Annotated in this window: 34 protein-coding genes, 1 tRNA gene and 1 other RNA gene; 27 read left to right on the forward strand and 9 right to left on the reverse strand. The window is 68.0% G+C overall.

From position 1 onward, the window contains the following. Positions 1-152 precede the first annotated feature (152 nt). Positions 153-1,181: an alcohol dehydrogenase AdhP gene (gene adhP / locus AC6LKG_RS20310; protein WP_498167422.1), complete on the reverse strand. Its 1,029-nt coding sequence runs from the start codon at positions 1,179-1,181 to the stop codon at positions 153-155. Between the two features lie 211 nt (positions 1,182-1,392). Between adhP and AC6LKG_RS20315 the strand changes: the two genes are divergently transcribed. Further along, on the forward strand, positions 1,393-1,782 hold the full coding sequence (locus tag AC6LKG_RS20315) for a ribbon-helix-helix domain-containing protein (RefSeq protein ID WP_498167425.1): 390 nt from the start codon (positions 1,393-1,395) through the stop codon (positions 1,780-1,782). A 27-nt stretch (positions 1,783-1,809) separates the two neighbouring features. Here AC6LKG_RS20315 and pbpG read toward each other — a convergent pair whose 3' ends face one another. After that, positions 1,810-3,078: a D-alanyl-D-alanine endopeptidase gene (gene pbpG / locus AC6LKG_RS20320; RefSeq protein ID WP_498167428.1), complete on the reverse strand. Its 1,269-nt coding sequence runs from the start codon at positions 3,076-3,078 to the stop codon at positions 1,810-1,812. Between the two features lie 312 nt (positions 3,079-3,390). Continuing rightward, positions 3,391-3,465 (reverse strand) — tRNA-Arg (locus tag AC6LKG_RS20325). Between the two features lie 337 nt (positions 3,466-3,802). On the opposite strand from AC6LKG_RS20325, the gene AC6LKG_RS20330 reads away from it, so the two are divergent. The 9 genes from AC6LKG_RS20330 to AC6LKG_RS20370 all read left to right on the forward strand — a co-directional run bounded on the left by AC6LKG_RS20330 (position 3,803) and on the right by AC6LKG_RS20370 (position 11,663). After that, positions 3,803-4,567, forward strand: coding sequence for an enoyl-CoA hydratase/isomerase family protein (locus AC6LKG_RS20330; protein WP_498167430.1), 765 nt, complete (start codon positions 3,803-3,805; stop codon positions 4,565-4,567). Then, complete coding sequence (locus tag AC6LKG_RS20335) at positions 4,564-6,186, forward strand: AMP-binding protein (protein ID WP_498167433.1); 1,623 nt, start codon at positions 4,564-4,566, stop codon at positions 6,184-6,186. The genes AC6LKG_RS20330 and AC6LKG_RS20335 overlap by 4 nt, the downstream gene beginning before the upstream one ends. Continuing rightward, positions 6,183-7,133 carry a hydroxymethylglutaryl-CoA lyase gene (locus AC6LKG_RS20340; RefSeq protein WP_498167436.1) on the forward strand — a complete coding sequence of 317 codons (951 nt, stop codon included), beginning with the start codon at positions 6,183-6,185 and terminating at the stop codon, positions 7,131-7,133. The genes AC6LKG_RS20335 and AC6LKG_RS20340 overlap by 4 nt, the downstream gene beginning before the upstream one ends. Before the next feature lie 88 nt (positions 7,134-7,221). Then, complete coding sequence (locus AC6LKG_RS20345; protein ID WP_498167439.1) at positions 7,222-7,755, forward strand: MarR family winged helix-turn-helix transcriptional regulator; 534 nt, start codon at positions 7,222-7,224, stop codon at positions 7,753-7,755. 90 nt (positions 7,756-7,845) lie between these two features. Next, positions 7,846-8,580, forward strand: a complete 735-nt coding sequence (locus AC6LKG_RS20350; protein WP_498167442.1) for an enoyl-CoA hydratase/isomerase family protein — start codon at positions 7,846-7,848, stop codon at positions 8,578-8,580. Then, positions 8,577-9,773, forward strand: coding sequence for a CaiB/BaiF CoA transferase family protein (locus AC6LKG_RS20355; protein ID WP_498167444.1), 1,197 nt, complete (start codon positions 8,577-8,579; stop codon positions 9,771-9,773). Before AC6LKG_RS20350 ends, AC6LKG_RS20355 begins: the two co-directional genes overlap by 4 nt. A 71-nt stretch (positions 9,774-9,844) precedes the next feature. After that, positions 9,845-10,816: a Bug family tripartite tricarboxylate transporter substrate binding protein gene (locus AC6LKG_RS20360; protein ID WP_498167447.1), complete on the forward strand. Its 972-nt coding sequence runs from the start codon at positions 9,845-9,847 to the stop codon at positions 10,814-10,816. 152 nt (positions 10,817-10,968) lie between these two features. Continuing rightward, entirely contained in the window at positions 10,969-11,223 is a 255-nt protein-coding gene (locus AC6LKG_RS20365) for a type II toxin-antitoxin system Phd/YefM family antitoxin (RefSeq protein ID WP_498167450.1), read from the forward strand. Beyond that, entirely contained in the window at positions 11,220-11,663 is a 444-nt protein-coding gene (locus AC6LKG_RS20370; protein WP_498167452.1) for a type II toxin-antitoxin system VapC family toxin, read from the forward strand. The genes AC6LKG_RS20365 and AC6LKG_RS20370 overlap by 4 nt, the downstream gene beginning before the upstream one ends. On the opposite strand, the gene AC6LKG_RS20375 is transcribed toward AC6LKG_RS20370, so the two are convergent. After that, positions 11,635-12,588: an NAD(P)H-dependent flavin oxidoreductase gene (locus AC6LKG_RS20375; RefSeq protein ID WP_498167455.1), complete on the reverse strand. Its 954-nt coding sequence runs from the start codon at positions 12,586-12,588 to the stop codon at positions 11,635-11,637. The genes AC6LKG_RS20370 and AC6LKG_RS20375 overlap by 29 nt on opposite strands. A gap of 220 nt (positions 12,589-12,808) precedes the next feature. Here AC6LKG_RS20375 and AC6LKG_RS20380 point away from each other — a divergent pair, with 220 nt between their 5' ends. The 12 genes from AC6LKG_RS20380 to AC6LKG_RS20435 all read left to right on the forward strand — a co-directional run bounded on the left by AC6LKG_RS20380 (position 12,809) and on the right by AC6LKG_RS20435 (position 28,413). After that, the gene (locus tag AC6LKG_RS20380; RefSeq protein ID WP_498167457.1) at positions 12,809-14,008 is read left to right on the forward strand and encodes an MFS transporter; all 1,200 of its coding nucleotides are present in this window, start codon (positions 12,809-12,811) and stop codon (positions 14,006-14,008) included. Between the two features lie 16 nt (positions 14,009-14,024). Next, positions 14,025-14,186 (forward strand): hypothetical protein, encoded by a 162-nt coding sequence (locus tag AC6LKG_RS20385; RefSeq protein ID WP_498167459.1) that lies wholly within the window; start codon positions 14,025-14,027, stop codon positions 14,184-14,186. Positions 14,187-14,284: 98 nt separating this feature from the next. Further along, a complete protein-coding gene (locus AC6LKG_RS20390) occupies positions 14,285-16,948 on the forward strand; it encodes a PD-(D/E)XK nuclease family protein (RefSeq protein ID WP_498167461.1) in 2,664 nt (887 codons plus the stop codon). A 3-nt stretch (positions 16,949-16,951) separates the two neighbouring features. Beyond that, on the forward strand, positions 16,952-20,404 hold the full coding sequence (locus AC6LKG_RS20395) for a UvrD-helicase domain-containing protein (protein ID WP_498167464.1): 3,453 nt from the start codon (positions 16,952-16,954) through the stop codon (positions 20,402-20,404). 424 nt (positions 20,405-20,828) lie between these two features. Continuing rightward, an RNA gene (gene ffs, locus AC6LKG_RS20400) (signal recognition particle sRNA small type) lies at positions 20,829-20,926 on the forward strand. Positions 20,927-21,046: 120 nt separating this feature from the next. After that, the gene (dnaX, locus tag AC6LKG_RS20405; protein ID WP_498167466.1) at positions 21,047-23,305 is read left to right on the forward strand and encodes a DNA polymerase III subunit gamma/tau; all 2,259 of its coding nucleotides are present in this window, start codon (positions 21,047-21,049) and stop codon (positions 23,303-23,305) included. 45 nt (positions 23,306-23,350) lie between these two features. Beyond that, on the forward strand, positions 23,351-23,677 hold the full coding sequence (locus tag AC6LKG_RS20410; protein WP_006385500.1) for a YbaB/EbfC family nucleoid-associated protein: 327 nt from the start codon (positions 23,351-23,353) through the stop codon (positions 23,675-23,677). Between the two features lie 67 nt (positions 23,678-23,744). After that, the gene (recR, locus tag AC6LKG_RS20415; protein WP_006385499.1) at positions 23,745-24,353 is read left to right on the forward strand and encodes a recombination mediator RecR; all 609 of its coding nucleotides are present in this window, start codon (positions 23,745-23,747) and stop codon (positions 24,351-24,353) included. Positions 24,354-24,450: 97 nt separating this feature from the next. Continuing rightward, positions 24,451-25,740, forward strand: coding sequence for a CaiB/BaiF CoA transferase family protein (locus AC6LKG_RS20420; RefSeq protein ID WP_498167469.1), 1,290 nt, complete (start codon positions 24,451-24,453; stop codon positions 25,738-25,740). After that, the gene (locus tag AC6LKG_RS20425) at positions 25,721-26,761 is read left to right on the forward strand and encodes an ABC transporter substrate-binding protein (RefSeq protein ID WP_498167472.1); all 1,041 of its coding nucleotides are present in this window, start codon (positions 25,721-25,723) and stop codon (positions 26,759-26,761) included. Before AC6LKG_RS20420 ends, AC6LKG_RS20425 begins: the two co-directional genes overlap by 20 nt. Then, on the forward strand, positions 26,754-27,566 hold the full coding sequence (locus AC6LKG_RS20430; RefSeq protein WP_498167475.1) for an ABC transporter ATP-binding protein: 813 nt from the start codon (positions 26,754-26,756) through the stop codon (positions 27,564-27,566). The genes AC6LKG_RS20425 and AC6LKG_RS20430 overlap by 8 nt, the downstream gene beginning before the upstream one ends. A 52-nt stretch (positions 27,567-27,618) precedes the next feature. After that, on the forward strand, positions 27,619-28,413 hold the full coding sequence (locus AC6LKG_RS20435) for an ABC transporter permease (RefSeq protein ID WP_498167476.1): 795 nt from the start codon (positions 27,619-27,621) through the stop codon (positions 28,411-28,413). Between the two features lie 15 nt (positions 28,414-28,428). Here the strand turns inward: AC6LKG_RS20435 and AC6LKG_RS20440 are convergent, their stop codons facing one another. From AC6LKG_RS20440 to AC6LKG_RS20455, 4 genes are read right to left on the reverse strand one after another with little or no spacing between them, the layout of a single operon-like run. Then, on the reverse strand, positions 28,429-28,998 hold the full coding sequence (locus AC6LKG_RS20440; RefSeq protein WP_498167477.1) for a biliverdin-producing heme oxygenase: 570 nt from the start codon (positions 28,996-28,998) through the stop codon (positions 28,429-28,431). Then, on the reverse strand, positions 28,995-29,648 hold the full coding sequence (locus AC6LKG_RS20445; RefSeq protein WP_498167478.1) for a hypothetical protein: 654 nt from the start codon (positions 29,646-29,648) through the stop codon (positions 28,995-28,997). Before AC6LKG_RS20445 ends, AC6LKG_RS20440 begins: the two co-directional genes overlap by 4 nt. A gap of 8 nt (positions 29,649-29,656) precedes the next feature. Further along, positions 29,657-30,022, reverse strand: a complete 366-nt coding sequence (locus AC6LKG_RS20450; RefSeq protein WP_498167481.1) for a response regulator — start codon at positions 30,020-30,022, stop codon at positions 29,657-29,659. 15 nt (positions 30,023-30,037) lie between these two features. Then, the gene (locus AC6LKG_RS20455; protein ID WP_498167483.1) at positions 30,038-32,230 is read right to left on the reverse strand and encodes an ATP-binding protein; all 2,193 of its coding nucleotides are present in this window, start codon (positions 32,228-32,230) and stop codon (positions 30,038-30,040) included. A gap of 133 nt (positions 32,231-32,363) precedes the next feature. Between AC6LKG_RS20455 and AC6LKG_RS20460 the strand changes: the two genes are divergently transcribed. Continuing rightward, the gene (locus AC6LKG_RS20460; protein WP_498167486.1) at positions 32,364-32,891 is read left to right on the forward strand and encodes a carboxymuconolactone decarboxylase family protein; all 528 of its coding nucleotides are present in this window, start codon (positions 32,364-32,366) and stop codon (positions 32,889-32,891) included. Positions 32,892-32,924: 33 nt separating this feature from the next. Here the strand turns inward: AC6LKG_RS20460 and tal are convergent, their stop codons facing one another. Further along, complete coding sequence (gene tal / locus AC6LKG_RS20465) at positions 32,925-33,878, reverse strand: transaldolase (protein ID WP_498167488.1); 954 nt, start codon at positions 33,876-33,878, stop codon at positions 32,925-32,927. Positions 33,879-34,100: 222 nt separating this feature from the next. On the opposite strand from tal, the gene carA reads away from it, so the two are divergent. The 4 genes from carA to AC6LKG_RS20485 all read left to right on the forward strand — a co-directional run bounded on the left by carA (position 34,101) and on the right by AC6LKG_RS20485 (position 40,316). Then, the gene (gene carA / locus AC6LKG_RS20470) at positions 34,101-35,255 is read left to right on the forward strand and encodes a glutamine-hydrolyzing carbamoyl-phosphate synthase small subunit (protein ID WP_498167491.1); all 1,155 of its coding nucleotides are present in this window, start codon (positions 34,101-34,103) and stop codon (positions 35,253-35,255) included. A gap of 10 nt (positions 35,256-35,265) precedes the next feature. Further along, entirely contained in the window at positions 35,266-38,508 is a 3,243-nt protein-coding gene (carB, locus tag AC6LKG_RS20475) for a carbamoyl-phosphate synthase large subunit (RefSeq protein WP_498167494.1), read from the forward strand. 48 nt (positions 38,509-38,556) lie between these two features. Next, positions 38,557-39,453, forward strand: a complete 897-nt coding sequence (lpxO, locus tag AC6LKG_RS20480; RefSeq protein WP_498167496.1) for a lipid A hydroxylase LpxO — start codon at positions 38,557-38,559, stop codon at positions 39,451-39,453. Positions 39,454-39,542: 89 nt separating this feature from the next. Next, positions 39,543-40,316 carry an SDR family oxidoreductase gene (locus tag AC6LKG_RS20485; protein ID WP_498167499.1) on the forward strand — a complete coding sequence of 258 codons (774 nt, stop codon included), beginning with the start codon at positions 39,543-39,545 and terminating at the stop codon, positions 40,314-40,316. The last annotated feature ends 129 nt before the right edge of the window (positions 40,317-40,445 follow it).

Consider the following 40,445-nt stretch of genomic DNA (forward strand, 5'->3'; position numbering starts at 1 on the left):
CACAATACCGTAGCGGCCCAACGATTGAATCGACATATGGCTCCTTGAGGAATCACCGTAGTGTACCGGCGACGATGACAGCCACAGCCTCGGGGCGGGGTAAAAAATAGTGTCAGCCGTCGGCGCCTTCTGTCATTCATGGCGGCGCCGGGCTACGCCGCCATGTCCAGCACGATGCGGCCTTCGATTTGGCCGCGGCGCATGCGGTCGAACACACTGTTGATGTTCTCCAGTTTCTCGGTTGCCACGGTGGCGTGGACCTTGCCTTCCTCGGCGAATTGCAGCGATTCCTGCAGGTCCAGCCGCGAGCCGACGATCGAGCCGCGCACCGTCACGCCGTTGAGTACCATGTCGAAGATCGACAGCGGAAAGTCGCCCGGCGGCAGGCCGTTCAGCGCCACCGTGCCGCCACGGCGCACCATGCCCAGCGCCTGCTCGAACGCCTTGGGCGAAACGGCCGTGATCAACGCGCCATGGGCGCCGCCGATTTCCTGCTTCAGATAGGTCGCCGGATCGGTGGTCTTGGCGTTCACGACCACCTCCGCGCCCAGGCGCTTGGCGAATGCCAGCTTGTCGTCGTCGATGTCCACCGCCGCCACGTTCAGGCCCATGGCGCGCGCGTATTGCACCGCCATGTGCCCCAGGCCGCCGATGCCGGAAATCACCACCCAGTTGCCGGGCCGGGTGTCCGTCATTTTCAGCCCCTTGTAGACCGTGACTCCCGCGCACAGTACCGGCGCGATCTCGACGAAGCCGACGTTCTTTGGCAGCAGGCCCACGTAGTCCGCCGCCGCCAGCGCATATTCGGCAAAGCCGCCGTTGACGGAATAGCCAGCGTTTTGCTGCTGCTCGCAAAGCGTTTCCCAGCCCCCCAGGCAATGCTCGCAATGGCCGCAGGCGGAGTACAGCCAGGGGATGCCGACACGGTCGCCTTCTTTCACGTGCGTCACGCCTTCGCCCACCGCCACCACGTGGCCTACGCCCTCATGGCCCGGGATGAAAGGCGGGTTGGGCTTGACCGGCCAGTCGCCCTCGACCGCGTGCAGGTCGGTGTGGCAGACGCCGCAAGCCTCGATCTTCACCAGCAATTCGCCCGCGCGCGGGCGTGGTACCTCGACTTCTTCGATTTCCAGGGGCTTGCCGAACGCGCGAGCCACGGCAGCCTTCATCGTTTTATGCATCGTTACCTCCGAAGTCAGATCAGTCTTAGCATGCTCGGATGGAGACGCGTCCGAGGTCTTGATTTTTATCAACGGGCATCGGACGTGGGGGACGATGGATACGTGTGGTTGCAGATTCGGCCGCGGCGCCTGGGCCGGGGCCCGTCTTGCCGCGGCGCCGGCTATCGTCGTACAGTGGCCTGCGAACATCGTTTCCGCAACAGGAGCGCCCATGTGTGAAATCTTCATCCGCGCGAGCGAACAGTCCTACGCGTATGAGACCCGTTCCCTGCGCCTGCATGGCGCGGCCACCAGCCTGCGGCTGGAGCAATTGTTCTGGCGGGTGCTGGAAGAAATCGCGGCGCGCGATGGCATGCGGGTGACGCAACTGATCGAGCGCCTCTACGACGAACTGGTGGCGTATCGCGGCGAGGCCGCCAATTTCACCTCGTTCCTGCGAGTGTGCTGCCTGCGTTATCAACTGCTGCAGGCCGAGGGCCGCATTCCCGCGGATGCGACGGTGCCGATCCGTTCGCTCAATGCCAAGGCTGTGCTCGACGGGCTGCCGCCGTCCATGTACGACCCGCAGCCCCTGCGCCCCAAGCGGCCTGTGGCGGCATAGGCCCGCGCCACGACGGGCAGGCGTGGCTCAGCCGCCTGGCTGGGTCGAAGCCATGGCCACTTCGCTCTGCACGATGCGGCGGATGCGCACGGCATCGCCGATGCGCGACAACTTGCCCTGCGAATCCAGCAGCACGATGGCCAGGTCGCGGCCATTGATGCGCGCCAGCATCACCAGGCATTCTCCGGCTTCGTTGATGTAGCCGGTCTTGGACACCTTGATGTCCCAGTCGGGCTTGCGCACCAGCAGGTTGGTGTTGCGGAACGTCTGCGTGCGGTTGTTGATCTCGACGTCGTACTCGGTATCGGTGGAATAGCGGTGGATCAACGGGCGCTGCGCCGCGGCGCGCAGCAGTCGGGCCAGGTCGTGCGGCGACGAGACGTTGTTGCTGGACAGGCCGGTGGGCTCGATGAAATGCGTGCTGGTCATGCCCAGCGACTGCGCCTTGGCGTTCATGGCCGCCACGAAGGCGGGCAGGCCGCCCGGGTAATTGCGGCCCAGCGCGTTGGCGGCACGGTTCTCGGAAGACATCAGCGCCAGGTGCAGCATGTCGCCGCGCGACAGGCGGGTACCCACGCGCAGGCGCGAGGTGGTGTGCTTGAGGCCGTCGATGTCGTCATCGGTGATTTCGAGCATCTCGTCCATGGGCTGGTTGGCGTCCACCACGACCACGGCAGTCATCAGCTTGGAAATCGAGGCAATCGGGCGCACCACGTTTTCGTTCTTGGCGAAGATAACGGTGGACGTGGCCAGGTCCTGCACATAGGCCGTGCTGGAACGCAGCGCGGCGGCCTCGGCGCGCACCGACACCGCGGGCGGCGGCATGGCCGCCGCAGCTGCGGCGGCAGCCGTGCGCTGCGCGCGCGACGGCTTGTTCGGCTTGCCGTTCTTGCCGGCAGCGCCCTTCTTGGATGTTCCGTGTTGGGCGACGGCCTGCTTGCCACCCTTGGGCGGCGCCTTCTTGCCGGCAACTTGCTTGGGCGCGCCCTTGCCTGCGGCCTGTTTGCCTGTGGCGCCCTTGGGCGTGGCTTTTGCGGCGGCCGACTTCGGCGCGGCTTGCTTGCCGGCGGCGGCCTTGGGCGCGCCTTTGGCCGCGCTCTGTTTGGGGGCGCCGGCCTTCTTGGTGGGCGCGGGGGCTTTCTTGGCTTGTTGCGCCTTGCAGGCGGCCGACTTGGCGTTGGTCTTGCAAGGATCGGTGTTCTTCGCGGCGAGCGCGGCAGAGGGCAGGAGCGCGCACATCGCCAGCGCCGCCGGCGCTATCGCGTTCGCAATTGCACGTTTCCAGGTAAATGCCATGGTTTGAGCAGGCTTGTCAGTCTGTGAAGAATCGTTTCCCGGATCGGGCTTGTGGCGGTTCCGGAAAAGTCCAGATGAATTAGGGGCTTACGCGTCGAATTTAAACAGCAATTTCAAGTTGTGCGCAAGACGATTCACCCTCATCGGGAAAAAAAATATCGGGGTCGTATTGACGGATGACGTACTCGTCGCCGCACGCGTTCCGCGACGCTACTGGCGGGCGGCGTGTGAGCGTAGCCCGGAATAACCCTCAGTTGGCTGAATGCGTGGGAACGGCTTGCGATGGGCCTGCGTGATCGAGGCCGGGAGGGGTGGCCTCGCCGGGTGGAATCGAACCACCAATTGACCCTTAGGAGGGGCCGGTTATATCCATTTAACTACGGCGAGACGGTGGGGATGGCGTGGCTGCCTCTCCCGCGGTGATCCGGCCCCGTCGGCACCAGCCGGCCCGTGCAGCGGGCTAGTGCATTGATATTCCAGGGAAAGACCAAGGGGCGCAAGTGTATCACCATTGCGTGGCGATCATACCCGACCAGGCGCAGTCTATCAGGCGACCGGAAGCCTCGCTGGCGGGCGCGGCGTCGTGGCGCTCGGGACGGGCGCCGCATTTGCCGAAAAGTAGTGGATTAAATCAACTATATGCCCTATATTGCCCGCATGGCCGGACGGCGCCGCGCTCAGCGTGGTCCCTTCGGCCCCCTACCCAGAACATCCAGGAGCAGGCATGACCCCGACTTTCCACACGATCCTGCTGGACCTGCAGGACCGTGTCGCCACGGTGACGCTGAATCGTCCCGACAGCCGCAATGCACTCAATTCCCTGATGTGCGCCGAGTTGGTGCAGGTCATGCAGCAACTGGCGGACAACCCCGATGCGCATGTCGTGCGGATCGCCGCGGCGGGGTCGGCGTTCTGTGCCGGCGCCGACCTGAAAGAGCGCAAGACCATGTCGAACGCCGAAATGACGGCGCGCCGCGTGCAGGGTTTCGCCGCCTATGCCGCCATCGAACGCATGCCGCAGCCGGTGATCGCGGTGGTGCAGGGCGCCGCGTTCGGTTCCGGTTGCGAGATCGCCGCGGCCTGCGACTTCGTGCTGGCCTCGTCCGAGGCCACGTTCTGCTATCCGGAGGTGGGTTGGGGCACTGTAGGCGCCACCCAGCGCCTGCCGCGCATCGCCGGCGCCCGCAAGGCCAAGGAACTGCTGTTTACCGGCCGCCGCTTCGACGCTGCCGAGGCGCGCGAGATCGGCCTGGTCAACCAGGTCTATGCGCCCGAGGCGCTTGCCGCCGAGGCGGCGCAGATGGCCGCGGCCATTGCGCGCGCCGCGCCCCTGACCGTCAGACTGACCAAGCGCAGTATCGACCAGGGATTGGCGACGACGCGCGAAGGCGCGATGGCGATCGAGTTGCTGGCCATCGAGGAAAACCTGCGCGGCACGGACTGGAAGCAGGCTATCGCCGGATTCGGCGCGACGGGAGACCAGGCATGATCGAAGCGACCACCCTGTCGCGGGCGCTGGCGCGTCAGGTGGCCGAGCGCGGCGCCGCGCAAGCCTTCGTCGCGCCGGGCGAACGCCATACCTGGGCGGCGCTGCACGAGGCTGCGCGCCGTATCGCCCGGGGGCTGCATGCGGCGGGCGTGCGCCGTGGCGACCACGTCGGCGTGTTGCTGGGCAACGGCGGCACCTGGGTACAGGTGTTCTACGCCTGTGCCATGCTCGGCGTCGTGACGGTGCCGGTCAACACCCGCTTCAAGACCGATGAGCTGGCGTTCTGCCTCAAGCAGGCGGACGTCCAGCTGCTGCTGACCGCCGACACGTTCCTGGGCATCGACTTCCTCGATCTGCTGGCGCAGGTCGAGCCGGCGCTGGACACAGCGCTGCCCGGACAGGCCCTGCCGTTGCTGCGGCGCGTGGTGGTGCTGGGCGAGCGTTGCCCCAAGGGGGCGCAGTCGTGGCATGACTTCCTCTGCGCGGGCGCCGCGGCCGGCGATGCCGAGCTCGATGACGCCATGCGCGCCGTGGCGCCCGACGACGTCCTGCTGATCCAGTACACCTCGGGCACCACCTCGTTTCCCAAGGGCGTGATGCTGACGCACGCCAACATGCTGACCAATGCCTGGGCCGCGGCGCAGCGCATCGGCGTGCGGCCGGACGACCGCTATTTCAGTATCCGTCCGTACTTCCATGTGGCCGGCACGACCTTGTCGATCCTGGTGAGCCTGATGACCGGTTGCTGCCTGCTGACGCTGCCGAAGTTCGACGTGGCCGAAGCGTTGCGCATGCTCGACGAAGAACGCTGCACGCTGACTTCCGGCAACGACACCATCTTCCTCATGTTGATGGGCCATCCCGATTTCGATCGGGCGCGCATTCACCTGCGCGGTGGCTGGGCGGCGGCCGGTCCGCAGGTGATGCAGAAGATCCGCGACGTGATGGGCGTGCCCGCTATCTGCAATGCCTACGGCCAATCGGAAGCCTCGCCCAACATCACCCTGTCCGCGCACGACGATCCGTTCGAGCTGCGCGCCATGGGGTGGGCGTTGCCGCATCCCGGCATGCAGGTGCGGGTGGTGGACCCGGGCACGGGCGAGCCATTGCCGGCCGGCATGCAGGGCGAGATCCAGGCGCGCGGCTGGAGCGTGATGAAGGGCTACTACAAGATGCCGGAGGCCACCGCCCGGGCGCTCGGCGCGGATGGCTGGCTCAGCACCGGCGACCTGGGCGAAATGGACGCGGCGGGCCGGTTGCGCATGGTGGGCCGCCTCAAGGACATGTTCCGCGTGGGCGGCGAGAACGTCGCGCCGGCGGAGGTGGAAGAGACCCTGCACGGCCATCCCGCCGTGCGCATGGCGCAAGTGGTCGGCGTGCCCGATGCGCGCCTGGGCGAAGTGCCGGCGGCGTTCGTGTTGCTCAAGGACGGCCAGGAGTGCACAGCGGAGGAACTGACGGCCTGGTGCAAGGCGCGTTGCGCCAACTTCAAGGTGCCGCGCTATGTCGAGATCGTCGACAGCTTCGAGCACATCGGCATGACCGGCAGTTCCAAGGTGCAGAAGAACAAGCTGCGCGCCCACGCGCTGGCGCTGTTCGGGCTGGAGCAACAGGCATGAGCGCGCGCGACGTGGTGCTGTGCGAATGCTTCGCGCGCGATGGGCTGCAGCATGAGCCCGACTTCATCGGCACGGCGGTCAAGATTGACCTGATCGACCGTTTCGCGGCGCTGGGCTTTGAACGGATCGAGGCGACCTCGTATTCCAATCCCAAGATCGTGCCGCAATTCGCCGATGCCACCGAGTTGCTGGCGGCGCTGCCGCGGCGCGCGGGCGTCTGGTACAAGGCCACCTGCGCCAACGAACGCGCCGTCGAGCGCGCGCTGGTCGACCTGGATGCCGGTATCGGCGCCAACGAGATCAGCCTGCTGGTCTCGGCCAGCGAATCGCATTCGACGCGCAACCTCAAGCGTGAGCGCGCCGCCCAATGGGACAACATCGCCGCGATGGCGCGCCTGGCGAACGGCCGTTTTCGCCTGATCGGCACGATCTCGGTGGCGTTCGGCTGTCCCTTCGAAGGCGCTGTCGATCCCGACACGGTGATGGCCGACGTGCGCCGCTTCGCCGCGCTGGGCGTGCGCATCGTCACGCTGGGCGACACCACCGGCATGGCCACGCCGGCCTCGGTGCGCGGCCTGTATGGCCGGATGGCGCGCGAGGTGCCCGAGGTGACGCCGGTGGCGCATTTCCACGACACGCGCGCCACCGGCCTGGTGAACTACGTGGCCGCGCTGGAGGCGGGCGTGACGCACTTCGATTGCGCGTTCGGCGGTGTCGGCGGCCATCCGGCCAAAGTACGCTACGGCGGCGGTCATACCGGCAACGTGGCGACGGAGGACTTGGTCAATCTGTTCGAGTCCATGGGCGTGCGCACCGGCCTGGACCTGGCGGCGATGGACGCGGTGTCGCGCCATTGCGAGGCGGTGCTGGGGCGCGCGCTGCACAGCCGGGTGGCGCAAAGCGGCTTGAACCCGCTGCTCGGCGTTGCGCGGGAGGCGGCCGCATGATGATCGCCGCCCGCGTTTGTATATCATGCGGGCAGCGGCGCGCGACGCGCGCGCGCGCCGTTTTGTTCCGCATCTGAAGAGTCCGCCCATGGCCACCCGCACCGCATCCAAGTCCGCCACCGCGCGCCCCGCGCCCCGCGCGTTGAAGGAACTGTTCTCGTACCGCCTGAACCGGCTGGCCTACGTGTCCAGCCGCATTGCCGCCGGCCTGAACGAAAGTCGCTACGGCGTGGGCCCGCGCGAGTGGCGCATCATCGCGCTGCTGGGCGCGGCGCCGGACATGTCGCTGAACGCGGTGGCGCGCGAGGCCAACATCGACAAGAGCCAGGCCAGCCGCACCGTGTCCGAACTGATCGAACGCGGCCTGATCCAGCGCAGCGCCGACAGCCAGGACGGCCGCGGCGTCAGCCTGGACCTGACACGCGCCGGCCGCGCGCTGTATGACGAGATCTTCCCGGCCGCTATCGAGCGCAACGAGGACATGCTGTCGGTGCTGTCGGAGGCCGAGCGCGAAGCCATGGAGCGCATGCTGGACAAGCTGACGGCGCATGCGCTGGATATGCTGAATGAATGCAAGGCGGAGGTGCCGGCGCGTCGCGGCCGCGGCGTGCAGCCGCGCTGAACGCGTGGGCGCGGGCTCGCGCCTTTTTTTACCTTTATTGTTGATTTAATCAATCACTTTCGTTGTTGCCATTGGCAGAGGATATCCGTGATGTCGGAACTGATCATCGAAGACCTGGACGCCGTCCGGCTGTTGCGCCTGAACCGTCCGGAAAAGCACAACGCCCTGAACACCGCGCTGACCACGTCATTGCTGGACGCGTTGCGCCAGGCCGACCGCGATGACACGATCCGCGCCGTGGTGCTGGCGGGCAACGGCAAGTCGTTCTGTGCCGGCGCCGACACCACCGAGTTCTCGGCGCTGACACCCGAGCAGCCGGACGCGGTGCTGCGCCGCGCGGATCTCACCACTGACCTGCACCTGGTGTTCTCGCGCATGGTCAAACCCGTGATCGGCGCGGTCCATGGCAACGCGCTCGGCGGCGGCGCCGGCCTGGCGCTGGCCTGCGACCTGACGGTGATGGCCGAGGACGTGCGCTTTGGCTATCCGGAACTGCGCCACGGCATCGTGGCCGCGGTGGTCATGGCCAATCTGGTACGGCAGGTCGGCCGCAAGCATGCCTTCGAACTGGTGGCGATGGCCGAGCCGATCGACGGCGCGCGTGCATTGCAACTGGGCATCGCCAACCGTGTCGCGCCCGCCGCGCAGGTGCTGGACCAGGCGTTGGCGATGGCGCAGCGCCTGGCCGGCTGGGAGCCGGCCGCCATGGGCCTGACCAAGCGCGCCTTCCACCGCGCGGCTGACCTGGGGCTGGGCGAGGCGCTGGGCGTGGGCCGCGACGCCAACGTCATCATGCGCGGCTTTCGCCAGGGAGCGGCGCGATGAGGCCGCTTGAAGGCGTCACCATCCTGGACCTGTCGCGCGTGCTGGCGTGCCCGTTCGCCTCGATGATCCTGGCCGAGCTGGGCGCCGAGGTCATCAAGGTCGAGCAGCCCGGCGGCGGCGACGAGACGCGCGGCTTCGAACCCAAGGTGCAAGGCGAGGGCGGCACCGAGTCGGCCTATTACCTTGCATTCAACCGCAGCAAGCGGTCGGTCACGGTGAACTTCCGCCATCCCGAGGGGCAGGCCGTGATCCGGCGCCTGGCGCAGACCTGCGACGTGGTGGTCGAGAACTTCCCGGTCGGCACGCTCGCCAAATATGGCCTGGACCGCGAGCACATCGCGCCGGACCACCCCGGCCTGATCTATTTCTCGTGTACCGGGTTCGGCATGACCGGGCCGTACGCGCCGCGCAAGGGCTATGACACCGTGTTCCAGGCCATGGGCGGGATCATGAGCCTGACCGGCGAGCGCGGCGGCGGTCCGGTCAAGCCGGGCCTGCCGGTGAGCGACCTGACCTCGGGCCTGTGGGCCGCCATCGGCATCCTGTCGGCGCTGGTGGGACGGGCGCGATCGGGGCAGGGCTGCCACATCGACTTCTCCATGCTGGACGGACAGGTGGGACTGCTGTCGCTGGCAGCCGCGCGTTACTTCGCGCTGGGCGAAGTGCCGCCACGGCTGGGCACCGAGCATCCCGGCCGGGTGCCCTCCGCCGCCTTCGAGTGCGGCGACGGCCGCTGGGTGCAGATCACCGGCAGCGACCAGCACTGGAAGCCGCTGTGCGAGGCGCTGGACCTGCCGCAGTGGGCCGACGATCCGGAGCTGGCGCGCAACGCCGTGCGCGTGGCGCGCCGTGACGAGGTCATGGCCGGCCTGTCGGCCGCCGCCGCGCGCCTGACGCGCGACGAACTGTGCCGCCGCTGCGACGCGCGCGGCGTGCCGGCCGGCCCGATCCTGGATGTGGAGGAGATCCTGCGCAACGAGCACGTGCTGGCGCGCGGCATGGTGGCCAGCTACGAGCATCCGTCCATCGGCCGCTTCGGCGCCGTGCCGGTGCCGTTCAAGTTCGACGGTTTCGACGATCCGAGGCTGGAGCGCCCGCCCTTGCTGGGCGAGCACACCGACAGCGTGCTGGCCGGCCGGCTCGGCCTGTCGCCGGCGCAGATCGAGACTTTACGCGCGCAGGGCGCGATCTAGCCATCGGGGCCATGGGCCCCGGGGCCTTTCCCCGCATCACACATAAAACACAATATCCCAGGAGACAAACCATGAAGACTCTGAAGCGCCTGTTGTGCGGCGCAGCGGTGGCGGGCGCGCTGTGCGCTCCTGCCGTCGCCGCCGATTCCTATCCCACGCAGCCGATCACGCTGGTCAACCCGTATGCGGCCGGCGGTCCCGCCGACGTGCTGGGGCGGGCGCTGGCGCGCGAGCTGGAAAAGCAGTTGGGCAAGGCTGTCATCGTCGAAAACAAGGCGGGCGGCGGCGCGGCCATCGGCGCCAACTTCGTGGCGCGAGCCAAGCCGGACGGCTACACGCTGTTGCTCGGCACCTCGGCCGCCCACGTGGTGACGCCGCTGATGCAGCAGACGCCGTACGACGGCATCAAGGACTTCGCCTTCGTCTCGATCGTCGCCAACCAGCCCAACATGCTGGTGGTGCGGCCCACGCTCAAGGCCGACAACATCGAGCAGTTGATCGCGATGGCGCGCAAGGAGCCGGGCCGCATCAACTATGCCTCGGCCGGGCCGGGCAGCTCGCCCCACCTGGGCGCCGAATTGTTCCGTGAACGCACCGGCGTGGACATCGTCCACATTCCCTATAGCGGCGCGGCGCCCGCCATCAATGACCTGGTCGGCGGGCAGGTGGACATGGCGGTGCTGAACCTGGCCGCCAGCCTGCAGTTCATCCGTAGCGGTCGGCTCAAGGCGCTGGCCTACGCCAACGACCACCGCTCGCCGTTGCTGCCAGATGTGCCGACGCTGGCCGAATCCGGCGTGAAGGGCGCGGAGTCCGCCTCCTGGTACAGCCTGGCCGCGCCCAAGGGCACGCCGCCGGAGATTCTGCAGCGGCTGAACGAGGCGGTGGCCAAGGTCAACGCCGATCCCGCGTACAGCAAGCTGATGCAAGCGCAGGGCGTGGACCTGTGGAACATGACGCCACAGCAAGCCACGGCCTTCGTGGAGAAGGACCAGACCGCCATGCGCAAGCTGGTGCAGGCGGCGGGGCTGATGAAGAAATAGGACTATTCCGGCGGCCAGAATGATGGTTCGCCGCCCTGGTTGCATCCTGATGAGCGGGACAATCCGCCCGGTGGCTTCGGCTGCCGGGGTTGTTTTGTCAATTCCAACGTAGTAACGTTACTACGTTATTTGCAAGGATCAAGGGATGCGCCATGTCCATCACCACACTGTCCAGCCGGGAACTCAATCAGGACGTGACCCGCGCCAAGAAGGCGGCCCTGCTCGGCCCGGTGTTCATCACGGACCGCGGCAAGCCATCCCATGTCCTGCTCGGCATCGAAGAATATTGGCGCCTGGTCGGCCAAAAACGAAATCTCGTCAGCGCGTTGTCGATGCCGGGCCTTGCCGGGATCGAACTCGATGCCCCTCGTTCACGCGAGCTGCCCCGCCCCGCGGACGTCGAATGATGTTCCTGCTGGATACCAACGTGCTGTCCGAGTTGCGCAAGGCGGGCGACGGCAGGGCGGACGTGAACGTGGTCGCCTGGTTCTCCAACGAGGACGCGGCGAATTTCTACGTCTCGGCGATCACGCTCATGGAAATCGAGATCGGCATCCTGCGCATCGAGCGGCGGGATGCCGGGCAAGGCAGCCGCCTGCGCGCCTGGATGCGCGATCGCGTCTTGCCGGAATTCTCCGACCGGACCTTACCGCTCGATACGGCGGTGTCATTGCGCTGCGCCAGATTGCATGTGCCGGATCTGCGTCCCGAGCGGGACGCCTTCATTGCCGCGACCGCGCTGGTGCACGGGATGACGCTTGTGACGCGGAACGTGTCTGATTTTTCCGGTTGCGGCGTCAACCTTGTGAATCCCTGGCTCACCCCGCCAGCAACGCCGCGCGCCTGAGCGCGTCGCGCGTTTGCGCCACCAGTTGCTCGACCACCGCGCCGGCCGGCTGCAGGCTGTCGATCAATCCCGCGCTCTGGCCGGCCTCGACCTTGCCGCCCTGCACGTCGCCGTCGAAGGCGGCCTGCTTCAAGGAACTGCGGGCGAACATCGTTTCCAGCGTGGCCTCGTCGCCGCCCCGTTCGGCCGCGAGGTAGTCGCGGGCAAACGCGTTGCGCAGCATGCGCACGGGCGAACGGCCGCGGCCCACCAGCGTGGTGTCGGCGACGCCGGCCGCCAGCACCGCATCCTTGTAGGCATCGCACACGCCGGCCTCGGGCGTCAGCAGGAAGCGGGTGCCCAGTTGCGCGCCGGCCGCGCCCAGGCACAGCGCGGCGGCGATGCCGGCGCCGTCGGCGATGCCCCCGGCCGCCACCACTGGCACCGACACGCGCCGCACCACTGAACGCAGCAGGACCTGCAGGCCGACTTCATCGGGGCCGGGATGGCCGCCGGCTTCCAGGCCGACGGCGATCACCGCGTCCACGCCGGCCGCTTCGGCCTTGGCGGCGTGTTCGGGGCTGGCGATCACCTGCAGCCATTTGACGCCGGCCTCGCGCGCGCGGCCGATGTGCTTCTGCGGTCCGCCCTGCGACGCGATGATGACCGGCACGCCTTCGGCCAGGGCGATGTCCATGTGCTCCTGCGCGCGCTTGTTGTACAGCGGAATGTTGACGGCGTAGGGCGCGTCGGTGCCGGCGCGCACCTCGCGGATGGCGGCCAGCAGCGCCTCGGGGTACATCGGGCCGGCCGCGATCACGCCGAGTCCGCCGGCGCGCGACACCGCCAGCGCCAGCGCCGCATTCGACGAGGCCCAGCTCATGCCGCCCTGGATGATGGGATAACGCGTGCCCAGCAGGCGGGTCAGCGGGGTTTGCAGAGTCATGGCTTATCAGGATGGGGAAAAGCCCATTCTGGAATATATGGTTGATAAAATCAACTATATTCCGAATGGCAGTCCGGCGAGCGCATCGCGCACGCCATGTGCGATGCGCCGACGCGGGTATTCCCGATTGCTCCACGTTATTTGTTTATGATGTGCGCGTCTGGCCCAAGGCCCGGCCGCCCCGAGGAGGGGGCGTTTTTCTCCATCAATAAGAACAACCATGCCGAGCACTACCGATACGCGTTACCTGCGCACCATCATCCTGGGCACCCTGGTGGTGCTGCTGGCCATGGGCGTGCGCGCCACCTTCGGCCTGTTCATGCAGCCGATGGGCCTGGCCCATGGCTGGGGCCGCGAGGTGTTTTCCATGGCCTTCGCGTTACAGAACCTGGTCTGGGGCGTGGCCTGCATCTTCATGGGCATTCTGGCCGACCGCTATGGCTCCGGCCGCACCATCGCGCTGGGCGCGGTGCTCTATATGCTGGGCATGATCGGCACGCGTTTCGCGACCGACGAGACCACGCTGTACCTGAGCGCCGGCGTGCTGGTCGGCCTGGGTCAGGCCGGCACCACGTTCCCGGTGATCCTGCCGGTGGTGGCGCGCGCCGTGCCGCCCGCCTATCGCAGTACGGCCATGGGCATCGCCAGCGCCGGCGGTTCGCTCGGCCAGTTTGCCGTGGTGCCGACCGGGCAGGCGCTGATCACCGGCCTGGATTGGCCTGGCGCGTTGTGGGTGCTGTCGCTGTTCGTTGCTTGTGCGGCGCCGCTGGCCTATTTCCTGCGAGGCCGTCCGCAAGCCCACGGCGGACCGCAGCAGTCGCTGGCGGCGGCGGTGCGGCAGGCGGTGCGGCATCCGTCGTTCCACTTCCTGTTCTGGAGCTATTTCGTCTGCGGCTTCCACACGGCCTTCATCACGCTGCACTTGCCGGCCTATGTCACCGACGGCGGCCTGACGCCGGGGCAGGGCGCCACCGCGATCGCGCTGATCGGGCTGTTCAACGTGCTGGGGTCGTTCTATGCCGGCAAACTCGGCGGCCAGTACAGCAAGAAGCGCCTGCTCGCGGTGGTCTACGGCATGCGCGCCTTCGGCATCCTGCTGCTGCTGTGGCTGCCGCTGTCGCCGTGGGTGCTGTATGCGTTCGCCGCCTGGATGGGCTTGTTCTGGCTGGGCACGGTGCCGCTGACGCAGGGGCTGATCGGCCAGATCTATGGCCTGCGTTATGCCGCGACCCTGTCCGGCATTGTTTTCCTGGGTCATCAGGTCGGCAGCTTCATCGGCGTCTGGCTGGGCGGCTATGCCTATGCCAGGACCGGCAACTACGACCTGGTCTGGTGGCTGGGTGTGGTATTGGCAGTGGCCGCGGCGCTGCTGTGCCTGCCGGTGCGCGAACAACCCTTGGCGCGGCCGGCGGCCGCCTGAGATACCGGAGCCCGCCATGGACACTCGCCCAGCCACCGCTCCCGTGCGCCGCCACCGCGGCTGGCGGCTGCTGGGCTGGACGGCGCTGGCGCTGGTGCTGGGCCTGGCGTTCTGGGGTTATACCCGGCCCGACATGCAGATTCACTGGGAGAACCTGGCCTCGCTGTGCGGCTTCTAGGTAGCCTGCAGCGCGCCGGCCCATGCTGCCCGGTGCTGACTCCGCGGGCGGGGCGCGCTCGCGGTATCCTACGGCGGTAAATGATTCTTCGCCCTTTCATGCAGGACGCTCCGCCTTCCTATCCTGACCTCGGCCTGTCCGAAATCGGTGGCATGCCCGCCGCCGATCTTTTGCTGCTGACGGTCAACAACCGCCTGTCGCGCCGGCTCACGCTCGAGCTGGCCGGCCTGTTGCGCCAGGAACGCCAGGTCAGCGAGTTGCCCCGCATCCTGCCGCTGTCCGCCTGGCTGGCCGAGTCCGCCAACGAACTGGCATTCGAGGACGACCAGGACGTACCCGCCTACCGTCTCGACGGTTTCGCCACCCAACTGGTCTGGACCGAGGCCATTCGCGCCGAAGAGGCCGAGCGCGTGCTGCTCGACGCGAGCCAGGCCGCGCGCCTGTCTATGGACGCCGACCAACTCATGGACGAGTGGGCGCTGCGCGTACCGTCCGGCGCCGACACCGACGAATACCGCGGTTTCGCCCGTTGGCGCGAACGCTATCGCCAGGTCCTGGCCGCCATTGACGCCGAAGACGCCAACCAGGGCTACGCCCGCGTGCTGCGGGCGCTCGAAGACGGCCGCCTGGCCGTGCCCGGCCATCTGGTCCTGGCCGGTTTCACCGATATGTCGCCGCGTTTTCGGCGCCTGCTGCGGGCGTTCGAGGAACAGGGCTGCCTGATCGCGCAATGGCGCGACACGCAGCGCGCGCCCGCCGAGCCGCGTCGCTACGAAGCGCCGGAGCAGGGCGCCGAATGGCGCGCCGCGGCCGAGTGGGCCGCCAGCCAGTTGAAGCGCCATCCCGCCGGCCGCTACGCCATCGTCTCGCCCCAGCTCGAAGCCGAATCGCCGTTCGCGCGGCGCGTCCTCAGCCAGGCGCTGGCGGGCCATGATGGCGCGCCGGCGTTCGCGTTCAACGTCGCGGTCGGCCGTCCGCTGGACGAATGGCCGCTGGCGCGCGCCGCGCTGGCCTGGCTGCGCGCGCTGGCCGAGTGCGCAGCGGGCAAGGGGTGCGGCGTCGAAGTGCTGGGCGCCGCGCTTCTGGCGGGCCACTGCGCGGGCGACGTCAGCGAACGCGCCGGCATGGCCGCTCTCGACACGCGCTGGCGCCGCCGCGGCCAGATCCACCTGTCCGCGATGGAATGGCGCAAGCAACTGTCGCAGTTGCCGCCGTTGGCGCAGGCCTGGGACCAGGCCATGGGGATCTGGACAAAGGGGGGCACGCACGCCACCAGCGATGTCTGGATGCTGCGCATGAAGGCGGCGCTGACGGCGCTTGGCTTTCCCGGCGAGGGCGCGCTGGACAGCGTCGGCTATCAGGTACTGGGCGCGCTAGGCGAGGCGCTGGGCGGCTTCTCGGCGCTGGCGCCAGCCGCCGGCAAGCTGGGCGGCGTGGCCGCGGTCAACCTGCTCCAGAGCGTGGCGCGCTCGGCCGCATTCCAGCCGCAGCGTGATCCGCTGGCGCGGCTCGACGTGCTGGGCCTGCTGGAAGCCGAAGGCGGTTTCTGGGATGGTATCTGGATGTTGGGGCTGACCGACGATGTGCTGCCGGCCTCGCCCAAGCCGAACCCGTTGCTGCCGCTGGCGGTATTGCGCCAGGCCAATGCGCCGCGCGCCACGCCCGAGCGCGAACGCGAGTGGGCCGAAGGCATATACGCGGCGCTGTGCCGCTGCGCGCCGCAGGTCATCGTCAGCCACGCGCACATGGACGGCGAACGCGAGTTGCGGCCGTCGCCGCTGATCGCCGCGGCTGCCCTGACCGATTGGCGGCCCGCGCCGGCCGCGGCCGTGTCCGCCTTGCCGCAGGAAACCCTGGACGACGCGCAAGGCCCGCCCCTGGCATCGGACGACCGTGGCGGCGGAGGCCTGGACGTGCTGGATACGCAGGCGCGCAATCCGCTGTGGGCGTTCGTGCGCCACCGGCTGGGCGGGCGCGAACTCGCGGCCTATGCCGACGCGGCCAGCGTGAACGTGCGCGGCCAGTTCCTGCACAAGGCATTGGAACTGGTGTGGGGCATGCTGCCCGACCAGGAGGCGTTGCACGACACGCTGGCCGGCGGCCGCTTGCCGGTCTTGCTGGAGCAGGCGGTGGCGCAGGCCGCCGAGGAAGAACTGCAGCAGTATGCGCCGGCGCTGAAGGAACTCGAATGCGCCCGCGCGCTGACGGTGCTGGCATCGTGGCTGGACCTGGAAGCCCGGCGGCTGCCGTTCGCGGTGGCGCAGGTCGAGAAGAACCACGAATGGCGCCATGGCGCGCTGCACCTGAAACTGCGGCTGGACCGCATCGACACGCTGGCCGACGGCCGCAATGTCATCCTCGACTACAAAACCGGCGTGGCGGCGGCCAAGCCCGAGCCCGATTGGTCGCGCAGCCGCCCGGTGAACGTGCAGTTGCCGTTCTATGCCTCGGTGCTGGCCGATGCCGCCGGTGGCGAGGTGGCCGGCCTGGTGCTGGCCCAGATCCATGCGCGCCAGGTGGCGGCGCAGGGGTTGGCCGACGAAGACCTGGGCATGGAAGGCGTGACGCTGGCGGCCGAGAGCAAGTACTTCGACGGCCTTTCCTGGCCCGAGATCCGCCAGCGCTGGCGCGCCGCGATCGAGTCGCTGGCCGACGAGTACGTGGCGGGCCACGCCGCCAATGTCGCTTACCGGCGCGACGACCTGAAATACTGCGATGCGCTGCCCTTTCTGCGCTTGCACCTGGACGATGAGGACGCCTGAGCCATGGCCGATGTCGAACGCCAGCCCCAGGACCACGCCGCGCGCGCGGCCGCGCTGGACCCCGCGCGCTCGTTCCTGGTGCAGGCCCCCGCCGGGTCCGGCAAGACCGAGCTGCTGACCGACCGCATCCTGGCGCTGCTGGCCACCGTCAATCGCCCCGAGGAAATCGTCGCCATCACCTTCACGCGCAAGGCCGCGTCCGAGATGCATGCGCGCGTGCTGAGCAAGCTGCGCCGCGGCCTGGACGCGCCGCCCGAGGCCGCCCACGAACGCCGCAGTTGGGAGCTGGCGCGCGCCGCCCTGGCGCGCAACGACGAGCAGCAGTGGCATTTGCTGGAGCACCCGGCGCGCCTGGCGATCCGCACCATCGACTCGTTCTGCGCCGGGCTGGTGCGCAGCATGCCCTGGCTGTCCGAACTGGGCGGCATGCCCGAGATCACCGACGACGCGCGCGCGCACTACGAGGCCGCGGCCCGTGCCACGCTCGATCTGGCGGACGACTACGACGCGGTGCGCATCCTGCTGCAGCACATGGACGTGGACGTACAGGCCGCCAAGGACGCCATCGCCGACATGCTGGGGCAGCGCGACCAATGGCTGCCCCTGCTGCGCCACGGCTCCGACCGCGAGGCTCTGGAAGAAACCCTGGCCGAGGCCATTGGCGAGGATCTGGACGCGCTGTGCGAGGCCATGCCATATGGTTGGGCCGAAGCCCTGTCCGGTCCGGCGCGCCTGGCAGCGGCCCAGTTGCAGGATGGCGGCGAAGACGACCGGCTGGCGGCGCTGCGCGACTGGACCGATGAACTGCCGGCCGACGCCGAGGTGCTGGAGCAGTGGCGCGCCGTCGCGCATTTGCTGCTGACCAGCGCCGGCTCGCTGCGCAAGACGGTCAACAAGAACCTTGGCTTTCCCGCCAAGTGCGCGCACAAGGAGCCTTTCGTCGCCTGGCTCGAGAGCGCCGATGGCGATGCCGCGTGGGTGCGGCGCCTGGCCGCCGTGCGCGATATCCCCGCGCCGCAATTGAGCGATGCCCAATGGGAAGTGCTGGGCGCGCAACTGATGACGCTGACCCTGGCCGTGGCGCAACTGCGGCTGCGTTTCGCCGATACGGGCGAGGTCGACTTCATCGAGATTTCGCAGCGCGCCGCCGCGGCGCTGGGCAGCGCCGACGATCCTGGCGAACTGCTGCTCAAGCTGGATGCTTCCATCCGTCATCTGCTGATCGACGAATTCCAGGACACCAGCCAGACGCAGCTCGACCTGTTGCGCACGCTGACCGCCGGCTGGCAGGCGGGCGACGGCCGCAGCCTGTTCCTGGTGGGCGACCCGATGCAGTCGATCTACCGCTTCCGCAAGGCGGAAGTAGGGCTGTTCCTGGAAGTGGCGGAGCAGGGCGTGGGCGAATTGCAGCCGGGGTTTCTCAACCTCACCGACAATTTCCGCTCGCAGGCCGGCATTGTGGAATGGGTCAACCAGTCGTTCTCGCAATTGCTGCCCAAGCGCAGCGACGCCGCCGCGGGCGCCATCAAGTACAGTCCGTCCAGCGCCTTCCACGAGGCCTTGCCGGAACCGGCGGTGCGTTTCCATCCCGCCTGGTCGCGCGCCGGCGCCGCGTCGGCCGAAGAGCAGGCCGAGGACATCGCCGTCGGCCTGGTGCGGCAGGCGCTGGCCGAACACGCGGGCAGCAAGCACCCGGTCGCCATCCTGGTGCGGGCCCGTAGCCATCTGGGCAACCTGACCCGCCGGCTGGCGCAGGAAGGTATCCGCTGCCGGGCGGTGGACCTGGTGCCGCTGGCGTTGCGGCCCGTGGTGGCGGACCTGGTGCAGTTGGTGCGGGCCTTGTCGCATCCGGGCGACCGGCTGGCGTGGCTGTCGGTGCTGCGCGCGCCGTTCTGCGGCCTGACGCTGGAGTCGTTGCAGCGCCTGTTCGGCGGCGATCATGTGACGCCGGTGCCGGTGTTGCTGGAACGGTTGCTGCGACCGGCGCCGGTGCAGGCCGCGGCGTCTCCCTTGCTTTGCGCGCCGGCGGTGCGCCAGGGATCATTGTTCGACGCTGTCGCGCCCGAGGCCGCCCCGCCTTCGGCCGCAACCCTGCTGCGTCCCGATGAGTACGCGCGCCTGCGGCAAGTGGCGGCGATATTGCTGGACACGCGCAACGCCTCGGGCGCCATGCCGTTCGCGGCCTGGGTCGAGACGTTGTGGCGCCGCCTGGGCGGGCCCGCGCTCTACAGCGGCCCCTCGGTGGCCAACGATGCCGAAAGCCTGTTCCAACTGGTCGAGCGCCTGGCTCCCCATGGCGCCATCGATGCGGCCGCGCTGGACGCCGGCATTGCGCGCCTGTTCGCGGCGCCCGACGCGGCCGATGAAGAGGCCGCGGTCGAGATCATGACCATGCACAAGTCCAAGGGCCTGCAGTTCGAAACCGTCATCCTCTACGGACTGCATCGCGCCCCGCGCGGCGACCAGCCACCGCTGGTGCGCTTCGAGCAAAGCGGCGGACGGGTGCTGTTCGGGCCGGTCAAGCCGCGCGCCGAAACCGAAGCCGACCCGGTATCGCGCTATCTCGGCGCGCGCGAGGCGCGCCGCGCTTCCTACGAAATCGACCGCCTGCTGTACGTGGCCGCCACCCGTGCCCGCAAGCGCCTGCACCTGGTGGGCCACGTCACCATCGACGACGCCACCGGCCAGGCCAGGACCCCGCCATCCGCCAGCCTGCTGGGCCGCCTCTGGCCGTGCCTGGCAACACCCGTGCCGCCCGCGACGGAAGGCGACAACGCCGAACCCCGCGACGACGGGCCCGAATGGCAGGGCGAACCCCTGCGGCGCGTACACAGCGATGGCCTGGCCCAATTGGCGCGCCTGGCCGACGTCGCCATCAGCCCCGGTTTCGCCGCTGCCGCGCGCGGCGCCTGGGGCGACAGCGCGGAGCACCCCGCCTGGCAACTCGAATCCGGCTACGATGCCGCCATCGGCACCCTGGCCCACGCCTGGCTGGCCCGCATCGGCCAGGACGGCATCGCGGCCTGGCCGGCCGACGCCCTGGCCCAGCGCCTGCCCGCCATGCGCCGCCAACTGACCCGCGCCGGTATCCCCGCCAGCCAGGCCGACGCCGCCGCCGAAGCCGTCCTGGACACGCTGCAGTCCACCCTCGCCGACGACCGCGGCCTCTGGCTCCTCTCCCAATCCGGCGCCCGCCGCGAATGGCCCCTCATCGACGCCGCCGGCAAGGTCTCCGTGATCGATCTGGCCCTGAGCACCGAAGACGGCTGGCTGATCGTCGACTACAAGACAGGCCGCCCCCAATCCAGCGAATCCCCCGACGCCTTCGCCCAGCGCATGCGCCAACGCCACGCCGACCAGCTCCTGCGCTACTGCGCCCAAGTCACCGCCCTGGACGGCCGCAAGGCCCGCGCCGCCCTCTACTTCCCCCGCGCCCGCGCCTGGATCGACCTGTAGCTCCCGCACTCCCCAACCAAGCCAAAGTAAGCCAGGCAGCGAAGCAGCCAACGCCGCCCCAGGCAAAGCAAAGCAAGCCAAAGCAAAGCAAGGCAGCGCAAAGCAAGGCAGCGCAAAGCAAGGCAGCGCAAAGCAAGGCAAAGCAAAGCAAGGCAAAGCAAAGCAGCGCAAAGCAAGGCAAAGCAAGGCAAAGCGAAGCAAGGCAAAGCAAGGCAAAGCAAAGCAAGGCAAAGCAAGGCAAAGCGAAGCAAGGCAAAGCAAAGCAAGGCAAAGCGAAGCGAGCCGCCAAGACAAGCGAAGCAAAGTCTTCCCCCCTCCCCCTCGGGGGGAGGGCCGGGGAGGGGGCGCACATACAGCCCCCCGGGGCCCGCCAAGCAAGAGGCTAGCCGAGCGAGCAACGCGAAGCTCTGCTAGAATCTTGCTTGGCGGGCCCCTTCGCATGGTTCGACGGTGAACCTGGTCAGGTCGGGAACGAAGCAGCCATAGTCGTTTAGGGTCAGTGCCGGAGTAAGGCTCGCCAACCGGTTTCTCAAAGGGGACGGGGTTGTTTTCCAAGGGGATTTCCCCGGAAGATGATTCCGTCCCTTTTGCATTTCGCGCCGGTAACCGCATAGGCGCTTGCAAAGGCTCTACAATCCCGCCATGACTTATCTGGTACTGGCCCGCAAGTGGCGGCCGCGATCGTTCGATACCCTCGTGGGACAGGATCACGTGGTGCGCGCGCTCACGCATGCGCTCGACACCCAGCGCCTGCATCATGCCTGGCTGTTCACTGGCACCCGCGGCGTCGGCAAGACTACGCTGTCGCGCATCCTGGCCAAGTCGCTCAACTGCGAAACCGGCATCACTTCCAAGCCCTGCGGCGTCTGTCGCGCCTGCACCGAGATCGACGCCGGCCGGTTCGTCGACTACCTCGAGCTGGACGCGGCCTCCAACCGCGGCGTCGAGGAAATGACCCAGTTGCTGGAGCAGGCCGTCTACGCGCCGGGCGCGGGCCGCTTCAAGGTCTACATGATCGACGAAGTGCACATGCTCACCGGGCACGCGTTCAACGCGATGCTCAAGACGCTGGAAGAGCCGCCGCCGCACGTCAAGTTCATCCTCGCCACCACCGATCCGCAGAAGATCCCGGTCACGGTGCTGTCGCGCTGCCTGCAATTCAATCTGAAGCAGATGCCGGCGGACTCCATCGTGGGCCACCTGCAGGCGGTGCTGGGCGAGGAACAGGTCGGCTTCGAAGTGCCGGCCCTGCGCCTGATCGGGCAGGCCGCGTCCGGCTCAATGCGCGATGCGCTGTCGCTGACCGACCAGGCCATCGCGTACAGCGCTGGCAACCTGACCGAAGACGCCGTGCGCGGCATGCTCGGCACCATCGACCAGCGCCACCTGGTGCGCCTGCTGGACGCGCTGTCCAGCGGCGATGCCAAGGGCGTGCTGGCGGTGGCCGACGAACTCGCCACGCGCGGCCTGTCGTACGCCGGCGCGCTGGCCGACTTGGCGGTGCTGCTGTCGCGCGTCGCCATCGAGCAGCGCGTGTCCGGCGCGATGCCGGCCGAAGACCCGCTGGCGGCCGACATCGCCCGCCTGGCGCAGACCCTGCATCCCGACGCGGTGCAGCTGTTCTACTCGGTGGCGGTGCACAGCCGCGGCGAACTGACCCTGGCGCCGGACGAGTATGCCGGCTTCATCATGGCCTGCCTGCGCATGCTGGCGCTCAACGGTGATGCCGGTCCGCAGACCGCCATCGAGGCGCCCGCCACGCCAGCTCGCCAGACCGCCGAACCCGCCGTGGCTGCAGCGCAGCCGCCGCAAGCGGCGCCGGTCGCCGCCGCGCCGGTGGTGGATCGCGTCGCACCCGTGGCACAACCGATTGCGCCTGCGCCGGCCCCCGTGGCGACAGCCCCTGCGCCGTTCGCACCCGCGAGCGCGCCGCAAGCGAACGTCGCGCCGGTTCCAGCCGCCGCGCCGGCTGCTGTCGCGCCCGCGCCGGCCGCAGCCGCCCCGGTTGCGGACCTCGCCGCCGCGCCCGCCCAGCCGGTTGCTGCCAGCGTGCCGCCTTGGGAAGATGCTCCGACCGCCGCCGGCTCCGTCCAGGCTGCCGTCGACGCCGCTGCCCAGCCGTCGTCCCCCGTGAATACCGCCGTGCCGAGCGTGCCGGCGATGGCATCGCCCGTTGCCGCGCCCGCCGTCGCGGATGCGCCTGCCACGGACGCCTCCGCCACCCCGGCGCCCGCCAAATCGGCCCCGCTGGCCGTGACGCCGGTGGCCGCCACGGTCGCACCGGCCGCCGATGACGACGGCCCGCCGTCCTGGGTCGACGAGGAAATCCCGTTCGAGGCCGAAGGCGGCTTCGTGCCGGATGGCGGCTTCACGTCGGACCCCGACGACGATTTCGAAACCCTGGCCAGTGCACCCTCGTCGGCGCCCGCGCCCTCGGCGGCGCCTGTCCGGCGCGAAAGCGCGCCTGCGGCGCGCAAGCGCCAGTCGCGAGCCCGCCTTGCCGACATGACCGCCGCCGCCTGGCCCGAGTTGGCCGCACGCCTGCCGGTCACCGGCCTGGCCGCCGAACTCGCGCGCCAGAGCGAATGGGCTGGCGTGCAGGGCGATGCCATCATCCTGCGCGTGGCGGTCAAGACGCTGGCCGAAAGCGAAAGCCGCGTGCGCTTGCAGACCGTGCTGTGCGAACACTTCGGCCAGGGCATCCGGCTGGACGTGGACGTCGGCGCCGTGGGCGAAGCCACGGCCCACGCCGTGGCACAGGCCGAGCGCGCGGCGCGCCAGCAGGCCGCCGAGGACGCGGTCGCCGTCGATCCCTTCGTGCAGGCGCTGGTGGCGGACTTCGGCGCCCATGTCGTGGCCGGCTCGATCCGCCACGTCGACTCTCCTTCCGCCGCCGCGTAACGCGCCGGCAAATCCCTACATTCCCTCGTTCAAGGAAGCTCCATCATGATGAAAGGACAACTGGCCGGCCTGATGCGCCAGGCGCAGCAGATGCAGGAAAACATGAAGAAGGCGCAGGACGCGCTGGCCGAGATCCAGGTCGAAGGCGCCTCCGGCGGCGGCCTGGTCAAGGTCACCATGACCTGCCGCCACGATGTCAAGCGTGTCGAGATCGATCCGTCGCTGCTGGCCGACGACAAGGACATGCTGGAAGACCTGGTCGCCGCTGCCTTCAACGACGCGCTGCGCAAGGCCGAAGCCACCTCGCAGGAGAAAATGGCGTCCGTCACCGCCGGCATGCCGCTGCCCCCGGGCATGAAGCTGCCGTTCTGATCGAACGTCCCGGCCGCCGCCGCCCCGGGCGGCGCGGCCTTTGCCGTCCGCACGTTGCCGTTGTGTCATGGATCCTCTACTGCCCGAACCCGAACCGCTGGTCTCGCTGATCGAGGCGCTGCGGCGCCTGCCCGGTGTGGGCGTGCGTTCCGCGCGGCGCATGGCCTATCACCTGTTGCAGCACGATCCCCAGGGCGCCGACATGCTCGGGCGCGCGTTGGCGGGTGCGGTGCGCGACCTGCGCCACTGCTCGCGTTGCAACAGCTTCGCCGAAGAGGATGTGTGCGCCACCTGCGCCAATCCCAAGCGCGATCCCTCGCTGCTGTGCATCGTCGAGACGCCGGCCGACCAGAATATGATCGAGTCCAGCCACGGCTATCGCGGCCTGTACTACGTGCTGATGGGACGCGTCGCGCCGCTCGAGGGCATCGGCCCGCGCGAGCTCGATTTCGACCGCGTCATCCGCCGCGCCACCGACGGCGTGGTGCAGGAGGTCATCCTGGCCACCAACTTCACCGCCGAAGGCGAGACCACCGCGCATTTCCTGGGCGAGGCCCTGGGCGAGCGCGGCTTGCGGGTCACGCGCCTGGCGCGTGGCGTGCCGGCCGGCAGCGAGCTGGAATACGTCGACGCCGGCACCATCGCCTGGGCGCTGATGGAGCGCAAGACCACTTGATACCCAAGCCACGATAGTCCGCCGGCAACGTACCGGCGGACATTGGAAGAACGGCCCGTCCGCGCGGCGCGGCCTCCACGAGAGGAAGACAACCAACATGTCAGCCCTGACCGGCCTGAAGGTCCTGGAACTCGGCACGCTCATCGCCGGCCCGTTCGCCGCGCGCATCTTCGGCGAATTCGGCGCCGACGTCATCAAGGTGGAAACGCCGCATGGCCCCGACGGGACCGGCGGCGGCGACCCCATCCGCAGCTGGCGTCACTTGCACGAAGGCAATTCGCTGTGGTGGACGGTGCAGGCCCGCAACAAGCAATCCATCGCCCTCAATCTCAAGCATCCCGAGGCCCGCGAGATCGCCCGCAAATTGGCGCTGGACGCCGACGTGGTGGTCGAGAACTACCGGCCCGGCGTGTTGGAAAAGTGGGGCCTGGGCTTCGAGCAGTTGCGCGCCGTCAACCCCGCCCTGATCATGGTGCGCCTGTCCGGCTACGGCCAGACCGGCCCGATGAAGGACCAGCCGGGCTTTGGCGCCATCGGCGAATCCATGGGCGGCCTGCGCTACGTGTCGGGCCACCCGGACCGCCCGCCGCTGCGGGTCGGCATCTCGATCGGCGATTCGATCGCCGCGCTGCACGGCGTGATCGGCGCGATGATGGCGCTGCGCCACCGCGACGCCACCGGCGGCCGCTGGAACGGCGTGCAGGGCGAAGGGTGCCAGGCGGGGCAGGGCCAGATGGTCGACGTCGCCCTGTACGAGGCCGTCTTCAACATGATGGAAAGCCTGGTGCCCGAATACGACGTGGCCGGAGTGGTGCGCGAGCGCACCGGCGGCGCGCTGCCCGGCATCGTGCCGTCCAACACCTACACCACGCGCGACGGCCAGAACATCGTGATTGCCGGCAATGGCGATGCGATCTTCCACCGCCTGATGCTGGCCATCGGCCGCGAGGACCTGGCCTCGGACCCGGACCTGGTGCGCAACGATGGCCGCGCCCGCCGGGTCGCCGAGATCGATGGCGCCATCCAGCAATGGTGCGATGGCCGCGGCATCGAGGAAGCGCTCAACACGCTGAAGGCGGCCGACGTGCCGGTCGGCAAGATCTACAGCGTGGCCGACATGTTCACGGACCCGCAGTTCCTGGCGCGCCGCATGATCGAGCAGCACCACTTCGCCGATGGCAGTCCGGTCAAGCTGCCGGCGGTGGTGCCCAAGCTCTCCGAAACTCCGGGAGGCACACGCTGGATCGGTCCGTCATTAGGGGAACATACCGAGGAAGTCCTGAAATCGCTGGGGTATGATTCAGCGGCTATCGACAAGCTGGCGCAGACCGGCGCTATCGGTATTCCCGCACCCAAGGAGACAACACATGTCAGTCACACGTCGTGATTTGCTCAAGATGGCCGGCGCCGCCGGCGTCATGGGCATGGCCCCCGCCATCGTGCGCGCCCAGAAGCTGGAAAAGACCAAGGTCCAGATCGCGGTGGGCGGCAAGCCCCTGATCTACTACCTGCCGCTGTCCATCGCCGAGGCCCGCGGTTACTTCAAGGACGAGGGCCTGGACGTCTCCATCGCCGACTTCGCTGGCGGCTCCAAGGCCCTGCAGGCCGTGGTGGGCGGCAGCGCCGACGTGGTTTCGGGCGCGTTCGAGCACACGCTGTCCATGCAGTCCAAGGGCCAGGCCTACCGCGCCTTCGTGCTGCAGGGCCGCGCGCCGATGATCGGCGTGGGCGTCTCCAAGAAGAACCTGCCCAACTACAAGGGCCCGGCCGACCTCAAGGGCAAGAAGATCGGCGTGACCGCGCCGGGTTCGTCCACCAACATGGTGGTCAGTTTCTTCCTGGCCAAGCATGGCCTGAAGGCGTCGGATGTCTCCATCATCGGCGTGGGCGCCGGCGCTGGCGCGGTCACAGCCTTGCGCAGCGGCCAGATCGACGCCATCTCCAACACCGATCCGGTGGTGTCGATGCTGGAAATGCCGGGCGACATCGAGATCATCGTCGACACCCGCACGCTCAAGGACACCCAGGACATCTTTGGCGGCAACATGCCGGCCGGTTGCCTGTACGCACCGCAGGCATTCATCGACGCCAATCCCAATACCGTCCAGGCGCTGACCAACGCCATGGTGCGCGCCGACAAGTGGATTCAGAAGGCCGGCCCCGACGAAATCGCCAAGGTGGTTCCCGAGACCTATCTGCTGGGCGATCCTGCGGTGTACAAAGCCGCCATCGGCAAGAGCCTGCAAGGCCTGTCGCCCGATGGCCTGATCCCCGAGGACGGCCCGGCCACCGCGCTCAAGGCCCTGGCCGCCTTCCAAGCGGACTTCGACAGCGCCAAGATCGACGCTTCCAAGGTCTGGACCAACGACTTCGCGCGCCGCGCCAACGAGAAATACCCCAATGGCTGAAGCTGCGCTGTCGCTGGAAAATATTAGCTGCACCTTCGTCTCCCGCGACGACCGCTCGCAGCGCTACACCGCCGTCAGCGACACCAGCCTGGCCATCGCGCCGGGCGAGTTCGTGTCGGTGGTGGGCCCCACGGGCTGCGGCAAGTCCACCCTGCTCAACGTCAGCGCCGGCCTGCTGGCGCCGTCGTCGGGCCAGGTCAAGGTGTTTGGCCAGCCGCTGGCGGGCATCAATGCGCGCGCCGGTTACATGTTCCAGGGCGAGGCGCTTCTGCCCTGGCGCAGCGCCCTGGACAACGTAGTGGCGGGCCTGGACTTCGCCGGCGTGCCGCGTGCCGAGGCGCTGGAGCGTGGCCGCGACTGGATGCGCCGCGTCGGCCTGAGCGGCTTCGAAAGCCGCTATCCGCACCAGATGTCGGGCGGCATGCGCAAGCGCGCCATGCTGGCGCAGACGCTGATCCGCGATCCGGACATCATCCTGATGGACGAACCGTTCTCCGCGCTCGACATCCAGACGCGCCAACTGATGGAAAACGAGGTGCTCGACCTGTGGATGGCCAAGCGCAAGGCGGTGCTGTTCATCACCCATGACCTGGACGAGGCCATTGCCATGAGCGATCGCGTGGTGGTGCTGTCGGCCGGGCCGGGCACGCATCCCATCGGCGAATTCGCCATCGACCTGCCGCGTCCGCGCGACGTGGCCGAAGTGCGCAACAACCTGCGCTTCGTCGAGTTGCACGCGGCCATCTGGGCCGTGCTGCGCGAGGAAGTGCTCAAGGGCTACGCCCAACAACAGAAGCGGGCCTGAGGCCCATGCCTGATCCAGGCCGCGCCCGCTTCCCCACGAACAGGCCCTGACCATGTCCAAGTCGTTCAAACCAGGTTCCGCCAGCCTGCGCTTCTGGCAGTTGCTGCTGCTGGTCGTCATCCTGGGCGCGTGGCACTTTGCCTCGCGCGATTCCAAGGTGGCATTCTTTTTCGGCGAACCCCTCAAGGTGTGGGGCCGTATCTGGGCCTGGTTCGTCACCAATGCCGACATCTACTCCCACTTGTGGGTCACGCTCACCGAAACGGTGCTGGCCTTCTTCATCGGCACCATCGCCGGCCTGGCCTTCGGGCTATGGCTGGGGTTGTCGCCGCGCGCCAGCGCCATTCTCGACCCTTACATCAAGGCGGCCAACTCGATGCCGCGCGTGATCCTGGCGCCGATCTTCGGCATGTGGTTCGGGCTCGGCATCTGGTCCAAGGTGGCGCTGGCGGTGACGCTGGTGTTCTTCATCGTCTTCTTCAATGTCTACCAGGGCGTGCGCGAGGTCAGTCCGACGCTGTTGGACAATGCCCGCATGCTGGGCGCGCGCAAGCGCCAGTTGCTGCGCCATGTCTATCTGCCGTCAGCCACCAGTTGGGTGTTCTCCAGCCTGCACACCTCGGTCGGCCTGGCGTTCGTGGGCGCGGTGGTGGGTGAATACCTCGGTTCGGCCAGCGGCGTGGGATACCTGATCCTGCAAGCCGAGGGCACCTTCGACGTGAACACCGTGTTCGCGGGTATCGTGGTGCTGACCGCGTTCGCACTGGTGCTGGACTATATCGTCGGCGTCGGCGAAAAGCGGCTGATGAAGTGGCAGCCCAAGTCGGGCGAGACCGAGAAGCTGTAGCCGCCGCCGCGCCGTTCAGGCGCGCAGCACGCGCTGCGCCCGCAGCCAGGCGGTGAGGCTGTCGAAGGCGTCCTTGGCGCCGCGCAGGGCCTGCGCCTGCTGGCCACGGGCGCTGTCGTCCAGGTAGCCCAGGAAATCCTTCCACAACGGGCCAGTGTCGTCGCCGTAGCCGCGCAGATAGCGCAGCGGCAGCGGCGGCACGGCGTCTTGCAGCCGCTTGGCCAGAAAGCGGCCGCCCAATTGCGACCCTTCCACCACGTAGGCCACGCCCAGCGCATAGGCATCGGCCGCCTGCGGCATGGGGACGTCGCGGCATTGCGGCACCGGCGCGGCGTCGCCCGCGGCCAGCAGGTCGGCGCGGATCAGCGCGCTCTTGCCGGCGCGGGTCGCGGCCCGCAGGCCCGCCGGCCATGGCAGCCGCCACAAGGGTTGTTCCACCGGTTCGAGCCAGCCCAGCAGGGCACGCAGATAAGCCAGATAGCGGGTCGGGTCGAGATCGGCGGCGGTCAATGCCAGCCCCTGATCCAGGGTCTCATGGCGGTCGCGCGTGCCGTCGCGCAGCACCTGGTGCACGGGCGAGATCATGCGGATTCCTGCTCGGGGGGCGAAGGCAGTCGCAGCGACCAGCAATGTGCCTGCCGCTCCAGGCGCCAACCCGCCTCGCCGGCCAGCGCGTCAACGTCCGCCGGGGTGAACAGGCCCGGCGCCGCCGGCGCCTGCGTTTGGGCGGGCAGGCGGAAGTGCCAGGCGGCGGGGTCGGCGGCGTCCAGTTCCAGTTCGGCGCCTTCCGGCAGCCAGGGCAGCAGGCACAGGACGCAAGCCATGAGCAGATAGCGCGAGGTGAAAGCCGGCAACTCGATCGGCGCCGGCGCATCGGGCCAGCGCACGCCGCGTTTGGACCACTTCAACTGCGAAAACAGCAGCTTGCGGCATTCCCGCAGCAGTGCCGCCGCGGGCATCATGGCGCCGTTGTCGTCGAGCCATTGGTCCAGCCCGCGGATCACCGTCACACTGTCTTCCAGCATCTGCTGCAGCTCGCCAGCCAGGCGCTGGGTGCGCTGCCGCAAGGCTTCGGCGTCGGCGTTCTCGGGGGGCTGGCCCAGCATGGCGGTCGCCAGAGTGGCGTTGGACAGGGGCGCGATGGCCTCGTGCCGCAGGACCGGAAAGATCTGCGCCAGCACTTTGAAACGCACACCCTGCGCGCTCAAGGCGGTATTGGAGAGGGGGGCGTGCATCGGCCGCCTCAGCCGGCTTGCCGCAGCACGGTCAGCAACGCATCGGGATCGGCGGGTTTTTCGATCCAGTCGTCGAACAGGCTGGCTGCGTCCTCGTGCCGCTCGTGGCGCGCCAGGCCGCTCAGGGCGTAGATGCGGGCGCCGGCGTTACGCGCGCGCAGCCGCCGCGCCAGTTCATAGCCATCCATGTCGGGCAGCAGGATGTCGACCAGGACCGCCTGGGGTTCGAAGTCCACGGCCTGCGCCAGCGCGTCTTCGCCGTTGCCGGCGCAGCGCGTCTCCAGGCCGGACATGGCCAGGAATTCGGCCAGCAGTTCCGAGCCCATTTCGTTGTCGTCGACCAGCAGGACGCGTATCGTGCGCGCTTCGTTCAATGAAGTCTCCAGGATTCAGGGGGCTTGCGGCGCGTCCATGTCGCGCGGCAGGGTGACAGTGAAAATGACCAGGCCGTCGCGGCAGGCGACGGCGATCTCGCCGTCATGATCGCGCACCACTTGCTCGGCAATATACAGGCCCAGTCCCAGGCCGGTGCGGTTGCGCGATTGGCCCAGCGATTCCGGCTTGAAGGGCGAGAACAGGTGCGCCATGACGTCGTCGGGGATCGGCGCGCCGTGATTGGCCACGACCAGTTCGATGGCATCGTCCACCAGGCGGGCCGCCACGCGGATCGGCATGCGCGGCGCGCCATGCTGGCGCGCGTTGCTCATCAGGTTGGTGACCACCTGGGCAATGCGGTCGGTGTCGGCCATCAGGCGCAGCCCGGGCGTGATGTCGGGTTCGATCAGCAGGCCGGGATAGGCCTGGCGCTTTTCGTCGATCAGGCCGTTGAGCAATTCGGACAGGTGGCATTCGCGCTTCTCGATGCCCAGTCCCATGCCGCCCTGCAGGCGCGACAGGTCCAGCACCTGCGAGATCAGCCGTTGCATGCGGCCGCTGGAATAGCGGATGCGCTCGCCCATGCGCGCGCCGGAATCGGTCTTGGACAGCAGCGTGGCCGCCATCGAGATGGATTGCAGCGGGTCGCGCAGATCGTGGCCCAGCATGGCCAGCAGGGCGGTGCGGGCGCGGTCGACGTCGGCGGCGCGGCTGGTGGCGATGTGCGACAGCTCGTCGCGCAGGTTGTCGACCGATTCCAGTTCGGGCGCCAGCCATGGCGCGCTGGTGTCGCGCACGACCTCGCGCCAGGCCTCGAACGAGCCGCGCGGCGTCAGGCGCGGCCCGAGGGTGCCCACCGCATACTGCTTTTCGGGCTTGCCGCCCCAGACCAAGGTTTCGATCTGCTCGCGCCGCAACCAGATCAGCCAGCCGTTGTTCATCGGATCGAACTTGCAGGCCAGCAGGCCGGCATAGGGCACCAGGTCGGTCTGCAGGCCGGGATAGTCGCGGGCGATGTTGTCGGTGTGCACCAGCCGCTGGCCGCTCTGGTCCAGCGCGCACAGGATGCCGGCGAGCTCCCCGCGCGGCGCGATCCCGCCGAACACCGTCACGCTGTTGCCCCACAGGCATAGCGCGGCGTCGTTGGGCACCAGCGCGGCGGGCGTGTCCGGCGTGCCGGACAGCGCCTGGTGCACGTTCTCGGATTTCGATACGCGTTCGGCCAGGCGGCTGACCAGGGCGGCGCTGTGGCGCGCCTGTTCGGCGCGCTCACGGCCTTCGATATTGGCGAGCGCCGCCGACAGCACCTGCGCCAGCGCTTCGCAGGCCAGCCGGGCTGGATAGGGGATCTGGCGCGGCGCGTGGTGATGACAGGCGATCATGCCCCACAGCCTGCCGCCCAGTATCAGCGACAGGCTCATCGAGGCGCGCACCCCCATGTTGGCCATGTACTCCAGATGGACCGGCGAAACGCTGCGCAGCACGGAAAAGCTCAGGTCCAGCGGCGCCGGCGCCGGTCCGTCCTCGCCCAGCACGCGCACCGGCTGGTACAGTCCATCGGCGATCTGGCGCAGGGTATTCACGGTGTAGAGGCGGCGCGCCTGGGCAGGGATGTCGCCGGCCGGATAGCGGCGCCCGATCCAGTCTTCCAGGGTGGCGTCGCCGCGCCGCTCGGCCACGATTTCGCCACTGTCGTCGGGATGGAAGCGGTAGGCCATGACCCGGTCGAAACCGGTGGCGCGCTGCACCTCCTGAACGGTGTGGTCGAGCAGGCCGGCGATGTCGCGTTGCGATCGGATCCGTTCGATGCCGCGATAGATGCGCGCCGGATCGGCAATGCCGCCGGCGTCGTTGCGGCGCTCGAATTCGATCAGTGTCAGCGCGTCGGCGTTGCGATGGGCGATGACGTCGTAGATATGCGTGCCGAGCGTGATGGCGAGCGGGTCGAAGACCGGCTCGGCGCTGGCCAGCCAGCCCGGCAGCAGGTGCGCGAGTTCGGGCGGCAGGGCGCCCGGCGCGCAGCGGCGTCCCAGCGCCAGCGGCACGCCCAGGATCTGCGGCGCATTTTCGCTGGCATAGCGCAGCACGCCGTCGCCGTCGAATGCGAGCAGCGCGCCCAGGGGCTGGATGGCGCCTGGCACGTGGATCGGTTCGCTATCGCAGTTGGCGAGCGTCACCGGCGGGTGCGACTGTGGGGGCGCATTCATTCTAGGCGGGTCCTGGAGGTGCGCTATGTTCTGTCATTATGTCAAAGTTCTTGCGAATGTGTGCATTTGCAGCGCCCGGTCTCTTGGCCTGGGCCGGACTCAGGATCTTCGCTTTAACCCCTATGGAGTTTTCATGGCACGTCTTCCCTACGCCGATCTGTCCCATCCCGAGGCGCGGCCGCTGGTCGAGCGCATCGTCGCCGAGCGCGGCAGCGTGTTGCACTTGTACCAGATGCTGCTGCACAGCCCGGCCGTGGCCGGTGGCTGGCTCAACTACCTGACGTCCATCCGCCAGTTGTCGACCCTGCCAGGCGATATTCGTGAGCTCGTCATCATGCGGGTGGCCGCGGTCAACGGCGCGCCCTACGAAGCCGACCAACATGCGCCGATCGCGCTGAAAGAGGGGGTGTCGCAGGCCCAGTTGGACGCCTTGCCCGACTGGGAGGCGTCGACGCTGTTCAGCGAGCGCGAGCGCGCGGTGCTGGCCTACACCGATGCCATGACGCGTCAGGTGCAGGTGCCCGAGGCGGTGTTCCAGGCGGCTCGCGCTGCCATGGGGTCGGAAAAGCTGATCGTCGAGCTTACCGCCACCGTCGCGGCCTACAACATGGTGTCACGCTTCCTGGAAGCGTTGCAGGTGCATTCGCACGACCATCGCTGAATGCCCGGCCGGGCGCGCGGCCGGGGGGAACGTTCAGGCGCGCTGCGCCTCGATCAGCGCGTCCAGCTTGATGGCGTCGGCCACGAAGGCGCGGATGCCTTCGGCGAGCTTGTCGCTGGCCATGGCGTCGTCATTGAGCTGGGTGCGGAACGCCACTTCATCCGAGGCAACGCGGGGGATGCCGCCGCCCACTGCATCGGCGCGCAGTTGCGCCGGCGCGTCGCCCTCGGTCTGCGACAACTGGGTCAGCAGTTCGGGGCTGATGGTCAGCAGGTCGCAGCCCGACAGCGCCAGGATCTGGCCGACGTTGCGGAAGCTCGCGCCCATGATCTCGGTGGCGATGCCGAAACGCTTGTAGTACTGATAAATGCGGGTCACCGACTGCACCCCGGGGTCACGCGCGCCGGCGTGGTCGGCGTCGACCCAGGCGGCGCCGGCGGCCTTCTTGTGCCAGTCGTAGATGCGGCCGACGAAGGGCGAGATCAATTGCACCTGGGCGTCGGCGCAGGCCACCGCCTGCGGCAGCGAGAACAGCAGCGTCAGGTTGCAGCGCACGCCCTCGGCCTGCAGCGCGCGGGCCGCCTGGATGCCTTCCCAGGTGGACGCGATCTTGATCAGCACCCGTTCGCGCGGCACGCCGGCGGATTCGTATAGGGCGATCAGGGCGCGGGCGCGCTCGATGGTGGCGCGGGTGTCGAACGACAGGCGCGCGTCCACTTCGGTCGAGACACGGCCGGGCACGATGTCCAGGATGGCGCGGCCAAAGGCAACCAGCAGGCGATCCATCAATTCGGGCGTGGGGGCGCCGCGGTGGTCGCGCGCGGTCTTTTCCAGCAGCGGGCGGTAGGCGTCCTGCTGCACGGCCTTCAAAATAAGGGACGGGTTTGTGGTGGCGTCGGTGGGACGCAGCGCCTTCATCGCTTCGAAATCGCCGGTGTCGGCGACGACGGTGGTGTGATTGCGCAGGGCGTCAAGTTGGCTGGACATGGACAATACGGCTCGCAGCATCAGGGTTGAAGGTGCTTTAGCGTATCACCGAGCCGCCGGCGGCGCTGTCACCGTTGGTAGGCCGGCGGCGGGCCATGATCGGCCTGGCGCGGTGGCCGAAATCTCCGATCTCAGCCTTATTTGGCGCGGTTCCCCGGGAAAAACGGCCGCTCAAGGTATAATTCCAAGGTTTGATTATCGATTCTAAAACCGGGGTTTACTGTGCTGCCGCAACTCTTTCCCGAGGGGATCAACCGCTTCCCTCCTGCAATTCTGGCTCTGGCGGACGGTACCATTTTTCGAGGCGTGTCGATCGGTGCGCCTGGCCATACCGTCGCCGAAGTGGTGTTCAACACCGCGATGACCGGGTACCAGGAAATTCTCACCGATCCCAGCTACAGCGGCCAGATCGTCACGCTGACCTATCCGCATATCGGCAACACCGGCGTCAACGCCGAGGACGTCGAGGCCAACCGTGTCTACGCCGCCGGCCTGGTGGTGCGTGACTGTCCCGCCCGCGTGTCGAACTTCCGTTCCACGCAATCGCTGCCCGAGTACCTGTCCGAACAGGGCATCGTCGCCATTTCCGGCGTCGACACCCGCAAGCTGACCCGCATCCTGCGTGAAAAGGGCGCCCAGGGCGCCTGCATCTTCGTCGGCACCGATGCCGACCGCGCCGTCGAACTGGCCCGCGGCTTCGCTGGCATGGCCGGCCAGGACCTGGCCAAGGTCGTGTCCATCAAGGACACCACCACCTGGAACCAGGGCACCTGGCAACTGGGCGAAGGCTACACCCAGCCCGACCAGTCCAAATTCCATGTCGTCGCCTATGACTTCGGCATCAAGTCCAACATCCTGCGCCTGCTGGCCGATCGCGGCTGCCGCCTGACGCTGGTGCCGGCCCAGACCAGCGCCGAGGACGTCCTCAAGCTCAATCCCGACGGCGTGTTCCTGTCCAACGGCCCCGGCGACCCCGAGCCCTGCGACTACGCCATCGACGCCACCCGCGTGTTCCTGGACAAGAAGCTGCCGGTGTTCGGCATCTGCCTGGGCCACCAGATCATGGGCCTGGCCGTCGGCGGCAAGACGCTCAAGATGAAGACCGGCCATCACGGCGCCAACCACCCGGTGCAGGACCTGGCCTCCAAGCGCGTCTTCATCACCAGCCAGAACCACGGATTCGCGGTCGACGCGGCCAGCCTGCCGGCCAATGCGCGCGTCACGCACGTCTCGCTGTTCGACGGCACGCTGCAGGGCTTCGAGCTCACCGACCGTCCGGCCTTCTGCTTCCAGGGCCACCCCGAAGCCAGCCCCGGTCCGCACGACATCCTGGAGCTGTTCGACAAGTTCATCAGCCTGATGTCCGGCCAAAAGTAAAGATTGCATCATGCCCAAGCGTACAGACCTAAAAAGCATTCTCATCATCGGCGCCGGCCCCATCATCATCGGGCAGGCCTGCGAGTTCGACTATTCCGGCGCGCAAGCGTGCAAGGCGCTCAAGGCCGAGGGTTACCGCACCATCCTGGTGAACAGCAACCCCGCGACCATCATGACGGACCCGGAAACGGCCGACGTCACCTACATCGAGCCCATCACCTGGCAGGCCGTCGAAAAGATCATCGAGCGTGAAAAGCCCGATGCGCTGCTGCCCACCATGGGCGGCCAGACCGCGCTGAACTGCGCGCTCGACCTGGCGCACCACGGCGTGCTGAAAAAGCACAACGTCGAACTGATCGGCGCCAACGAGCACGCCATCGAAAAGGCCGAGGACCGCCAGAAGTTCAAGCAGGCCATGACCGACATCGGCCTGGAATCGGCCAAGTCGGGCGTCGCCCACAGCATGGACGAAGCCTGGGAAGTGCAGCGCCGCATCGCCGCGGAAGTCGGCACCTCGGGCTTCCCCGCCGTGATCCGCCCCAGCTTCACCATGGGCGGCTCGGGCGGCGGCATCGCCTACAACGCCGAAGAATTCGAAACCATCTGCCGCCGCGGCCTGGAAGCTTCGCCCACCAGCGAGCTGTTGATCGAAGAGTCGCTGCTGGGCTGGAAGGAATTCGAGATGGAAGTGGTTCGCGACAAGGCGGACAACTGCATCATCGTCTGCTCCATCGAGAACCTGGACCCCATGGGCGTGCACACCGGTGACTCCATCACCGTGGCGCCGGCCCAGACGCTGACCGACAAGGAATACCAGATCATGCGTAATGCATCGATCGCGGTGTTGCGCGAGATCGGCGTGGACACGGGCGGCTCGAACGTGCAGTTCGCGGTCAACCCCAAGAACGGGCGCATGATCGTCATCGAGATGAACCCGCGCGTGTCGCGTTCGTCGGCGCTGGCGTCCAAGGCCACCGGTTTCCCCATCGCCAAGGTCGCCGCGCGCCTGGCCGTGGGCTACACGCTGGACGAGCTCAAGAACGAAATCACCGGCGGCGCCACGCCCGCCTCGTTCGAGCCGTCGATCGACTACGTGGTCACCAAGGTACCGCGTTTCGCCTTCGAGAAATTCCCCACCGCCGACGCGCGCCTGACCACCCAGATGAAGTCCGTGGGTGAAGTCATGGCCATCGGCCGCACCTTCCAGGAATCGTTCCAGAAGGCGCTGCGCGGCCTGGAAGTCGGCGTCGACGGCCTGAACCAGAAGACCACCGACCGCGAAAAGCTGCAGGTCGAGCTGGGCGAGCCCGGTCCGGAACGCATCTGGTACGTGGGCGACGCCTTCGCGCAGGGCTTCACGCTGGACGAAGTCCACAACATCACGCACATCGACCCGTGGTTCCTGTCGCAGATCAAGGAAATCGTCGACATCGAGCTGGCGCTCGAACAGAAGACGCTTTCCGACCTGGATCAGGCCACGCTGTGGGAATTGAAGCGCCGCGGTTTCTCCGACCGCCGCCTGGCGTTCCTGCTGGACACGGTTGAATCGGAAGTGCGCAAGCTGCGCCACCAATTGAACGTGCGTCCGGTCTACAAGCGCGTGGACACCTGCGCCGCCGAATTCGCCACCCGCACGGCCTACATGTACTCCACCTACGAGGAAGAGTGCGAAGCCGCGCCCACCGACCGCAAGAAGATCGTGGTGCTGGGCGGTGGCCCGAACCGCATCGGCCAGGGCATCGAGTTCGATTATTGCTGCGTGCATGCCGCGCTGGCGCTGCGCGAAGACGGGTTCGAGACCATCATGGTCAACTGCAACCCGGAAACCGTCTCCACCGACTACGACACGTCCGATCGCCTGTACTTCGAGCCGTTGACGCTGGAAGACGTGCTGGAAATCGTCCACAAGGAAAACCCGGTCGGCATGATCGTCCAGTACGGCGGCCAGACCCCGCTGAAGCTGGCGCGCGCGCTGGAAGCCAACGGCGTGCCGATCATCGGCACCAGCCCGGAATCCATCGACATCGCCGAAGACCGCGAGCGCTTCCAGAAGCTGTTGAACAAGCTCGGCCTGCGCCAGCCGCCCAACCGCACGGCCCGCACCGAAGCCGAGGCCCTGGCCCACGCCGCCGAGATCGGCTACCCCCTGGTGGTGCGTCCCAGCTACGTGCTGGGCGGCCGCGCCATGGAAATCGTGCACGAGCAGCAGGATCTCGAACGCTACATGCGCGAGGCCGTGAAGGTCAGCAATGACTCGCCCGTGCTGCTGGACCGCTTCCTGAACAACGCCACCGAAGTCGACGTGGACTGCCTGGCAGACGGCGAAACCGTCTTCATCGGCGGCGTCATGGAACACATCGAGCAGGCCGGCGTGCACTCGGGCGACTCCGCCTGCAGCCTGCCGCCGTACTCGCTGTCGGCCGACGTCATCGCCGAGATCAAGCGCCAGACCTCCATGATGGCCAAGGCCCTGAACGTCAGCGGCCTGATGAACGTGCAGTTCGCCATCCAGGGCGGCGACGTCTACGTGCTGGAAGTGAACCCGCGCGCTTCGCGCACGGTGCCCTACGTGTCCAAGGCCACCGGCCTGCAACTGGCCAAGATCGCCGCGCGCGCCATGGCCGGCCAGACGCTGGCGGCGCAGGGCATCACCCGCGAAGTCGTGCCGCCTTACTTCTCGGTCAAGGAAGCCGTTTTCCCGTTCGTGAAGTTCCCGGGCGTGGACACCATCCTCGGCCCGGAAATGAAGTCGACCGGCGAAGTCATGGGCGTGGGCACCAGTTTCGGCGAAGCCTTCGTCAAGTCGCAGTTGGCCGCCGGCGTGCGCCTGCCTGAATCCGGCACGGTGTTCATCAGCGTCAAGAACCAGGACAAGCCCCGTGCCGTGGAAGTGGCGCGCGGCCTGCACGCCCTGGGCTTCAAGCTGGTGGCCACCCGCGGCACCGCCGCCGAGATCGAAGCGGCCGGCATCCCGGTGCAACTGGTCAACAAGGTCACCGAAGGCCGTCCGCACATCGTCGACATGGTCAAGAATGGCGAGATCGCGCTGGTCATCAACACCGTTGAAGAGCGCCGCAACGCCATCGCCGATTCGCGTACGATCCGGACGCAGGCGCTGGCCGCGCGCGTGACCTTCTTCACCACCATCGCCGGCGCCCGCGCGGCCGTCGAAGGCATGCAATACCTGCGCCAAGGCCTCGGCCTGCAGGTGTACCCGTTGCAGGAACTTCACGCGTCTTTGCTGGACAAATAGTGCTTGGGCGCGCAGAGGGCGCGCTTCAAGTGAGTCAAGGACAAAGGAATGAAGTGGTTCATTCTGGCGTTATTCATCGTGTGCGCCACGGTAGTCCACTACCGTGGCCGCATACGACATCGATTCTCGCGGCAAGCCCTGGATCACTCCACCTTCACGGCGCCGCTGAATTGTTTCATGTACGCGTTCTCCAGCGTACCCAACAAGCCCTATCTCGACCTGGACCAGTTTCCGGAACTGAAGGTGCTGCTGGAACGCTGCGACGATATCCGGGCCGAAGCGGTCAGCCTGTACGGAGACGGCCACATCAAGGCCTCGGACAAATACAACGACGCGGGCTTCAACTCGTTCTTCAAGACGGGCTGGAAGCGCTTCTACCTGAAGTGGTACGACGCCGAGCATCCGTCGGCCGAGGCGCTGTGTCCGATCACGACCAAGCTGCTGGCGGGCATCCCGACCATCAAGGCCGCGATGTTCGCCTCGCTGCCGCCGGGCAGCCGCCTGCCGCGCCACCGTGACCCCTACGCCGGTTCGCTGCGTTTCCACATGGGCCTGATCACGCCGAACAGCCCTGACTGCTACATCAATGTCGATGGCCAGGACTATTACTGGCGCGATGGCGAGGCGGTGGTGTTCGACGAGACCTTCATCCATTACGCCGAGAACAAGACCGACCAGAACCGCATCATCCTGTTCGCGGACGTCGAGCGGCCCATGCGCTACCGCTGGGCCCAGGCGTTCAACCGGGTTGTCGGCGGCTTCCTGTTGCGCGCGGCGGCCGCGCCCAACCAGGAAGGCGACGCCACCGGCGGCATCAACCGAATCTTCGGCGCGGTGTATGCGGTGCGCCGTTTTGGCAAGGCGCTCAAGAAGAAGAGCAAGCCGCTCTACTACCTGTCCAAATGGGCGCTGGTGGCGGCGATCTTCGCGCTGATCTTCCTGTAAATCCGGACGCCGGCATTCCTGTAGCATAGCGGGCGGAGCCTCTCTTGCGAGAGGCTCCGCATTTTTCATCCGACCCGGGTTCCGCTTTCATGGACAGAGTTTTCATTACCGGCGCCAGCAGCGGCCTGGGCCGCGCCCTGGCGCAGCGCTACGCCGCCGGTGGCGCCACGCTGGGCCTGCTGGGCCGGCGCGAGGACGCGCTGCGGGAACTGGTTGCCAGCCTGCCAGGGCAGCACCGCTGCTACGCCGTGGATGTGCGCGATCGCCAGGCGCTGCACGCGGCGGCGCGGGACTTCATCGCGTTTTGCCAGGGGCGGGTGGACGTGGTCATTGCCAGCGCCGGCATCAGCGCCGGCACGCTGACCGGGCAGCACGAGGACTACGAGGTCTTCAAGGCCATCGTCGACACCAACCTGCTGGCGACCGTGGCGACCTTCGAACCTTTCGTCGAACCGATGCGGGCGGCCGGCGGCGGCCGGCTGGTCGGCATCGCCAGCGTCGCCGGGGTGCGCGGCCTGCCGGGCGCGGGCGCCTACAGCGCGTCCAAGTCGGCGGTGGTGACCTACTGCGAAAGCCTGCGGCTGGAGCTATGGGGCGATGGCATTCGTGTCGTCACCATCGCGCCGGGCTACATCAAGACCGCGATGACCGCGCACAATCCGTACAAGATGCCGTTCCTGATGGACGCCGACAAGTTCGCGCAGCGCGCCCAGGCGGAGATCGGGCGCGGCACGTCGTACACGGTGATCCCGTGGCAGATGGGCGTGGTGGCGAAACTGATGCGCCTGCTGCCCAACGCGGTCTATGACCGGCTGGCGCGCAACGCGCCGCGCAAGCCTCGCCAGGCGGACAAGGGCGGCTGAGCCGGCGTGGCCGGGGGCCGGGGGGGGCGCGGCGGGTGTGGGGGGGGGGTTGTCGGGGGCCGGCGGGGGGGCGGGGGGGGGGGGGGGGGCTGTGTTCGTGCTCGTCCTGGAGCTGTGCGGCAGGGTGGG

Source organism: Achromobacter sp. 46006 (genome assembly GCF_059761975.1).

Excerpts from the sequence above, each read along its gene's own strand:
- adhP (WP_498167422.1), bottom strand. The coding sequence starts at position 1,181 with ATGCATAAAACGATGAAGGCTGCCGTGGCTCGCGCGTTCGGCAAGCCC.
- AC6LKG_RS20315 (WP_498167425.1), top strand. The coding sequence starts at position 1,393 with ATGTGTGAAATCTTCATCCGCGCGAGCGAACAGTCCTACGCGTATGAG.
- pbpG (WP_498167428.1), bottom strand. The coding sequence starts at position 3,078 with ATGGCATTTACCTGGAAACGTGCAATTGCGAACGCGATAGCGCCGGCG.
- AC6LKG_RS20330 (WP_498167430.1), top strand. The coding sequence starts at position 3,803 with ATGACCCCGACTTTCCACACGATCCTGCTGGACCTGCAGGACCGTGTC.
- AC6LKG_RS20335 (WP_498167433.1), top strand. The coding sequence starts at position 4,564 with ATGATCGAAGCGACCACCCTGTCGCGGGCGCTGGCGCGTCAGGTGGCC.
- AC6LKG_RS20340 (WP_498167436.1), top strand. The coding sequence starts at position 6,183 with ATGAGCGCGCGCGACGTGGTGCTGTGCGAATGCTTCGCGCGCGATGGG.
- AC6LKG_RS20345 (WP_498167439.1), top strand. The coding sequence starts at position 7,222 with ATGGCCACCCGCACCGCATCCAAGTCCGCCACCGCGCGCCCCGCGCCC.
- AC6LKG_RS20350 (WP_498167442.1), top strand. The coding sequence starts at position 7,846 with ATGTCGGAACTGATCATCGAAGACCTGGACGCCGTCCGGCTGTTGCGC.
- AC6LKG_RS20355 (WP_498167444.1), top strand. The coding sequence starts at position 8,577 with ATGAGGCCGCTTGAAGGCGTCACCATCCTGGACCTGTCGCGCGTGCTG.
- AC6LKG_RS20360 (WP_498167447.1), top strand. The coding sequence starts at position 9,845 with ATGAAGACTCTGAAGCGCCTGTTGTGCGGCGCAGCGGTGGCGGGCGCG.
- AC6LKG_RS20365 (WP_498167450.1), top strand. The coding sequence starts at position 10,969 with ATGTCCATCACCACACTGTCCAGCCGGGAACTCAATCAGGACGTGACC.
- AC6LKG_RS20370 (WP_498167452.1), top strand. The coding sequence starts at position 11,220 with ATGATGTTCCTGCTGGATACCAACGTGCTGTCCGAGTTGCGCAAGGCG.
- AC6LKG_RS20375 (WP_498167455.1), bottom strand. The coding sequence starts at position 12,588 with ATGACTCTGCAAACCCCGCTGACCCGCCTGCTGGGCACGCGTTATCCC.
- AC6LKG_RS20380 (WP_498167457.1), top strand. The coding sequence starts at position 12,809 with ATGCCGAGCACTACCGATACGCGTTACCTGCGCACCATCATCCTGGGC.
- AC6LKG_RS20385 (WP_498167459.1), top strand. The coding sequence starts at position 14,025 with ATGGACACTCGCCCAGCCACCGCTCCCGTGCGCCGCCACCGCGGCTGG.
- AC6LKG_RS20390 (WP_498167461.1), top strand. The coding sequence starts at position 14,285 with ATGCAGGACGCTCCGCCTTCCTATCCTGACCTCGGCCTGTCCGAAATC.
- AC6LKG_RS20395 (WP_498167464.1), top strand. The coding sequence starts at position 16,952 with ATGGCCGATGTCGAACGCCAGCCCCAGGACCACGCCGCGCGCGCGGCC.
- dnaX (WP_498167466.1), top strand. The coding sequence starts at position 21,047 with ATGACTTATCTGGTACTGGCCCGCAAGTGGCGGCCGCGATCGTTCGAT.
- AC6LKG_RS20410 (WP_006385500.1), top strand. The coding sequence starts at position 23,351 with ATGATGAAAGGACAACTGGCCGGCCTGATGCGCCAGGCGCAGCAGATG.
- recR (WP_006385499.1), top strand. The coding sequence starts at position 23,745 with ATGGATCCTCTACTGCCCGAACCCGAACCGCTGGTCTCGCTGATCGAG.
- AC6LKG_RS20420 (WP_498167469.1), top strand. The coding sequence starts at position 24,451 with ATGTCAGCCCTGACCGGCCTGAAGGTCCTGGAACTCGGCACGCTCATC.
- AC6LKG_RS20425 (WP_498167472.1), top strand. The coding sequence starts at position 25,721 with ATGTCAGTCACACGTCGTGATTTGCTCAAGATGGCCGGCGCCGCCGGC.
- AC6LKG_RS20430 (WP_498167475.1), top strand. The coding sequence starts at position 26,754 with ATGGCTGAAGCTGCGCTGTCGCTGGAAAATATTAGCTGCACCTTCGTC.
- AC6LKG_RS20435 (WP_498167476.1), top strand. The coding sequence starts at position 27,619 with ATGTCCAAGTCGTTCAAACCAGGTTCCGCCAGCCTGCGCTTCTGGCAG.
- AC6LKG_RS20440 (WP_498167477.1), bottom strand. The coding sequence starts at position 28,998 with ATGATCTCGCCCGTGCACCAGGTGCTGCGCGACGGCACGCGCGACCGC.
- AC6LKG_RS20445 (WP_498167478.1), bottom strand. The coding sequence starts at position 29,648 with ATGCACGCCCCCCTCTCCAATACCGCCTTGAGCGCGCAGGGTGTGCGT.
- AC6LKG_RS20455 (WP_498167483.1), bottom strand. The coding sequence starts at position 32,230 with ATGAATGCGCCCCCACAGTCGCACCCGCCGGTGACGCTCGCCAACTGC.
- AC6LKG_RS20460 (WP_498167486.1), top strand. The coding sequence starts at position 32,364 with ATGGCACGTCTTCCCTACGCCGATCTGTCCCATCCCGAGGCGCGGCCG.
- tal (WP_498167488.1), bottom strand. The coding sequence starts at position 33,878 with ATGTCCAGCCAACTTGACGCCCTGCGCAATCACACCACCGTCGTCGCC.
- carB (WP_498167494.1), top strand. The coding sequence starts at position 35,266 with ATGCCCAAGCGTACAGACCTAAAAAGCATTCTCATCATCGGCGCCGGC.
- lpxO (WP_498167496.1), top strand. The coding sequence starts at position 38,557 with ATGAAGTGGTTCATTCTGGCGTTATTCATCGTGTGCGCCACGGTAGTC.
- AC6LKG_RS20485 (WP_498167499.1), top strand. The coding sequence starts at position 39,543 with ATGGACAGAGTTTTCATTACCGGCGCCAGCAGCGGCCTGGGCCGCGCC.